At 64.8% G+C, this 56,290-nt stretch carries 56 protein-coding genes, 2 tRNA genes and 1 riboswitch; of the genes, 48 read left to right on the plus strand and 10 right to left on the minus strand.

Annotation, left to right across the window (positions count from 1 at the left end; all coding sequences use genetic code 11):
- Positions 1 to 221: 221 nt before the first annotated feature.
- Positions 222 to 384, plus strand: a riboswitch (FMN riboswitch).
- A gap of 154 nt (positions 385 to 538) precedes the next feature.
- The 25 genes from C811_RS05255 (at position 539) to C811_RS15670 (ending at position 25,331) form a co-directional block, all read left to right on the plus strand.
- Entirely contained in the window at positions 539 to 1,177 is a 639-nt protein-coding gene (locus tag C811_RS05255) for an ECF transporter S component (protein WP_016308463.1), read from the plus strand.
- The gene (locus C811_RS05260; RefSeq protein WP_016308464.1) at positions 1,178 to 2,137 is read left to right on the plus strand and encodes an energy-coupling factor transporter ATPase; all 960 of its coding nucleotides are present in this window, start codon (positions 1,178 to 1,180) and stop codon (positions 2,135 to 2,137) included.
- The gene (locus C811_RS05265) at positions 2,113 to 3,123 is read left to right on the plus strand and encodes an energy-coupling factor transporter ATPase (RefSeq protein WP_016308465.1); all 1,011 of its coding nucleotides are present in this window, start codon (positions 2,113 to 2,115) and stop codon (positions 3,121 to 3,123) included. The genes C811_RS05260 and C811_RS05265 overlap by 25 nt, the downstream gene beginning before the upstream one ends.
- Positions 3,116 to 3,916: an energy-coupling factor transporter transmembrane component T family protein gene (locus tag C811_RS05270; RefSeq protein WP_016308466.1), complete on the plus strand. Its 801-nt coding sequence runs from the start codon at positions 3,116 to 3,118 to the stop codon at positions 3,914 to 3,916. Before C811_RS05265 ends, C811_RS05270 begins: the two co-directional genes overlap by 8 nt.
- A 13-nt stretch (positions 3,917 to 3,929) precedes the next feature.
- The gene (locus C811_RS05275; protein WP_016308467.1) at positions 3,930 to 4,358 is read left to right on the plus strand and encodes a pyridoxamine 5'-phosphate oxidase family protein; all 429 of its coding nucleotides are present in this window, start codon (positions 3,930 to 3,932) and stop codon (positions 4,356 to 4,358) included.
- A gap of 190 nt (positions 4,359 to 4,548) precedes the next feature.
- Complete coding sequence (locus tag C811_RS05280) at positions 4,549 to 5,979, plus strand: alanine/glycine:cation symporter family protein (protein ID WP_016308468.1); 1,431 nt, start codon at positions 4,549 to 4,551, stop codon at positions 5,977 to 5,979.
- A gap of 255 nt (positions 5,980 to 6,234) precedes the next feature.
- Positions 6,235 to 7,665: an alanine/glycine:cation symporter family protein gene (locus C811_RS05285; protein ID WP_016308469.1), complete on the plus strand. Its 1,431-nt coding sequence runs from the start codon at positions 6,235 to 6,237 to the stop codon at positions 7,663 to 7,665.
- Positions 7,666 to 8,027: 362 nt separating this feature from the next.
- Positions 8,028 to 9,452 carry an aminoacetone oxidase family FAD-binding enzyme gene (locus tag C811_RS05290; RefSeq protein WP_016308470.1) on the plus strand — a complete coding sequence of 475 codons (1,425 nt, stop codon included), beginning with the start codon at positions 8,028 to 8,030 and terminating at the stop codon, positions 9,450 to 9,452.
- Positions 9,449 to 11,083, plus strand: a complete 1,635-nt coding sequence (locus tag C811_RS05295) for an NAD(P)/FAD-dependent oxidoreductase (protein ID WP_016308471.1) — start codon at positions 9,449 to 9,451, stop codon at positions 11,081 to 11,083. The genes C811_RS05290 and C811_RS05295 overlap by 4 nt, the downstream gene beginning before the upstream one ends.
- Complete coding sequence (locus C811_RS05300; RefSeq protein ID WP_016308472.1) at positions 11,080 to 11,688, plus strand: L-threonylcarbamoyladenylate synthase; 609 nt, start codon at positions 11,080 to 11,082, stop codon at positions 11,686 to 11,688. Before C811_RS05295 ends, C811_RS05300 begins: the two co-directional genes overlap by 4 nt.
- On the plus strand, positions 11,681 to 12,787 hold the full coding sequence (locus tag C811_RS05305) for an alpha/beta fold hydrolase (RefSeq protein WP_016308473.1): 1,107 nt from the start codon (positions 11,681 to 11,683) through the stop codon (positions 12,785 to 12,787). The genes C811_RS05300 and C811_RS05305 overlap by 8 nt, the downstream gene beginning before the upstream one ends.
- Before the next feature lie 153 nt (positions 12,788 to 12,940).
- The gene (glpK, locus tag C811_RS05310) at positions 12,941 to 14,431 is read left to right on the plus strand and encodes a glycerol kinase GlpK (protein ID WP_016308474.1); all 1,491 of its coding nucleotides are present in this window, start codon (positions 12,941 to 12,943) and stop codon (positions 14,429 to 14,431) included.
- 470 nt (positions 14,432 to 14,901) lie between these two features.
- On the plus strand, positions 14,902 to 15,336 hold the full coding sequence (gene rpiB / locus C811_RS05315) for a ribose 5-phosphate isomerase B (RefSeq protein WP_016308475.1): 435 nt from the start codon (positions 14,902 to 14,904) through the stop codon (positions 15,334 to 15,336).
- Between the two features lie 16 nt (positions 15,337 to 15,352).
- The gene (glyA, locus tag C811_RS05320; protein WP_016308476.1) at positions 15,353 to 16,609 is read left to right on the plus strand and encodes a serine hydroxymethyltransferase; all 1,257 of its coding nucleotides are present in this window, start codon (positions 15,353 to 15,355) and stop codon (positions 16,607 to 16,609) included.
- 186 nt (positions 16,610 to 16,795) lie between these two features.
- Entirely contained in the window at positions 16,796 to 17,434 is a 639-nt protein-coding gene (upp, locus tag C811_RS05325) for a uracil phosphoribosyltransferase (protein WP_016308477.1), read from the plus strand.
- Between the two features lie 26 nt (positions 17,435 to 17,460).
- Positions 17,461 to 17,919 (plus strand): deoxycytidylate deaminase, encoded by a 459-nt coding sequence (locus C811_RS05330; RefSeq protein ID WP_016308478.1) that lies wholly within the window; start codon positions 17,461 to 17,463, stop codon positions 17,917 to 17,919.
- A gap of 346 nt (positions 17,920 to 18,265) precedes the next feature.
- Complete coding sequence (locus C811_RS05335) at positions 18,266 to 18,547, plus strand: hypothetical protein (protein ID WP_016308479.1); 282 nt, start codon at positions 18,266 to 18,268, stop codon at positions 18,545 to 18,547.
- A gap of 18 nt (positions 18,548 to 18,565) precedes the next feature.
- The gene (atpB, locus tag C811_RS05340; protein ID WP_016308480.1) at positions 18,566 to 19,339 is read left to right on the plus strand and encodes a F0F1 ATP synthase subunit A; all 774 of its coding nucleotides are present in this window, start codon (positions 18,566 to 18,568) and stop codon (positions 19,337 to 19,339) included.
- 152 nt (positions 19,340 to 19,491) lie between these two features.
- A complete protein-coding gene (atpE, locus tag C811_RS05345; RefSeq protein WP_016308481.1) occupies positions 19,492 to 19,710 on the plus strand; it encodes an ATP synthase F0 subunit C in 219 nt (72 codons plus the stop codon).
- 48 nt (positions 19,711 to 19,758) lie between these two features.
- Positions 19,759 to 20,373 carry a F0F1 ATP synthase subunit B gene (gene atpF / locus C811_RS05350; protein ID WP_016308482.1) on the plus strand — a complete coding sequence of 205 codons (615 nt, stop codon included), beginning with the start codon at positions 19,759 to 19,761 and terminating at the stop codon, positions 20,371 to 20,373.
- A complete protein-coding gene (atpH, locus tag C811_RS05355; protein ID WP_016308483.1) occupies positions 20,363 to 20,941 on the plus strand; it encodes an ATP synthase F1 subunit delta in 579 nt (192 codons plus the stop codon). The genes atpF and atpH overlap by 11 nt, the downstream gene beginning before the upstream one ends.
- On the plus strand, positions 20,935 to 22,506 hold the full coding sequence (atpA, locus tag C811_RS05360) for a F0F1 ATP synthase subunit alpha (protein WP_031324738.1): 1,572 nt from the start codon (positions 20,935 to 20,937) through the stop codon (positions 22,504 to 22,506). The genes atpH and atpA overlap by 7 nt, the downstream gene beginning before the upstream one ends.
- A gap of 12 nt (positions 22,507 to 22,518) precedes the next feature.
- Complete coding sequence (atpG, locus tag C811_RS05365; protein WP_016308485.1) at positions 22,519 to 23,448, plus strand: ATP synthase F1 subunit gamma; 930 nt, start codon at positions 22,519 to 22,521, stop codon at positions 23,446 to 23,448.
- Positions 23,449 to 24,894 (plus strand): F0F1 ATP synthase subunit beta, encoded by a 1,446-nt coding sequence (gene atpD / locus C811_RS05370; RefSeq protein WP_016308486.1) that lies wholly within the window; start codon positions 23,449 to 23,451, stop codon positions 24,892 to 24,894. It begins immediately after the preceding gene.
- Positions 24,894 to 25,331 (plus strand): F0F1 ATP synthase subunit delta/epsilon, encoded by a 438-nt coding sequence (locus tag C811_RS15670; protein WP_016308487.1) that lies wholly within the window; start codon positions 24,894 to 24,896, stop codon positions 25,329 to 25,331. Before atpD ends, C811_RS15670 begins: the two co-directional genes overlap by 1 nt.
- 112 nt (positions 25,332 to 25,443) lie before the next feature.
- Here the strand turns inward: C811_RS15670 and C811_RS05375 are convergent, their stop codons facing one another.
- Entirely contained in the window at positions 25,444 to 25,773 is a 330-nt protein-coding gene (locus C811_RS05375; RefSeq protein WP_016308488.1) for a type II toxin-antitoxin system HicB family antitoxin, read from the minus strand.
- Entirely contained in the window at positions 25,770 to 26,027 is a 258-nt protein-coding gene (locus C811_RS05380; RefSeq protein WP_016308489.1) for a type II toxin-antitoxin system HicA family toxin, read from the minus strand. The genes C811_RS05375 and C811_RS05380 overlap by 4 nt, the downstream gene beginning before the upstream one ends.
- 151 nt (positions 26,028 to 26,178) lie before the next feature.
- Between C811_RS05380 and C811_RS05385 the strand changes: the two genes are divergently transcribed.
- The gene (locus C811_RS05385) at positions 26,179 to 26,475 is read left to right on the plus strand and encodes a type II toxin-antitoxin system RelB/DinJ family antitoxin (protein ID WP_016308490.1); all 297 of its coding nucleotides are present in this window, start codon (positions 26,179 to 26,181) and stop codon (positions 26,473 to 26,475) included.
- 1 nt (position 26,476) lies between these two features.
- Positions 26,477 to 26,941 (plus strand): type II toxin-antitoxin system VapC family toxin, encoded by a 465-nt coding sequence (locus tag C811_RS05390; protein WP_016308491.1) that lies wholly within the window; start codon positions 26,477 to 26,479, stop codon positions 26,939 to 26,941.
- Positions 26,942 to 26,997: 56 nt separating this feature from the next.
- Here C811_RS05390 and C811_RS05395 read toward each other — a convergent pair whose 3' ends face one another.
- The 5 genes from C811_RS05395 to C811_RS05405 form a co-directional block, all read right to left on the minus strand.
- A complete protein-coding gene (locus C811_RS05395) occupies positions 26,998 to 27,207 on the minus strand; it encodes a DUF3791 domain-containing protein (RefSeq protein WP_022926378.1) in 210 nt (69 codons plus the stop codon).
- Positions 27,200 to 27,454 (minus strand): hypothetical protein, encoded by a 255-nt coding sequence (locus C811_RS05400; protein ID WP_016308493.1) that lies wholly within the window; start codon positions 27,452 to 27,454, stop codon positions 27,200 to 27,202. Before C811_RS05400 ends, C811_RS05395 begins: the two co-directional genes overlap by 8 nt.
- A 46-nt stretch (positions 27,455 to 27,500) precedes the next feature.
- Positions 27,501 to 28,355: an N-acetylmuramoyl-L-alanine amidase gene (locus C811_RS0102755; protein ID WP_016308494.1), complete on the minus strand. Its 855-nt coding sequence runs from the start codon at positions 28,353 to 28,355 to the stop codon at positions 27,501 to 27,503.
- A complete protein-coding gene (locus C811_RS0102760) occupies positions 28,327 to 30,885 on the minus strand; it encodes a YARHG domain-containing protein (RefSeq protein ID WP_016308495.1) in 2,559 nt (852 codons plus the stop codon). The genes C811_RS0102755 and C811_RS0102760 overlap by 29 nt, the downstream gene beginning before the upstream one ends.
- A 121-nt stretch (positions 30,886 to 31,006) precedes the next feature.
- A complete protein-coding gene (locus C811_RS05405; protein ID WP_016308496.1) occupies positions 31,007 to 31,264 on the minus strand; it encodes a hypothetical protein in 258 nt (85 codons plus the stop codon).
- An 83-nt stretch (positions 31,265 to 31,347) separates the two neighbouring features.
- On the opposite strand from C811_RS05405, the gene C811_RS17245 reads away from it, so the two are divergent.
- The 13 genes from C811_RS17245 to C811_RS05455 all read left to right on the plus strand — a co-directional run bounded on the left by C811_RS17245 (position 31,348) and on the right by C811_RS05455 (position 47,768).
- Positions 31,348 to 31,578 carry a helix-turn-helix domain-containing protein gene (locus C811_RS17245; protein ID WP_022926382.1) on the plus strand — a complete coding sequence of 77 codons (231 nt, stop codon included), beginning with the start codon at positions 31,348 to 31,350 and terminating at the stop codon, positions 31,576 to 31,578.
- A 714-nt stretch (positions 31,579 to 32,292) separates the two neighbouring features.
- Positions 32,293 to 35,799 (plus strand): DNA polymerase III subunit alpha, encoded by a 3,507-nt coding sequence (gene dnaE / locus C811_RS05410; protein ID WP_016308497.1) that lies wholly within the window; start codon positions 32,293 to 32,295, stop codon positions 35,797 to 35,799.
- Positions 35,799 to 36,614: a tRNA pseudouridine(38-40) synthase TruA gene (gene truA / locus C811_RS05415; RefSeq protein WP_016308498.1), complete on the plus strand. Its 816-nt coding sequence runs from the start codon at positions 35,799 to 35,801 to the stop codon at positions 36,612 to 36,614. The genes dnaE and truA overlap by 1 nt, the downstream gene beginning before the upstream one ends.
- A 57-nt stretch (positions 36,615 to 36,671) precedes the next feature.
- A complete protein-coding gene (locus tag C811_RS05420) occupies positions 36,672 to 37,793 on the plus strand; it encodes an aldo/keto reductase (protein WP_016308499.1) in 1,122 nt (373 codons plus the stop codon).
- A gap of 220 nt (positions 37,794 to 38,013) precedes the next feature.
- Positions 38,014 to 39,396, plus strand: a complete 1,383-nt coding sequence (locus tag C811_RS05425; RefSeq protein ID WP_016308500.1) for a sodium-dependent transporter — start codon at positions 38,014 to 38,016, stop codon at positions 39,394 to 39,396.
- Positions 39,397 to 39,505: 109 nt separating this feature from the next.
- Positions 39,506 to 40,579, plus strand: a complete 1,074-nt coding sequence (ychF, locus tag C811_RS05430) for a redox-regulated ATPase YchF (protein WP_016308501.1) — start codon at positions 39,506 to 39,508, stop codon at positions 40,577 to 40,579.
- Between the two features lie 57 nt (positions 40,580 to 40,636).
- Complete coding sequence (locus C811_RS0102775; protein ID WP_016308502.1) at positions 40,637 to 41,713, plus strand: TIGR02452 family protein; 1,077 nt, start codon at positions 40,637 to 40,639, stop codon at positions 41,711 to 41,713.
- Between the two features lie 93 nt (positions 41,714 to 41,806).
- Complete coding sequence (gene larE, locus C811_RS05435) at positions 41,807 to 42,529, plus strand: ATP-dependent sacrificial sulfur transferase LarE (RefSeq protein WP_016308503.1); 723 nt, start codon at positions 41,807 to 41,809, stop codon at positions 42,527 to 42,529.
- Positions 42,530 to 42,822: 293 nt separating this feature from the next.
- Positions 42,823 to 43,134 (plus strand): Asp-tRNA(Asn)/Glu-tRNA(Gln) amidotransferase subunit GatC, encoded by a 312-nt coding sequence (gatC, locus tag C811_RS05440; RefSeq protein WP_016308504.1) that lies wholly within the window; start codon positions 42,823 to 42,825, stop codon positions 43,132 to 43,134.
- Positions 43,134 to 44,627: an Asp-tRNA(Asn)/Glu-tRNA(Gln) amidotransferase subunit GatA gene (gene gatA, locus C811_RS05445; protein ID WP_016308505.1), complete on the plus strand. Its 1,494-nt coding sequence runs from the start codon at positions 43,134 to 43,136 to the stop codon at positions 44,625 to 44,627. The genes gatC and gatA overlap by 1 nt, the downstream gene beginning before the upstream one ends.
- The gene (gene gatB, locus C811_RS05450; RefSeq protein ID WP_016308506.1) at positions 44,628 to 46,208 is read left to right on the plus strand and encodes an Asp-tRNA(Asn)/Glu-tRNA(Gln) amidotransferase subunit GatB; all 1,581 of its coding nucleotides are present in this window, start codon (positions 44,628 to 44,630) and stop codon (positions 46,206 to 46,208) included.
- A gap of 234 nt (positions 46,209 to 46,442) precedes the next feature.
- Entirely contained in the window at positions 46,443 to 47,342 is a 900-nt protein-coding gene (locus tag C811_RS15675; RefSeq protein WP_016308507.1) for an Rpn family recombination-promoting nuclease/putative transposase, read from the plus strand.
- A gap of 117 nt (positions 47,343 to 47,459) precedes the next feature.
- Positions 47,460 to 47,768 carry a hypothetical protein gene (locus C811_RS05455; protein ID WP_016308508.1) on the plus strand — a complete coding sequence of 103 codons (309 nt, stop codon included), beginning with the start codon at positions 47,460 to 47,462 and terminating at the stop codon, positions 47,766 to 47,768.
- Here the strand turns inward: C811_RS05455 and C811_RS05460 are convergent.
- Positions 47,765 to 48,736, minus strand: coding sequence for an IS481 family transposase (locus C811_RS05460; RefSeq protein WP_016308509.1), 972 nt, complete (start codon positions 48,734 to 48,736; stop codon positions 47,765 to 47,767). The genes C811_RS05455 and C811_RS05460 overlap by 4 nt on opposite strands.
- Before the next feature lie 422 nt (positions 48,737 to 49,158).
- Here C811_RS05460 and C811_RS05465 point away from each other — a divergent pair, with 422 nt between their 5' ends.
- The 7 genes from C811_RS05465 to C811_RS05490 all read left to right on the plus strand — a co-directional run bounded on the left by C811_RS05465 (position 49,159) and on the right by C811_RS05490 (position 54,668).
- A complete protein-coding gene (locus C811_RS05465) occupies positions 49,159 to 50,499 on the plus strand; it encodes a phenylacetate--CoA ligase family protein (protein WP_016308510.1) in 1,341 nt (446 codons plus the stop codon).
- Positions 50,500 to 50,593: 94 nt separating this feature from the next.
- Positions 50,594 to 51,250 (plus strand): LysR substrate-binding domain-containing protein, encoded by a 657-nt coding sequence (locus C811_RS05470; protein ID WP_016308511.1) that lies wholly within the window; start codon positions 50,594 to 50,596, stop codon positions 51,248 to 51,250.
- 72 nt (positions 51,251 to 51,322) lie between these two features.
- A complete protein-coding gene (locus C811_RS05475; protein ID WP_016308512.1) occupies positions 51,323 to 51,955 on the plus strand; it encodes a 2-oxoacid:acceptor oxidoreductase family protein in 633 nt (210 codons plus the stop codon).
- Positions 51,952 to 52,437, plus strand: a complete 486-nt coding sequence (locus C811_RS16160; RefSeq protein ID WP_016308513.1) for a 4Fe-4S binding protein — start codon at positions 51,952 to 51,954, stop codon at positions 52,435 to 52,437. The genes C811_RS05475 and C811_RS16160 overlap by 4 nt, the downstream gene beginning before the upstream one ends.
- Positions 52,434 to 53,627, plus strand: coding sequence for a transketolase C-terminal domain-containing protein (locus C811_RS05480; protein ID WP_016308514.1), 1,194 nt, complete (start codon positions 52,434 to 52,436; stop codon positions 53,625 to 53,627). The genes C811_RS16160 and C811_RS05480 overlap by 4 nt, the downstream gene beginning before the upstream one ends.
- Positions 53,624 to 54,541, plus strand: coding sequence for a thiamine pyrophosphate-dependent enzyme (locus C811_RS05485; protein WP_016308515.1), 918 nt, complete (start codon positions 53,624 to 53,626; stop codon positions 54,539 to 54,541). The genes C811_RS05480 and C811_RS05485 overlap by 4 nt, the downstream gene beginning before the upstream one ends.
- A gap of 51 nt (positions 54,542 to 54,592) precedes the next feature.
- A tRNA-Arg gene (locus C811_RS05490) sits at positions 54,593 to 54,668 on the plus strand.
- Between the two features lie 45 nt (positions 54,669 to 54,713).
- On the opposite strand, the gene C811_RS05495 is transcribed toward C811_RS05490, so the two are convergent.
- Positions 54,714 to 54,787, minus strand: a tRNA-Gly gene (locus C811_RS05495).
- Between the two features lie 128 nt (positions 54,788 to 54,915).
- Positions 54,916 to 55,302 (minus strand): YxeA family protein, encoded by a 387-nt coding sequence (locus tag C811_RS05500; protein WP_016308516.1) that lies wholly within the window; start codon positions 55,300 to 55,302, stop codon positions 54,916 to 54,918.
- 450 nt (positions 55,303 to 55,752) lie between these two features.
- On the opposite strand from C811_RS05500, the gene C811_RS05505 reads away from it, so the two are divergent.
- A complete protein-coding gene (locus C811_RS05505) occupies positions 55,753 to 56,268 on the plus strand; it encodes a GNAT family N-acetyltransferase (protein ID WP_016308517.1) in 516 nt (171 codons plus the stop codon).
- Positions 56,269 to 56,290: the final 22 nt, after the last annotated feature.

Consider the following 56,290-nt stretch of genomic DNA (forward strand, 5'->3'; position numbering starts at 1 on the left):
GCGAGGGCCTCGGAGGTGGTACAATCCGTCGGGAGCGGGTACGAGCCGCCCCATCGCGCCAGCGTGGCGCAGATGGCGCCCGTCGTGCCGCTCGCGGCCGGCCTGGACTCGGGCATGGCCTTCTAGGATGCGGGAGCCTCCGCCCCCATCAACTTTACGCCGTCGCCGATAGTCCGGAGGCTTGCGTGTTCGGCCCGCCTGCCCTACAATGCATCCCGTGAATTCTGTTTCAGGGCGAGGTGGAAATCCTCACTGGCGGTAAGCACGGCGGCGCATCCGAGCGCTTCCGGCAAGCCCGCGACCCTGCGAAGCCCATGCGGCTTCCAGGCTGACCCGGTGAAAATCCGGGGCCAACGGTTACAGTCCGGATGGAAGAGGCAGATGTTCGCGCGCCGGTCTTACGGGGCCGGCACCCGGCAAGGGGAGCGCGAACCGACGAGGCCTGTATGAACCGAATTCATACGGGCTCGTTTTCTTTCTGGCGAGGGGAAGGCGAATCCGCGCAGACAAGATACCTCGCCGGAAGAAGGTGATTCCCATGGCCGACAAGCCCACCAACCACCCTGCTGCGGCAAGCCCCGTGCGCCCCGCGAAGACTCCCACGGCCCAGCGTGCCCTGGCCAACACGAACCGCTGGTCCACCCGCGTGCTCGTGACCATCGCGCTGCTCTGCGCCATCTCGGTGCTGCTCACGTTCGTGGAGTTCCCGCTGCTGCCCGGTGTGGCGTGGCTGTCCTACGATGCCTCGTTCATGCCCGCCATGGTATGCGGCTTCGCCTACGGGCCCGCCGCCGGCCTTGCCTGCGGTGTCATTTCCGTAGTGGCCCATGGCATCCTGTTCGCCGACTTCACCGGCGCGCTCATGAACTTCCTCGTGGTCATCGGCTACGTGCTGCCGGCCGCCATCGTCTACCAGCGCATCCATAACTTCAAGGGCGCCGTCATCGGGCTTGTGCTCGGCATTGTGGTGGCCGTGGTCATGGCCGTGCTCGGCAACCTGGTGGTCACGCCCGCCTGGCTCGGGGTGCCGGTGGACGCCGTGGTGGCCATGATCGTGCCCATCCTCATTCCGTTCAACTTGGCGAAGGGCATTCTGAACTCGGTGCTCACCCTTATCGTGTACAAGGCCATCTCAAATCTCATCACACCGAAGAAAGACCAAGTGAAGGGCTTCTAAGTGACGCAATCTGTCCCCTCTTCCGACCGAATCGCCGCTGCGGGCGCAACCGCGCCCGACGGTCATGCCTCCCCGGCCGGCTCGCTGCAGGGCGGCGCTGAGTCGGGCGCCCGTACGGACGGCTCCGCCGAAGAGGTGTTCGTCGATTTCCGCGACGCGGGCTTCACCTACGACGGCGAGCGCTTCGTCTTCCGCCATCTGGACCTCACGGTGCCCCGGGGGCAGTTCCTCTGCCTGCTCGGCGGCAACGGCTCGGGCAAGTCCACGCTCGCCAAGCACGTAAACGCCTTGCTTCTGCCCGACGAGGGAGAGGTGCGCGTGTTCGGGTGCGACACGCGTGACCCCGAGCAGACCTATTTCATCCGCTCCAACGCCGGGCTTGTGTTCCAGAATCCGGACGACCAGATCGTGGCGAGCCTCATCGAGAACGACGTGGCCTTCGGTCCCGAGAATTTGGGCGTGCCCAACCCGGAGCTGCGCGAGCGGGTGACTCGGGCGCTCGCCGAGGTGGGCCTCATGGGCTTCGAGGAGCACGAGACTCACGCGCTGTCCGGCGGCCAGAAGCAGCGCGTGGCCATTGCCGGCGTGCTGGCCATGGACCCGGCCATCCTCATCCTGGACGAGGCCACGGCCATGCTCGATCCGCGCGGGCGCGCCGGGCTCATGCGGGTGGTGCGCGAGCTGCACGTCGCGGGCATGACCGTGGTGATGATCACCCACTACATGGAGGAGGCCGCCGCGGCCGAGCGGGTGGTGGTGCTCGACGGCGGCGCGGTGGTGCTCGACGGCGCGCCCGCCGAGGTGCTCACCCGGGCCGACGAGCTGCGGGCGCTGTCCTTGGAGGTGCCGTTTGCCTGCCGCCTGTCCCTTGATCTGCAGGCCAGCGGCGTGCCCGTGCGCACCTGCGTGTCCGACGACGAGCTGAAGGAGGAGCTATGCGCCTTGCGTTCGAAGATGTGAGCTACTCCTACGACGGCGGCCAGGCGAAGCGCCGCCGCGGGAAGCGGGCCGCCGAGAAGCAGGAGCGCCGCGCCGACTGGGGCAACGCCCCCGATGCGCGCTGGGCTTTGCGCGAGGTGACGTTTGCCGTGGAGCCGGGGGAATTCCTCGGTGTGGCGGGGCATACCGGCAGCGGCAAGTCCACGCTCATCCAGCATATGAACGGGCTCGTGCACCCCACCTGCGGCCGGGTGACTGCCGACGGGGAGGACCTGGCGGCCAAGGGCGTGGCCGCCAAGGTGCGCAGTCGGGTGGGCCTTGTGTTCCAGTACCCCGAGAACCAGCTGTTCGCCACCACGGTCTACGATGATGTGGCTTTCGGGCCGCGCAACATGAAGCTGTCCGAAGACGAAGTGGCGCGCCGGGTGGAACAGGCCCTCGCCCTCGTGGGCCTGTCGGTCGACGAGATCGGCGAGCGCAGCCCCTTCGACCTGTCCGGCGGTCAGCAGCGCCGTGCGGCCTTCGCCGGCGTACTCGCCATGGAGCCCGAGGTGCTCGTGCTCGACGAGCCGGTGGCCGGCCTGGACCCGCTTTCCCGCGCCGATTTCCTGGCGCTCATCGCATCGTTTCACGCCTCGGGGATGACGGTTGTGATGGTGTCGCACTCTATGGAGGATCTGGCGGTGTTGGCCGACCGCATCCTCGTGCTGTCCGAGGGCAGCGTGTTCTCCCTGGGCGCGCCCGCCGAGGTCTTCGCCGACCCGGCGGCCTTGAAGGCGGTGGGGCTGGCCGCCCCGGCGCCCCAGGCCTTCGCGAACGCCCTGCGCGAGGCGGGGTTTGCTCTTAACCGCGCGCTCTACGACGAGGAGGCGCTTGCGGCCGATATTGCCGCGCAGCTGGATGGCATCGCGAACGGCACGGGCGAGGTGGCTGCCGATGCCGGCAATGCCGCTCCGGGGGCTGCCTGCGGCGACCTGTGCGCCGAGGGCGGTGTCGATCATGGCTGAGCGTGCCATCATCGGCCAGTACTGGCCCGAGGAGTCGGTGGTGCACGCCATGGATCCGCGGGTGAAGTTCGTGCTGTCCCTCGTGCTCATGGCGGCGGTGTTCTGCGCTGCCACCCCGCTTTCCCTGGCGGTGGCGGCGTTGTTCGTCGTCGGCTTCTATGCGGCGTCGCGCATCCCGCTTATCCAGGTGGTGCGCGCTTTGGCGCCCTTGCTTGTGCTCGTGGTGCTGACGGCGCTTCTGAACGTGTTGTTCGTCCAAGGCGGCCAGGTGTACTTCCAGTGGGGCGTTATCTGCATCAGCGAGAAGGGCCTGCAATCGGCCGTCTTCATCGGCTGTCGTCTGCTTTTGCTGCTTATGGGTATGAGCCTGCTTACGCTGACCACCACGACTCTGGATATCACTGCGGCCTTCGAGCGTCTCATGGCGCCGCTGGCCCGCATCGGCTTACCCGCTCACGAGCTCGGCATGATCCTCGGCATCGCCCTGCGTTTCCTGCCTCAGTTCATGACCGAGCTCGGCGTCATCTACCGGGCCCAGGTCAGCCGCGGGGCCCATTTCAACGTGAACCCCTTCAAGGGGGGCGTGCGCACGCTCACGGCCCTTATGGTGCCGCTGTTCGCGAGCGCCTTTCGGCACGCCGAGACGCTCTCGGGCGCCATGGAGGCGCGCTGCTACCACGGCGGCGTGGGCATAACGCGCCTGAACCCCCTTGCTCTCACCTGGCGCGACGGCGTGGGCACGGGTGCCATTCTGCTTATGCTGGCCGCCGTCATCGCCGTGAACTTCATTTAGAAAGGAATTTCCCATGTCCCAAGGAAAAGAGACCATCGTCAGCTACCTGACCAGCGTTCCCGCGTGGTACCTGTCCACCGTAGAGGAGACTCCGGAAGGGCCGCGGCCCCACGTGCGCCCCTTCAGCTTCGCCATGATGCAGGACGGCGATATCCAGTTCTGCACCGCCACCACGAAGGACTGCTACCGCGAGATGGCCGCGAACCCCTCCGTGGAGCTGACCGCCTGGAAGTCGGGTGCCGGATGGGTGATCCTGCGCGGGAAGGCGAACCTGACCGACACCGCCGACGCCCGTACCCGCGAAGAGGGCTTCAAGCACATGGTGGCCCTCGGGGAAGATTGGGCGAGCGCCGACGACGAGCGCCTTACCTTCTTCACCATCGAAGAGGCCGAGGCCTGGATCTGCGATATCGACGGCAGCTGGAACCCCGTTGAGCTATAGTGGTCAGCTGGCTGTAGCCGATTCGTTCCTTATGGGTAGTCGGTGGAGGGGCCGAAGGGCTCGCGCGCAGATTCCGCAGTCTCGGAAATGTTGGTGTAAAATTCTTACACCAACATTTCCGAAAGCGAGGACCTGACCGAGCACGAGGCCTTCGGCCCCTCCACCGACGGTCAGGCTCTATAAGGATCCTATGACTGACATCCTCACCACTATCGACTCCATCGTGTGGGGCCCCGCGATGATCGCGCTCCTTCTGGGCACCCACGTCTACCTCACCTTCCGCACCGGCTTCATCCAGCGCAAGCTGCCGGCGGCCATCCGCAGGTCGGTGCACCGCGACCCCGACGGCAAAGGCGATATCTCCAGCTTCGGGGCCCTGGCCACGGCGCTGGCGGCCACCATCGGCACCGGCTCCATCGTGGGCGTGGCCACGGCGCTTCTGGCAGGAGGCCCGGGTGCCATCTTCTGGATGTGGATCGCCGGCCTGTTCGGCATTGCCACTAAATACGTGGAGACCTATGCGGCGGTGAAGTACCGCGTGCGCGACCGGCGCGGCCAGATGATGGGCGGCGCCATGTTCGTGTGGAAGCGGGCCTTCGCCCGGCCCGATGGCACGGTGCCCTGGTGGGCGACGCTAGGGGCCGTGGCCTTCGCCGCCTTCGCTATCATCGCCACCATCGGCACCGGCTCGGCGGTGCAGGCGGCGGCCATCTCGGGTATTGTCACCTCGTCCATTCCCGCCATTCCGGCTGTGGCCGTGGGTCTGGTCATCGTGGTGGCCGTGGCGGCGGTCATCTTCGGCGGCGTGAACTCCATCGCCCGGGTGTGCGAATGGCTCGTGCCCGTCATGGCCGGCGCCTACGCCCTCGGCTGCCTCGTCATCATGGCCATGAACGCCCCGGTGCTGGGCCAGGCCGTGGGGCTCATCCTGGAATGCGCTTTCACGGCGAAGGCCGCCTTCGGCGGGGCCGTGGGCTCCGGCATGATCATGGCCCTGCAATTCGGCTGCGCCCGCGGGCTGTTCTCCAACGAGAGCGGTCTGGGCACCGCCCCCATTGTGGCGGCCGCCGCCAAGACCCGCAACCCGGCCGACCAGGCGCTCATCTCCATGACCGGCGCCTTCTGGTCCACCGGCGTCATCTGTCTGCTCACCGGTCTCGTGCTTGTGTCCACGATGATCGCCCATCCCGAGATCGGCCAGGAGATCCTCGCCGATCCCTCCGTCGCCACCGGTGCGGCGCTGGCCAGCGCCGCCTTCGCCGAGATTCCCGTGTTTGGCACGCCCATCCTGGTGCTCGGTATGTGCTCGTTCGCCTACTCCACCATTTTGGGCTGGAGCTACTACGGCAACCGCTGCGTGGCCTACCTGTTCGGGCCCAAGGGCATCAAGCCCTATCAGATCGTGTACGTGGCCGTGGCCTTCTTCGGGGCCATCGGGGTGGGGGACGTGGTGTGGACCATCTCGGATATCGGCAACGCGCTCATGGCCATCCCCAACATCATCGTGGTGCTGTTGCTGTCGGGCATGATCGCGCGGGAGACCCGGCATTTCGTCTACGAGGGGCATCTGGACGAGGAGTACGCCGAGCCCGTGCCCGTGGTGGACAAGGCCCAGCTGTAGCACCGGGGCCGCCGACGGGCGAAACCGCGCTCCGCGCCCGCGCATGCCCCACGGCGCGCGGGGCGCGCGGCTGCCGTTCGCTGGTAATTCTCTCATTGTTAACATTGCCGCTCAGCTTCTCTGCCTATAATGCGGGTACTTTAGCGCGTTAAAGTGCCCGGGTCGCTCTGGCGGCGGCTCGGACCGCGATGGGGCTTGGGGGCCTTACGCTCGCGGGCCCTGTGCCGACGCGCCCGTAGGAGAGGAGTGCGATTCATGGATATGATCGTGAACGCCATCAACGCCATCGACGGCTTCGTATGGGGACCGCCGATGCTCGTGCTGCTGCTGGGCAGCCACATCTTTTTGACCTTCCGCACCGGGTTCATCCAGCGGAAGCTGCCGACGGCCATCAAGCTATCGGTAACCAAGGACCCCGACGCCCCCGGAGACATCAGCCAGTTCGGCGCCTTGTGCACGGCCCTGTCGGCCACCATCGGCACCGGCAACATCGTCGGCGTGGGCACGGCCATCATCGCCGGCGGCCCGGGCGCGGTGTTCTGGATGTGGATTACCGGCGTCTTCGGTATCGCCACCAAGTACTCCGAGACCTTCGCCGCGGTGAAGTACCGCGTGAAGGACCACAACGGCAACATGCTCGGCGGCGCCATGTACGCCTGGAAGCGCGGCTTTATCGACAAGGCCGGCAACACTCCCTGGTGGGCCATGCTCGGCGCCGGCGCCTTCGCCCTGTTCGCGGCCATCGCGTCGTTCGGCATTGGCTCGGCCGTGCAGTCCTCGGCCATGACTGAGGTTATCTCCACGAACCTGCCCGGCGTACCGGCTTGGGGTATCGGCCTGGCCATCGTCATCATGGTGTCCGTGGTCATCTTCGGCGGCGTGAAGGTGATCTCCAACGTCTGCGAGAAGCTCGTGCCCTTCATGGCCCTGGCCTACATCTGGGGTTGTGTGGTCATCCTCGGCATGAACTGGGAGCTTGTCTGGCCGGCGCTCTGTCTCATCGTGGAGAGCGCCTTCACGGCCAAGGCGGCCTTCGGCGGCGCGCTCGGTTCCGGCCTTATGCTGGCGCTGCAGTTCGGCTGCGCCCGCGGCCTGTTCTCCAATGAGTCGGGCCTCGGCTCGGCGCCCATCGTGGCCTCGGCGGCCGCTACGCGCAACCCGGCGCGCCAGGCGCTCGTCTCCATGACCGGCACCTTCTGGGACACCGTGGTCATCTGCCTGCTCACCGGCCTCGTGCTCGTGTCCACTATGCTCGGCAACGCCGACCTGCAGGCTGAGATCATGGCCGGCAATATCACCGCCGGTGCGGCCCTGTCCTCGGCGGCCTTCGCCGAGATCCCCTACATCGGCACGCCCATCCTCATCTTCGGCATGATCCTGTTCGCCTACTCCACTATTCTCGGCTGGTCCTACTACGGCAACCGCTGCGTCACCTACCTGTTCGGCAAGCGCGCCATCCGCCCCTACCAGATGCTCTACGTGCTGGTGGCCTTCCTCGGCGCCATCGGCGTGGGCGACGTGGTCTGGACGGTCTCCGATATCACCAACGCGCTCATGGCCATCCCCAACATCATCATGGTACTGCTGCTCTCGGGCCTCATCGCCCGCGAGACGCGCCACTACGTGTACGAGGGCAACCTCGAGGAGCGCGACGAGACCCCCATCCCGCAGCTGGACAGCAAGTAATCATTCTGCAAAATATGGTGTGACGGACGAGCGCTCTGCCATGCAGGGCGCTCGTGTTAGAATGGCCAGATGGTCGACGGGCCGTAAGTCCTGAGCGCCAGGCGGTGCCTTCTTTTTCGAGAGGAGGTGAATCGCTTGGACGTCTTCGTTTTCATCGTGCGCCTGGTGACAGCTGTTGTCGGGTTGCTGAGGGAGGCGGTTGCGTTCTCCGAGACGCTCAGGAGGGGCCAACATAGGAAGGACCGCTAGTTCGCGCTAGCGGTCCCAACTAAACGACGGTGCCGCCTGCACATCACCTCAGGCTGGTCCGTTGGCCTCATTCTAGCATAAGTTGCACGGGAAGGCGAACGGGCGGAAGCGGTATGCGCGAAGCGAAGACGGCGGCAATCATAGGCGGCGGCGCGGCGGGGCTTGCGGCGGCGGTGGCGGCGGCAAAGGCCGCCCGCGCAGCCGGGGCGGCCGTGGCCGTCGTGGTGTACGAGGCGTCCGATCGGGTGGGCCGCTCCATTTTGGCCACGGGCAACGGGCGCTGCAACTTCTCGAACGCGCGGCCCGACGCGGCCCTCTACCGCCACGGCGATTTCGTGGCCGCGGCCTGGGAGGCCCTGGAGGCGAAGGGTGCCGGTGCGGAAGGCGACGGGGCGGCCGACCCCGGTCCCGCCAACGCCGTGCTGCGGTTCTTCGCCGATCACGGCCTGCTGTGGCGCGAAGAGGGGGAGGGACGCCTGTACCCCCTTGCGAACAAGGCCACCTCGGTGCTCGATTGCCTGCGGGCATCCTGTGCCGCTTTGGGTGTGGAAGAACGCTGCGGGTTCTCCGTGGCCGCAGTGGAGCCGCCGCGCGGCCCGGGGCGCCCCTTCACCCTGCGCCTGGCCGATGGGCGCTTCGAACGGGCCGACGCGGTCATCGTCGCCGTCGGGGGCGCCGTTGCGCGCAACCTCCTGCCGGAGGGCCTGCCCTTCGTCGAACCGGTGCCCACGCTAGGGCCCCTTGCCACCGAGACCCGCTGGTGTCGTCCCCTCGACAATATCCGCGTGCGCGGGGCTCTGGTTCTGCGTCGTGGGGGAGCCGTCATGGCGCGGGAGTTGGGAGAGGTGATGTTTCGCAAGTACGGTGTGTCGGGCATCGCCGCCTTCAACCTGAGCCGTCTGGCCGCGGTGGGCGACGCATTGGCCGTGGACTTCCTTCCGGCTCTGCCCGCCGACCGCACCGAGGCCTTCCTGCGTGACCGCCGAAAGGCCCTACGGGCCGCTCTGGGCCGGGAAGTAACATGGGACGATATGCTGCGCGGCGTGGTGCTGGCCCCCGTGGCCGATGTGTTGCTGGCCGCCGTGGGCCTCAAGGGGAAGACCCCGGCAGCCGCGGCCGAGGCTGCCCCGGTGGCCGCTGTGCTCAAGGGGCTCACGCTGCCGGTGGAGGGCCTCGGCGATGTGCGCCAGTGCCAGGTGCATCGCGGCGGCGTGGCCGTAGAGGCGGTGGACGCTGCCTCCTGCGAGGTGCGCGGCGTGCCGGGACTCTACGTCGTCGGCGAGGCACTGGACGTGGACGCCCCCTGCGGCGGCTACAACCTGCACTGGGCCTGGGCCTCGGGGCTGCTCGCCGGGAAGAGCGCGGTGGAGGGGCTGGCACCCTCCTCCGGCTCCGAGCGGGGCGAGGGGGAGCCGTGCTCAGACAGCCCTTGCCTGGTGCGACGGTCCGCAGGACCGTCGCAGTCGCTGCGGAGCTGCGCGCAGACCCCCTCGTCCCGTTCGGAGCCTGCTGGTTCGAGGAAGCGGGGGCGGCGATGATCCAAGCATCGAATATTCCCGTCTCCCTTGACGCGCTGCTCCCTGAAAATAAGGGGCTCTTCCGCAAGGAGGTGGCTCGGGCCCTCGGGGTGAAGGCGACGGCCCTCGGCGAGGTACGGCTGCTGAAGCGCTCCATCGACGCCCGCAAGAAGGCGAACGTGCACGGGGTGGTGACCGTGGCCGCGGCCCTGGCCGACGGGGCAGTGCCCTCGCCGGCGAAGGGCGTGACCGTGCGCCCCTTCGAGCCGACGCCGCCCTTGGCGGTGCCCGCCGTTGTCGGCGGCGAGATGCGCCCCATCGTCGTGGGCGCGGGGCCGGCGGGGCTGTTCTGCGCTCTGTACCTGGCCCGGGCCGGCCTGGCACCGTTGGTGGTGGAGCGCGGGGCCGCCGTGGACGAGCGCGTGGCCATCGTGGAGGCCTTCAATACGGGCGCGCCCCTCGACGAGCGCACGAACATCCAGTTCGGCGAAGGGGGCGCCGGCACGTTTTCCGACGGCAAGCTGAACACGGGCATCAAGAGCCCGCACATCCGCCATGTGCTGGAGGCCTTCGTTCAGGCCGGGGCGCCTGGGGACATTCTTGTGGATGCGAAGCCCCATATCGGCACCGATCTTCTGGTGGGTGTGGTGCGCAACCTGCGCCGGGCCATCGAAGAGGCGGGCGGCGAGGTGCGCTTCCTCACGCGCCTGGCCGACGTGACGGTGGAAGACGGGCGCGTGGCCGGTGCCGTTCTCGTCGACGAGCGCACCGGGGCGATCGAAGCGGTTCCAGCCGACCGTATCGTGGTGGCTTGCGGCCATTCGGCCCGGGATACCTTCGATCTGCTCGGCCGCCTCGGCGCGAACCTTGCTCGCAAGCCCTTCGCCGTGGGCGTGCGCATCGAGCATCCCCAGGCTCTTGTGAACGAGGCCCAGTACGGCACGGCCGCATCTCATCCGGCCCTCGGGGCGGCCGACTACAAGCTGGCCGTGAAGACCGGCGACGGGCGCGGCGTGTACAGCTTCTGCATGTGCCCGGGCGGGGAGGTGGTGGCCGCCGCCAGCGAGGAGGGCGGCCTGTGCGTGAATGGCATGAGCCGCCATGCCCGCGCCGGCGCCAACGCCAATGCCGCCCTGCTCGTGGAGGTGCGCCCCGACGACCTACCCGGCGACGACCCCCTGGCGGGCGTCGCCTTCCAGCGCGCGTTGGAGCGGGCCGCCTATGATCTGGGGTGCGCGGGCGGCAACGCGCCCTACACCGCGCCGGCCCAGACGGTCGGCGGCTTTCTGGGCAGCACGGCCCCGACAGCGCCGTCTGCCACGGTGCGCCCCACCTACCCGCGGGGCGTGGTCTGGTGCGACCTGCGCGACTGCCTGCCGCCCTTTGTGGCCGACGCCCTGGTCGAGGCCCTACCGGCTCTCGATCGCAAGCTCCATGGCTTCGCAAGTCCCGAGGCGGTCATGACCGCCGTGGAGGCCCGCAGCTCGAGCCCGGTGCGCGTCGAGCGCGACGGGGGCTTCCAATCGAACATCGCCGGGCTCTATCCCTGCGGGGAAGGGGCCGGCTATGCCGGCGGCATCATGAGCGCTGCCGTGGACGGCCTGCGCGTGGCCGAGGCCATCGTCTCAGAATGCGAGGTGGTTCCATCGTGAAGTTCTTGACCGTGGATGAGGCTGCGGGCGCCCTTGCCGCCGGCGAGGCGGTGGTCATGCCCACCGACACCGTGTACGGGGTGGGGGTGGCCGTGGATGCCGTGGACGACCCCGGCGTGCTTTTCCGCCTGAAGGGGCGCCCCGCCGGCAAGGCCGTGGCGTGGCTCGTGGAAGGCCCGGCGGCCCTCGACCGCTACGGCGCCGGAGTCCACCCCTGGGTGCATCGGTTGGCCCGGCGCTTCTGGCCCGGCGGCCTCACCCTGGTGGTGCGGGCCTCCGAGGCGGTGCCTCCTGCGTTCCGCTCGCCGGAAGGCACCATCGGCCTGCGCATGCCGGCCTCTCCTGAGGTGCTCGCCCTCATCCGCGCCGTGGGCTGCCCTTTGGCCGTCACCTCGGCGAACCTGTCGGGTGCTCCCGCGGCCGCCGTGCCCGAGCTGCTCGACGGCGATCTGGTTTCCCGCACGGCCGGCGTCCTCGAGGGCCCGTGCGGCGCCAGTGGCGGCGGATTGGCCTCGACGGTGATCGATTGCACGACCGTCAAGCCGAGCGTGCTGCGATGCGGCCCCGTCAGTTCCCGCGATTTGGAGGAGTGCTCCCATGACTGATTCCCTAACCGACCTCTCACCGATCAGCGAGACCGGCGAGCCGGCAGCTGTCGTAACCGGGCCCGCTGTCGTTGCGGCCGGCGCTCCGGCCCATAGCGCCGCGGCCTCTCTCGACCCCATCGATTTCACGTTCGACTCCGCCGATGGGGAGAGCGCGGTGCACGCTGTGCTGTGGCTGCCCACCTCCTTGCGGGAGGATCGCGCCCAGGGAGCGGGGAAGAGCCTCGGCACCTTCCGTCCCCGGGGCGTAGTGCAGCTCATCCACGGCATGGCCGAGCATATCGGCCGCTACGACGACTTCGCCCGCTGCCTCGCCCGCGCCGGCTACCTGGTGTGCGGTCACGACCACGTGGGCCATGGCGACACGGCTCCCACTGCGGCCCATCGCGGACGCATGCACCCGGTGCACGGCGGTGATGCGCTCGTGGCCGATGTGCAGTCGCTGCGCCTGCTCGTGAGCCAGCAGGTGGCGGCCGAGGTGCCCTATTTCATGTTCGGCCACTCCATGGGCTCCCTCGTGCTGCGCAACTACCTGCCGCGCTTCGGGAGGGGGCTTGCCGGTGCCGTCCTCTGCGGCACGGCCAACCAGCCCGAGGTCGTGGCCACGGCGGGCAACGTGCTCGCCCGCGCCATCGTCAAGGTGCGCGGGGCCGACTACAAAAGCAGGCTTCTGCACAGCTTGGCCGACGGCGCCTACAGCCATCAGGTGAAGGACGCCCGCACGCCCTTCGATTGGCTCTCCCGCGACCCGGCGGTCGTGGACGCCTTCATCGCCGACGAGCGCGCGGGCTTCATGTTCTCGGCCGGCGCCTACGCCACCTTGACCGAGCTGGCCGCTCGCGCCAACAGCCCCGCGGCCTACCGGGCCACGCCTCACGAGGTGCCTCTGCTCTTCGTGGCCGGCGATGCCGACCCGGTAGGGGACTGCGGCCGCGGCGTGGCCCGGGCCGCTGAATCGATGGAGCGCGCCGGCGGCGAGGATGTGACCCTGAAGCTCTTCCCCGGCATGCGCCACGAGATTTTGAACGAGATCGGCAAGGACGAAGTCTACGACTTCGTCCTGGAGTGGATAAACGCGCACAACCAAGGCAGAGCGTAGAGGAGGTGCCGGATGCCTTGACCGAGCGAGTTCCGCAGCGACGAGAACAGGACTGAATGTCCTGTTCTCCAAAGCGAGGACTGTCTGAGCGAATCAAGGTATCCGGCACCTCCGACCAGCGGCGAGCTGCGAGCGGCAATAAGGAGGAGTTCCATGAAGAAGTACATCATCGCCTTGGACCAGGGCACTACGTCGTCTCGGGCCATGCTCATCGACCGCGCCGGCCGGGCTGTGGGCAGCGTGCAGCGACCCTTTCCGCAGCTGTACCCGCAGCCGGGGTGGGTGGAGCACGATCCCCATGACATCCTCTCCTCGCAGCTGGGAGCCCTCACCGAGCTTCTGCTCACCTACAGCGTAAGTCCCGACGAGGTGGCCGCCATCGGCATCACCAACCAGCGCGAGACCACCGTAGTGTGGGATCGCGCCACCGGAGAGCCCATCGCGAACGCCATCGTGTGGCAGTGCCGCCGCACGGCTCCCATGATAGAGGCGCTCGCGAGCGACCCGGTGGTGGCCGCCGAGATCCGGTCCCGCACGGGGCTCGTGCCCGATGCGTACTTCTCGGCCAGCAAGATCGCTTGGATATTGGGCGAGGTGCCCGGGGCCCGGGCACGGGCCGAGGCCGCCGAGCTCGCCTTCGGTACCATCGACAGCTGGCTCATCTGGAAGCTCACCTACGGTGCGGTGCACGCCACCGATGTGACGAACGCGAGCCGCACCATGCTCTACAACATCCACGAGGGCTGCTGGGATCCCTACCTGCTCGAGCTCTTCGGCATCCCCGCCTCTCTCATGCCCGAGGTGCGTCCCTCTGCCAGCTTCTTCGGCGAGACGGCGAACCCGGGGCTGGTGCAGGGCATTCCCATCGCCGGCGTGGCGGGCGACCAGCAGGCGGCGCTCTTCGGCCAGTGCTGCTTTTCCGCCGGTCAGGCGAAGAACACCTACGGCACCGGCTGCTTTCTGCTCATGCACACGGGTCGTGAGGCCTGCGCGAGCGGTAACGGGCTCATTACCACGGTGGCCGCCTCGGCGCCCGGCGCGGACGGCATCGAGTACGCGCTCGAGGGCAGCGTGTTTATGGCCGGCGCGCTCATTCAGTGGCTGCGCGACGAGCTCGGCATCATTCAGAATGTGGCCGAGACCGATCGGATAGCCCGCAGCGTGGCAAGCACTGAGGGCGTCGTGGTGGTACCGGCCTTCACAGGTCTGGGAGCACCCTGGTGGGATGCTGATGCCCGGGGCGCTATCCTGGGGCTCACTCGCGGGGCCGGGCGCGCCCACATCGTGCGGGCGGCCTTGGAGGCGCTGGCCTACCAGGTGTGCGACTTGGCGCAGGCCATGGCCGAGGATGCCGGTGTGCCGCTGTCGGTGCTGAACGTGGACGGGGGAGCGTCGGCCAACGACTTCCTCATGCAGTTCCAGGCCGATATGCTCGGTGTCTCGCTTCGCCGCCCCGCCAATGCCGAGACCACGGCCCTAGGCGCGGCGTACCTGGCGGGACTCACGACGGGGTTTTGGCCCGATACGGCGGCCCTCGTAGCTTTGCGGGAAGGGGAGGAGCGTTTCCTGCCCACTTTTGACGAATCCGCTCGCGCCGAGCGTCTGGCTCGTTGGCGCGACGCCGTCGCCCGCGTGCGCAGCTGAGGCGATTTCGTCTTGGGATGGATTGCATTGCGCGACGCGAGGCTGCCGCCCGCGTGCGCAGCCAAGGTGGCCGTGGCGGTCGACGCTCTGAACGCGGATCGACTTTGGCCGCTTGAGGTGTCGTGGTTTTGGGAATGCGGTCAATCCTCTTTTTCGCCTTGCTGACGTTTGCTTCCGAAGCGCTCGCTTTTGTGCAGCAAACTTCGCGAAATAGATTATTCCCAATTTTGAATAGATCAAATCAAACCGATTTCGGCAATTCTTGGGCCCTTTTCGGTGTGCCAGGTTCTCGTGCGACAGAGCAAAGTCTATCTCGCGGAGTTTGCTGCACAAAAGCAAGGTTTTCGGAAACAGGTGCAGGATGCCATCCGTCGCGATTTGGTGCGGATAGCGGAAGCGCGGAGCGTGGCAGGGGTCCAAGCGCATACAATAGGTACGTTGTGCCCCAGCGTTGGAAAGGACGGACGCCCATGCGCGTGAGCATCGGAAGCGACCACGCCGGCTTCGAGCAGAAACAGGCCCTCGTGGATTACCTGAAGGGGAAGGGGCACGAGGTCGTCGATCGCGGTCCTGCCAACGACGATCGGGTGGATTACCCCGACTACGCCGCGCCCGTGGCCCGGGATGTGGCCGATGGCTCCGCTGACTACGGCGTGCTCGTGTGCGGCACCGGCATCGGCATGGCCATGGCCGCCGACAAGGTGCCCGGCGCGCGCGCCGCCAACATCATCAACCCTGAGTTCGCTGCGCTGTGCCGCGAGCACAACGACGCGAACGTCATCACGCTTTCCGGCCGCTTCGTGCCGCTCGAGGAGAACGAGCGCATCCTCGACGCCTTCCTCGCCACCGACTTCGGCGGTGGTCGCCACGCCGGTCGCGTCGAAAAGATCATGGCCCTTGACTAGCAAAGGAGACGATTTTATGGCTTTGGAATTTCTCGCCGGGGAAGACCCTCAGGTAACCGAGTGCCTGCGGGCCGAGTTGGCGCGCCAGCGCGTCAGTGTGGAGCTCATCGCGTCGGAGAACTTCACCTCCCGCGCCGTGATGGAGGCCGTGGGCAGCGTGCTGACGAACAAGTACGCCGAGGGCTACCCGGGCCGTCGCTATTACGGCGGCTGCGAGAAGGTCGACATGGTGGAGGATCTGGCCCGCGACCGGGCTTGCGAGCTGTACGGCGCCAAGTACGCCAACGTGCAGCCCCACTCCGGCGCCAGCGCGAACTTCGGCGCCTATCTTTCCATCATCGAGCCCGGCGACACGGTGCTCGGCATGAGCCTCGATCACGGCGGGCACCTCACCCACGGCAGCCCCGTGAACTTCTCGGGGCTGCTGTACCACATCGTCTCCTACGGCGTGGATCCGGAAACCGAGGTCATCGACTACGACGAGGTGGAGCGCATCGCCAAGGAGTGCCGCCCGAAGGTGGTCGTGGCGGGCGCGAGCGCGTACCCGCGCTTCATCGACTTCGAGCGCATGGCCGAGATCGCCCATTCCGTGGGCGCCTACCTCATGGTGGATATGGCCCACATCGCCGGCCTCGTGGCCGCGGGCCTGCACCCGAGCCCGGTGCCCCATGCCGATATCGTCACCTCCACGAGCCACAAGACCCTGCGCGGCCCGCGCGGCGGCTTCATCCTCACCAACTCCGACGAGCTGGGGGCCAAGATCAACAAGGCCATCTTCCCCGGCGCCCAGGGCGGCCCGCTCATGCACGTCATCGCCGGCAAGGCCGTGGCCTTCGGCGAGGCCCTGCGCCCTGCGTACCGCACCTATATGGAGCACGTGGTGGAGAACTGCCGCACTCTCGGCCAGGGCATGATCGACGGCGGCCTGCGCCTGGTGTCCGGCGGCACCGACAACCACCTGTGCCTCGTGGATCTTACCGCCTCCGACATCACCGGCAAGGACGCCGAGAAGCTGCTGGAGGGCGTGGGGCTCACGGTGAACAAGAACTCCATTCCCAACGAGCAGCGCTCGCCCTTCGTGACGAGCGGCATCCGCGTGGGAAGCGCCGCGGCCACCACCCGCGGATTTACCGCCGAGGACTTCTACGAGGTGGGCCAGCTCATCGCCACCACGGTGTTCAACGCCGCCGATGAGGCCAAGCTCGCCGATGTGCGCCGCCGGGTGAACGCCCTGCTGGACGCCCACCCGCTGTATCCGGGACTGGAGTACTAGACAATAAAGTGAGGGCAGGGGAAGGGCCCGGCGACGGTTCGCGCGCAGATTCCGCAGACTCGGAAATATTGGGGTAAAATCCCCACACCAATATTTCCGAAAGCGAGGGCCTGCCCGAGCACGAGCCGTCGCCGGGCCCTTCCCCGGCGGGACTGCCTTCTCGATCCACACGAAAGGAAGCGCGTTATGGAGTACAACGACCGCGTCGTCGTCATCGATCATCCCATGGTGCAGCACAAGCTGTCGAAGCTGCGCAACAAGAACACCTCCTCCAAGGACTTCCGCCAGCTCGTGCGCGAGTTGGCCCTGTTCGAGGGCTACGAGGCCACCCGCGATCTGGCCCTGGAGGACGTGAAGGTGGAGACCCCCATCTGCACGGCCGACTGCAAGCAGGTGGCGGGCAAGAAGATGGTGATCGTGCCCATCCTGCGCGCCGGGCTGGGCATGGTGGACGGCCTGCAGGAGCTCATGCCCTCCACCTTCGTGGGACACGTGGGCATGTACCGCGACCCCGAGACCCACGAGCCCCACGAGTACTACGCGAAGCTGCCCGACAGCATCGATCAGCGCGACGTGCTCGTGGTGGACCCGATGCTCGCCACCGGCGGCTCGGCCGTGGCGGCCATCCAGTACCTGCGCAAGCAAGGTGTGAAGAACATCAAGCTCATGGTGCTCGTGGCCGCGCCCGAGGGCATCGAGGCGGTGCTTGAGGCCGATCCCGACGTGCGCATCTACACCTGCTCCATCGACGAGGGGCTGAACGAGCGCGCCTACATCGTGCCCGGCCTCGGCGACGCCGGCGACCGCATCTTCGGCACGAAGTAGCGGGGGCGCGATGGGAAGGAGCACCAATGTCAGCAGATAACCGCCCCAGCTGGGACGAGTACTTCATGGGCCTGGCCAACCAGGTGGCCGAGCGCACCACATGCTTGCGCCGCGGGGTGGGGGCTATCATCGTGAAGGACCGCCGCATTCTGGCCACGGGCTACAACGGCGTGCCCACCGGGCTCGCCCATTGCTCCGAGACCGGATGTTTGCGCCAGCAGCTCGGCGTGCCGAGCGGCCAGCGCCACGAGATCTGCCGCGGCCTGCATGCCGAGCAGAACGCCATCATCCAGGCGGCCCGCTTCGGCACCGATATCGACGGCGCCACCATTTACGTGAATACCCAGCCCTGCGTCGTGTGCGCCAAGATGCTCATCAACGCCGGCATCAAGGAGATCGTGTACCAGAACCCGTACCCCGACGAGCTTTCCCAACAGCTTCTCGCTGAATCCGGCATCCTCGTCCGCGAGTACGCAGGGGAGTAGGGAAGTGGAACGCGCTCCTCTCTTCAACTAAAGGTTGAGCGTAGAGGAGACGACGGGTGTCCCAACCGAGCGAGTTCCACGGCGACGGGAAGTGTCCAGTGGACACTTCCCCAAAGCGAGGATTGCCTGAGGGAGTTGGGATATCCGCCGCCTCCGACCGAGGGGGCCGCAACAAAGTTTCGTGCACGTGCACAATTTGCCCAGATCACAGGCTCCTCCGACTACGCGAACTTTTCACCGCTCACCAATTAAAGGGTTGTTTCGGGCGCCATCTGTTGGCAAGCCGTTATCATACATTACGGTTTATTGGGTTTTCAGCGCGTAGGCGCCCAAACGGAAGCAGGGTATGGCACTGGCAATCGTACTCGGTGTGGCAGCGGGTATAGCGGGGTTTTCCCCGCTTATCTTCGGTTTGCACCGGGTAAGGCACATGACGGACTCGGGCAATTTCGGACATATGGGCGTGCTCATGGTCTGCCTTCTCATCTCGTTCATCCTCATGTTCGCCGCCGCTCTCCTCTGCATCTCGCTGGCTCGCGATCTCGCGCTGCCCTTCGTCCTGTCGGAAGCCGTGGCGCTTTCGCTCACCGCCATCGTCTTCGGTGTGAGCAAGCTGGTCCGGAAATAGCATAGGAAAGGTTGATACGTGGACGCTCTTTCAACTCTCTCGGCTGAGGTGCCCCATCTCCAGGCATCCTTCGATCCCACCGTTGTGTTCGGCGGGGTCACCCAGTACATCGTCTGGATGGTCATCTGCTGGATCATCACCTGCGCCATTGTGCTCGTGGTGGCCAAGAAGCTCACCCTTATTCCCACGAACAAGTTCGTGAACACCGTGGAGTACGGCTACCAGTTCGTCCGCAACGACATGGGCGAGGGCATCATCGGCCACGGCTTTAAGAAGCACGTGCCGTTTCTGGCCACGATGTTCTTCTTCATCCTGGTGTCGAACTTCGTGGGACTCATCCCCGGCTGCAAGACGCCGACGGGCACCATCTCGGTGACCTGGGCGCTGGCCACCATCTCGTTTGTCTACTTCAACTTCTGGGGCATCAAGGCCAAGGGCGGCCTGGCCTATCTGAAGTCCTTCGCCCCCTCGGGCCTGCCCACCGTCATGGTGCCGGTCATCTGGTTTCTGGAGCTCATCTCCACGGTGATCCGCTGGCTGACGCTGGCCGTCCGACTCTACGGCAACATGTTCGCCGGCCACATGGTCCTCGGCATTTTCGCCCTGGCTTCCAGCGTGTTCCTCACGGTGGGCATCCAGGCGCTCGACCCCATCTCCGGCGTGCTGTCGCTGCCGTGGTTCATCCTGCTCATCGCCATGTACGCCCTGGAGACGCTCGTCGCCTTCCTGCAGGCCTACGTGTTCACGGTGCTCTCCGCGGTCTACGTCCAGATCGCCACGTCGGCCCACTAGGCCGCACCGACCTTAAGCGCCCTTCTCGGCGTCGGGAGGCTGGAAGGCCTCCGCCCCCCCCCTGGGTTAAGCCGGCTCCTCCAAAGCCGGAGACCATATCCGTTAAGTGTTTTTGGGAAACAGGCTCAAAAACGACCTTTAAGGAGGAAATTGTGGAAACTGTTTTCGTCATCGCTGCGCTGAAGCTCGTCGGCTACGGCCTGGCCACCATCGGCCCTGGCCTGGGCATCGGCATCGCCTGCTACGGCTGCTGCGTGGGCACCGCCCGTCAGCCCGAGGTGCAGGGCCGTCTGTTCACCAACTTCATCATCGGCGCCGCTCTGGCCGAGGCTCTGGCCCTCATCGGCTTCGTGCTCGCGTTCATCCTCTAAATCCGTCTCATCAATCAATTCGGAAGCCTGCAGAGGCAAGAAAGAGGTATGCACGTGAAGACAAGAGCGAACAAAGCAGTGGCCAAGGTCGCCTTCGGCGCCGTGGCCCTGAACGCTGCTTTCCCTGCGCTCGCGTTTGCTAGCGAGGAGGAGTCGGGCGGCCTGTCCGCCATTCTCCCCGACATGGCGGAGTTCATCCCCATGCTCATCGCCTTCATCATCCTGTGGATCATTCTCGCGAAGTTCGGCTGGCCCATGTTCGCCGGCATGCTCGAGAAGCGCGAGAACACCATCCGCGAGGCTCTGAAGAAGTCCGAAGAGGCTCAGATTGAAAGCGAGCGCGTGCTTGCGGAGTACCAGCAGCAGCTGGCTGACGCCAAGACCCAGTCGGCTCAGATCATCGCTGACGCCCGCGCGGTGGGCGAGGCCGTGAAGGCCGACATCACCGCTCAGGCCCAGACCGAGGCGGCCGACATGATCGCCAAGGCGAAGGCCGCCATCGAGGCCGAGAAGAAGGCCGCCGTGGCCGAGCTCCAGTCCTCGATCGCCGACACGTCGGTGGATGTCGCGTCCCGCCTCATCGGCCAGGACCTGACCGAGGGCGAGCACCGCGCCATCATCGAGCGCTACGTCAAAGAGGCAGGGAGCTTCAATGGCAACTAATCGTCTCGTCGTCAAAGAGGAAGTCGCCGTCTTCGCGTCGGTGCTCTTCGACAGCGCCAACGAGGCTGCGGGCCAGGAGGGCGTTCTCGAGGTGCGCGAGCAGATGGCTGAGGTCATCCGCGCCATGCGCGCCGACTTGGACCTCACCATGGCGCTCTCGAACCCCGATTTCACCCCCGAGCAGCGCCGTGCGCTGGTGGAGAACGTCTTCGCCGATGCGCACGTGGCGTTCCGCGAGGTGCTGGCGGTCATGGCCGAGCGCGGCCAGGCCGACCTGCTGCCCCGGGTGAACGACGAGTTCCGCGCGCTGATCGGCGAGCGCTTGGGGATTTGCGTGGTGGACGTGACCACCGCGGTGCCCCTCGACGACGGGCTGCGCCAACTTATTACGGAAAAAGCAGAGGCTGACCTGGGCAAGAAGGCGGTGCTGCGCGAGCGCATCGACAAGTCTATCTTGGGCGGCATCATCATGGACGTGGACGGCAACTACATTGACGCGAGCATGATCTCGCAGCTCAATCGCGCCCGCAACGTCCTCAAAGACACAACAGATGGAGGTGAATGCTAGTGACTGAAATCACCGCACAGTCCATTGACGCCGCGCTGAAGAAGCAGCTCGAGTCGCTGACCGTCAGCGTCGAGTCCCGCGAGGTGGGCACGGTCATCCAGGTCGGCGACGGCATTGCGCGCGTCGACGGTCTCCGCGATGCCATGGCCGGTGAGCTGCTCGAGTTCATCGGAGAGGGCGGCAAGACCGTGTACGGTCTGGCCCAGAACCTCGAAGAGGACGAGGTCGGCGCCGTGCTTCTGGGTGACGTCACCGCAATCAAGGAAAACGACCAGGTCCGCACGACCGGCCGTATCGTAGAGGTTCCCGCCGGCGAGTCCATGCTCGGCCGCGTGGTGAACCCGCTCGGCCAGCCGATCGACGGCAAGGGCCCCATTAAGGCCGAGGGCACCCGTCCCGTGGAGTTCAAGGCTCCGGGCGTTATCTCCCGCCAGCCGGTGAACGAGCCCATGCAGACCGGTATCCTGGCCATCGACTCCATGGTGCCGATCGGCCGTGGCCAGCGCGAGCTCATCATCGGCGACCGCCAGACCGGTAAGACGGCTATCGCCATCGACGCCATCATCAACCAAAAAGATCAGGACATGATCTGCATCTACGTCGCCATCGGCCAGAAGGCCTCCACGGTGGCCGGCGTGGTGGAGACCCTCGAGCGCCACGGCGCCATGAAGAACACCATCATCGTGGCTGCTACCGCCTCCGATTCGGCTCCGCTGCAGTACATCGCGCCGATGGCCGGCGCCGCCATGGGCGAGTACTTCGTCTACAATGGCGCCAACGGCAGGCCCGCCGACGCCGAGAACCGCGGCCGCGCGGTGCTCATCGTCTACGATGACCTGTCCAAGCAGGCCGTGGCCTACCGCCAGATGTCGCTGACCCTGCGCCGCCCGCCCGGACGCGAGGCCTATCCCGGCGACGTGTTCTACCTGCACTCCCGCCTGCTGGAGCGCGCGGTGAAGATGTCCGACGAGAACGGCGGCGGCTCCATGACGGCTCTGCCGATCATCGAGACCCAGGCCGGCGACGTGTCCGCCTACATTCCGACCAACGTGATCTCCATCACCGACGGTCAGATCTTCCTGCAGACCGACCTGTTCTTCCAGGGCCAGCGCCCGGCAGTCGACGTGGGCATCTCGGTGTCCCGCGTGGGCGGCTCCGCGCAGATCAAGGCCATGAAGCAGGTGGCCGGCTCCCTGCGTCTGGATCTCGCGAGCTACCGCGAGCTGCAGGCCTTCACCCAGTTCGGTTCCGACCTGGACAAGGCCACGCAGGATCAGCTAACCCGCGGCTCCCACATGACGGAGCTGTTGAAGCAGGGCCGTTACAACCCGATGCCCGTGGCCGAGCAGGTCATCGCCATCTTCGCCGGCAACGAGGGCTTCCTCGACGACCTGCCGCTGGATGCCGTGGTCCGTTTCCGCGCCGAGCTGCTCGCCTCCATCCGCGCTTCCAAGCCGGAGATCATCGAGACGATCAACAAGGAGAAGAAGCTGACCGCCGAGACCGAGACCGCCATGAAGGAGGCCATCGCCGCCTTCAAGCAGTCCTTCGACGCCACAGCGTAAGGTAGGTAGACCATGCCCAACCTACACGACATCGAACGGCGAATCAAATCCGTCTCTTCGACGAAGCAGATCACGCGCACCATGGAAATGGTCGCAGCTGCCAAGATTCGCCGTGCTTCCGAGCGCGTGGACAACGCGCTGCCTTGGGCGGTCGCCATCTCAGACATGCTCATCAGCACGGCAAAGTACGCTCATCTGGACAACGAGCCGCTGTTGCAGGTCCACGACGAGGTGAAACGCGTGCTCATCGTCGCCGTCACCTCGGACCGGGGCCTCGCGGGCGGTTTCAACACCAACGTGCTTCGCTACGTGGAGAAGCTCATGAAGCTCAAGCAGCGCGAGGGCGCCGAGGTGGAGGTGGCTGCCTGCGGCAAGAAGGCCATCGGGTACTTCACCTACCGCGGCATCGAGCCGGTCTTCTCCTTCGCGGGCTATTCGGCCGACCCCGAGTTCGCTCAGGCGGCCGAGCTGTCCGGCTACGTGATGCAGGCGTACGCCGAGGGCAAGCTCGACGAGGTGTTCATCGTGTACAACCACGCGAAGAACGCCGCCGAGCAGACCTTGGTGGAGCAGCAGGTGCTGCCGGTGAAAGAGGAATCCTACGTGGATCTTCTGGGCCTTAAGGCCAAGGAGGAGGACGTGTTCAAGTCCTTCCGCGAAAAGGACGACTCCGCCATCCCGGGCGACATCGACTTCGAGCCGAGCACGGAGTCGGTCATGTCCTACATGATGAACGCCTACCTGAACAACGCGTTTTACTACGCGATGCTCGATTCCGCAGCGGGCGAACAAGGCGCTCGCCGCAACGCGATGAAATCGGCTACCGATAACGCGAACGAGATGGTCTCCACCCTGGAGCGCGTGTACAACACCGTGCGCCAGGGCGCCATTACCACGGAGATCACCGAGATCGTGGGCGGTGCCGCAGCTTTGGAGGATTAAATGGCTGATAACACTTCTACTGAAGCGGCCAAGGGAGGCGCCACCGGACGCATCGTCCGTATCGTCGGCGCCGTTGTGGATGTGGAGTTCCCGGCAGACGCCATGCCGGCCATCTACAACGCCCTTACCGTGAAGGCACAAACCCCCTCGGGCGAAGTGTCCACCGTGCTCGAGGTGCAGACGCACCTGCCCGGCGACATCGTCCGCACCGTCGCCATGACGTCGACCGACGGCATGGTGCGCGGCCTGGAGGCCGTCGATACCGGCGCCCCCATCATGATGCCCGTGGGCAAGGCGACCCTGGGCCGTATTTGGAACGTGCTGGGCGAGCCCGTTGACGGCAAGCCCATGCCCGAAGACGTCGAGTGGCGCCCGATTCACCATCCGGCCCCGCCGTTCGACACCCTGGTGACCACCACCGAGACCTTCGAGACCGGCATTAAGGTCGTCGACCTGATCGAGCCCTACGTGAAGGGCGGCAAGACGGGTCTGTTCGGCGGCGCCGGCGTGGGCAAGACGGTGTGCATCCAGGAGCTCATCAACAACCTGGCCCAGGAGCACGGCGGCACCTCGGTGTTCACCGGCGTGGGCGAGCGTACCCGCGAGGGTACCGACCTCTATCTCGAGATGACCGATTCCGGCGTTATCGAGAAGACCTGCCTGGTGTACGGCCAGATGAACGAGCCTCCGGGAGCCCGTTTGCGCGTGGGTCTGGCGGGCCTGACCGAGGCGGAGTACTTCCGCGATCAGGGCCAGGACGTGCTGTTGTTCATCGATAACATCTTCCGCTTCACCCAGGCAGGCTCCGAGGTGTCCGCACTCCTCGGCCGTATGCCCTCCGCTGTGGGCTACCAGCCGACGCTGGCCACCGAGATGGGTGACTTGCAGGAGCGCATCTGCTCCACGCAGACCGGCTCCATCACCTCGGTGCAGGCCGTCTACGTGCCCGCCGACGACCTGACCGACCCGGCCCCGGCCACCACGTTCACCCACCTGGACGCGAAGACCGTTCTGTCCCGCTCCATCGCCGAGCTGGGCATCTACCCGGCCGTGGATCCGCTGGAGTCCACCTCTCGCGCGCTGGATCCCGAGATCGTCGGCCAGGAGCACTACGACGTGGCCATGGGCGTGCAGCAGATCCTGCAGCAGTACAAGGACCTGCAGGACATCATCGCCATTCTGGGTATGGACGAGCTGTCCGAGGATCAGAAGCTGACCGTGAACCGTGCCCGTAAGGTGCAGAAGTTCCTGGGCCAGCCCTTCCACGTGGCCGAGGTCTTCACGGGCCTGCCCGGCGTGTACGTGAAGGTCGAGGACACCGTGCGCTCCTTCAAGGAGATCCTGGACGGCAAGTGCGACCACATTCCGGAGCAGTGCTTCGTGAACAAGGGCGCCATTGAGCAGGTCTACGAGGCCTTTGACGCCATGCAGAAGGACGGCAACTAATGGCCGTTATGCGCTGCACGGTGGCCCTTCCGGATCGCGCTCTGTTCCAGGGCGAGGTCTCCTATGCCAGCATCCCCGGCACGGACGGCTACTTCGGTGTGCTGCCCGGCCACGAGCTAGCGGTCTCGCTCAACCGCGAGGGCGGCGTCGTGACGCTGACCGTCGGGGAGAACGAGCAGGACAAGAGGCAGTTCCTGGTCATGGGCGGCGCTACGTCGGTTCTGGACGACCAGGTGACGGTGCTCGCCCGGTTCGGATGCGCCGTGGAGGACATCGACGCCGAGGCCGTGAAGGCCGAGGCCGATGAATGCCGCGCGATTATCGCGGATCTCGGCTCGTCCGACGATCCGCAGGATCAGGCCACCCTCGTCACCAACCAGAAGAAGCTGGAGTGGTGCGAGGCGCAGCTGAAGCACGTGAGCGGAGCCGCCGCCTAGCGAGAGCGCCCCTCGGGGCGCGGCCGTTGGCAAGCGAGCCCGCAAGCATTTGAGCCTGTTTTGAGGGGCGTCCCATCCGGGGCGCTCCTCTTAGTTTGGGTGCCGCCGCATGCTAAAGAGCGGCGGCGATTGCCTCAGCGACGAATTGGTTCAGGGACTCTTTCCGCGCCGCGGCCGCCATCGCGGCCGCGCGATGCACCTCGGGGTTCACGCGCACGTTGAACGAGCCCTTGTAGGACTTTTCCGGCTCCTTGCCTTTCTCCGCACAGAAGGCGAGGTAGTCATCGACGGCCTCGCGGAAGGCATGATCGATGTCGGCGGCGCTTTGCGACTCGAAGTAGACGCCATCGTTCATGCCAACAACCGACCCGCAGAGCATGCGGGAGTCGCCGTCGAACTCAACGGTGGCGTAATAACCTTTATACACGAGAACATTGCTCATAGCGTTTCCTCTCCGCCCAAGAACTTCACTGCGGCACGAATCGCTCCGCGACTCATCTCGTTTGATGGATGAGGGGAATGCATGAGGAACATGCGCCCGTCCTTCTCTCGAAAGAATCTGATCCGCGATCCCGATGAGATTCCTTTATGGTCGAGTTCGTAACCGAGATGCTCCATAATGCGCACAAAATCGCGAAAGCGGTAAGTGCTCGGCGTCGATAGCAGTGCCTCGAGAAGCTTTTCTATTTGCGTCATGACGTCTTCCTTCTGCAACTGAATATTAGTTGCAAATCTTGCATATGTCAATAGGATGCAGAGAGGGTAGCGAGAATGATCAGGAAGGAACAGACTTGACTTTTTGAATTGTTGTACTCAAAATGTTGTACAACGTGGAAGGAGAGTCGACATGGCCGATGCAATGGTGACGGGGCGTATGCCCGAGCAGAAGAAGCAGCGGGGAATGCGCGTGCTGCAAAGAAGCGGACTCAATGCCTCGCAGGCGGTGAACCTCATGTTCGATCGCCTGATAGAGGAGGGGAGTGCCGACTTCCTTCTTCAGGACGACTTGAAGCCCGCTGCGGAACGGTGGGCATCGGCGGCGAGCTTCGTCGACGGTCTCTCGTGCAAACGCGCCACGCGCTTCGACACCATGACGAAGGCGGAGATCAACCTCGATCGTCTTGCCGCCAAGGGGCTGGTGTGACATGGCCCAGGTCAAGCTGCTTCTCGACACCAATGTGGTCATCGACTATCTGAACGAGCGCGAACCGCATTACAAGAAGGCGCGGTTGCTGATGATCGGCGGCCGTGTGGGAGAGTTCGAGTTGTGGATCTCCTCGTCGCAGGCAACCGATCTCGTGTACATTCTCTCCAACGGAGGGCGAGCGAACGAGATCGATGTCGTCATGGAGCAGTTGCGGGGTTTGCGTACGTTCGTGAACGTGTGCGCGGCAGGCGAGAGAGAGGTCGATCTGATGCTCGCCGCCTCGCGGCGCGATCCGGAAGACTACCTCCTCTACGAGATCACCCTGGCGCTGAGGGCCGACGCTCTCATCACGCGAAACCAACACGATTTCCCCCAAGGCCTCGTTCCCGTCATGGACTGCGACGAGTTCTTCCGGTGGATGCGGGATGCGCACGGCCTCGACTACGACGAGGTCGAGCTTTAGAGATCTTCGATGTTTGAGCCTCCGCAACGGCGCCTACAAAGCTGAGGCAACGGCGCTCACCACCCGGGCTCGCCAGTGGCGATGAGGCTGTCGATGTCGCGGAAGGCGTTCTCGATAGCCTCGCTGTGGTACATCTCGTACATGTTGTAGACGAACTCGGTACGACCCTGGGCATCGAGGGCTGCGAGCACATCCGCCGCTCTCGTATGGCGGCTCTGCGCGTAGCTTTCCAGCAGATAGGTGAAGAACACGAATTCCTTAGGCAATCTCATCACCTCGCAGGTACAGCGAGTTGCGCGGATCTCCGGTAGCTTGCTCGTTTTCCCACATATCGAAGACTGCCAGCGGGCTGAAGTGCCACATCTTCAGGTTGTCGTCGAGGAGCATCAGGCGGGTTTCCGATGGGAGAAAGAGTCGGAGTGCCTCAAGGGCGTCAAGCCCACGGCTCTCGGCGATGAGCCGGGATACCTCGGAATCGAAGTTCTGCATGATGGTGGGCGTCGTCTCAGTCAAGAAGCATCACTTCCTCGCAGGAAAGATGGCGAAGCGCCTTCTGGGCTTATGCGTGCTTGCGCTTTGTCTGGTAGCTCTGAAGGAAATCGGCGAATTCGGGTGAAGTGTCGGAGTTGCCGCTGCGCCAGGCTTTGTGATCGATGATCTCGCTCTCGAAGCCATAATAGTCGTCGATGTAGGCGATGAGCGCATCTAGGGCATCAAGCTGCGCTTCGGGGTAGTCGTCCTCGCCACTCACGTGCACCATCTCGATGCCGATGGATGAACCGTTCATACCGTAATCAGCGAAGGCGCCGCCGATGGGGGAGGAGCCCTTCATATCATCGCGACCGTCTTCGCTAATGCTGTATTGCTCGTTGTGCCCCGTGTCGCCGTAGCCGGCATGATGTGCAATGCGATCCAAGGGAACGCATTGCCAGATGCTGCCGTCCTTATTCACGATGAAGTGGGCAGCGACGAGGTTCCCGTTGGAGTCCCACCAGTCGATCACGGAGGCCGCATCCGATTTGCCTTCGGTGTCGTGCAGCACGATGTACTTCTGGTACTCGGCTCCTTTGGGCCCATGGTCGAAGCTTTCGCGGAAATCTTCTGTGATGGCGATAACGGGGACGGCGGTTGACTCGGCGTCCGATGCTTCGCTGGCGTCGGCCTCGGCGTCAGTTCTGACAGGCCGTTCTCTCGTGTCCGCTCCAACCTCGTCCTCATCGTTTGTCGGTTTGGGGCAATCGCGAACGGGCTCGACCTCTATCTGCTGAGGCTCCGCCTGGACCGCTTTACCCGCCTCGCCTCGTTTATCGGCCGTATCGGTGCACCCAAAGAGCAGCGTGGAAGCCATGGCCGCCGATATTGCCAGAATGACGAGCGAGAGTCGTTTAGTTGAGATAAGGTGAGTTTTGCTCATGTTCAATCTCCAAGATGAGGTCCATGTTTGCTTTCTCGTATTCGTTGGGACTGAACCAGCCGTCGAAATCCTCTGGCGAATACTCGCCGTTGTACCACGGTTGAGAGGAGAAGTAATCAGCCAGATCATCGTTCTTGAATTGTCGCCCATAGCGGGCAAACACCTCGTTGCGGGCCAGATACAACTCCCACACGCTCAGCCCTTCCAACTCCGCTCGTGTATACATTTTGCTATCGCTTTCGGGAAGGATGTAGTCGATATTCCCAGTCGCATCAATTTCCCCTTTAAGCACAACATAGGGAACAATGCTCTCTGCAACGTGTTGGGCGTCTTCTCTTGCTACTTTCTCCCCCTCATCCTGATTTCCGAAGGGAACCTCTACATATACTCTGAGTGCACCATCGATATCGGAATCGACCGATCCCACATAGGCGTTTGCGTAACGCTCCTCTCCGGGCCCATCCTCGCCAGAATAACAGGATACGAAGAAAAGCGGCATCTTCCCTCGATCCCCTCCCTCATATGCGGAGAGAGTGAACCCGGTTCCACCAGGCCGCATATCACTTTCATCAAAGCCATCGTAATATTCGAAGCCAACATTTTCGTATTGAGGATACTTTAAAGTTAACCCCTCTGTATCAATGGAATAATAGGGAGTTTCTGGGCTATCGTTGGCGGGTTCAATCCTGGCCTCACCAGTTTCGGCAAGTTGCTCTGCATTAGAAGAATCGCTTTCGGTTTCACTTTGGGAGGGAAGGGCCGAAGCATCGTCGAGCTCGCTGGAGAATTCTCCCCACTGCCTTATTTCATCGGGGCATTCGCTAATATCAACGGGGGAGATCACAATGCTTGTTCTCGAGCTGCCTGTTGGAGCGAGCCAGATCTGACTGGGCACATACATTTCCGGATACTCATCATCTTCTGGAAAGTAAAACAGAGAACCGCTACTTGACGTTCGCGAAATCGCGAAGTGATATGTTTGTCCTTTGTACTCAATGGTGCCAAGCGATAGCTGTTGTGAACCCCAAAAGCCCGTGGCTTTCTCATCCTTGTCATTTTTAATCTGATCCAGCAGCGAAAGTAGCGCATCAGCATATTTGATCTCTTTCGATTCCCTGCTTTCAATGTTGATGCTCGCATTCTGAAATCCGAGGGATTCCAGAAGGAACCGGTCGTTCTCCTCGCTATCGTCGCCGAGTTGAATATCACTTTTCGGGCATTTGCCCAGCTCCTCAATCTCGCGCACTATGTCCATATCGGTAACCCTTCCCCAATATTCCGGGTTGCACTCCGATTCGGGGCCATAGCTTATCATCCTGTCGGAAAGGTAAACTTCACCCGTAGGTAGCATATATATCTCAGGGCCGTCGTATGTCGTACCCTCGAAAAAAAGCACTGCAACGCTGGGACGACCCGCAAAAGATACGTCGTCGGTCTCCATAAAAAATTGAATCGAGTCCGGTGCCGCCCATCGCTTGTCAAAATCGAGATCTGAGAGGACTGAGTGGTAGTGCTCGGCACGCTCTTTCTTTTCGTATTCCTCAAGAAAATCAAGGGACGACTCTCCGTCGGGATCAATCACCTGGTCATAGTCGGCATAAGTCCAATCTTGAGCGGCATGCATAATGTCAGCCACGTTGGGCAACTCGCCCGGCTTGCGCGGTTCTACATGATTGTCTAAGTAGTTGAGGAAGAGCACGCCAGCCAACACAACAACAGCAGCGATGGCAATGGCTGACATGACGCCGGCTCTCTTCCGCGACGCTTTCTTTTTGCGCCCTTGCTCGACTTGTCCTTGCGCTCGTTTATCAATAAACGCCTGAATACTCTCTATCGATTCGGTGTCGAGAAGCAATTCTTTCGAGCACCCGCATGACCAGCATTTATCTCTGTGAACATTGGGCTGACCACATGCACAAATCCAAAATTTGTCGTTGTTCTGAACCTGTCCATCCGCGGGAATGGCGGCGAGCGGGGAAGGCGTGCCGCACGTGCGACAAGGTTCGAGTCCCTTGCCGGGGCTACCGCACGAGCAAGTCCATAGAGCTTCCTCCTGCTTTCCGCTTGCTCCCTTTTCAAGGAGAAGGGCGCTTCGCTCAGCAAGCAGATGCTCGTCGTAGTCGAGTATCGCTCGTGGCGGGAGCAGGCTCATAGCCCCCTCGGACGCCCAGGGATCGCTCTCTGCTTCCACGTTCAGGATACGAACTTCCAGCCCCACTGTCTTTGTGCCGCTGAGGGTGATGGGCGTGGCATCGAACATGCCGCCGGGATTGAGATCGACATCGAGGTGACGTTCTTGCACGTCCTGGGTCGTGCTATCGGCAAACCTCACCGTGGCTCGCCAGGCAAATTCGTTAACCACTTCTCCAGAGATGTTGCGAAAGCGCAGCTGAAGATGCTCCTTGCCTGTTTCCCGGTTGAGAGAGACCTGCACGGCTGCCGGCACGAGAGGACAGCCCTCCTCCCAACGTAAGAAACCACTATCGGGCCCGAAGTAATCACGAATAAGAACCTTGTAATCAGAATCCATAAGTACCTCCCGCTAGAAACTTGGAAATTCGGAAGCCTTGTCTGAGATTTCGTCGCTTTTTCTCAGGAAGCGCCGCAGCAAAGAGTCCGAGTATGATGGGCGCGGCAAAAAAGCCGATAAGCTACAGCCAGACGGTTTTGGTCTCTTGAAAATAGCTCTTGGTCCGAGCAATTGCAGCAAAGCCTTTTATGGATACAACGCCGGTAACGAAATAGATCACCGTGAGAAGAATCCAGGGCAAAGATTGAATTGGAGAGAGCGCATTTCCAGGTAATTCCCATGCCATGACGGCAAATGAGCCAAAGATAATCGGCATTGCCGCAAGAATCAATGTTGTTTCTGCAGCAGACGGCGTCTCTTCCTCAACCAATACCCTCATGGCATCCTCTTTTCCTCCAATTCTCTCGGTGAAATAATATCCTAAATTGGGATATAGTCAAGGTTAACGTATCGTGCTCGACAATGAACGTCGACGCAAACAGAGCTATTGGCCGATGCCTGAAAGAGACACGGGTGCGGCAGGGATATACCCAAAGCCAGCTGGCAGGGGCTCTCGGGCGCCCGCAGTCGTTTGTGTCGAAAATCGAGTCAGGTGAGCGCAGCCTGCATCTCAGCGAGATATTCGACTACGCCCACGCCCTTGATGTTTCCATCGGGCGTCTTATGCGGGATATCGACGCCGCTCTAAGTTGATTCAAGCGGAGCATATTGCGCTCATGCGCGTTCAAGGTACGAGGGCATACTCCTGATACGTCTCCCCTTTGGATCGCCTTGATTTTCGGCGGGAGGGCCATCGTGGTAGTAGAGGTTGCGCACGAAAGAGTTTAGATAAAGGAGCCTGCTTTTCATTCGGGAGACGATGAGGATTGAACGGCTTAATCCTACCACGCCGGCTCGCCGGTAACGATGAGGCTGCAACGCAAATACCCAGAGGTCTGCGCCGTTCTATGCAGAGCGGATTCCCAGCTTCTTCCAAAGTAAGGTACGAGTTTCTGCGGCGTGTCGATGACAGGGTTGCCGTTTCCGGTTTAAGATGGCTCGCACTCGATTTCCTTGTACTGTAGAGTTTTGCGACTTCTTTTATAACCCTAAAGAGTGGCTTCTACGGTATCGGCGACGAATTGATCGAGAGACCTTCTTTTGAGCACCGCTTCTCCGGCGCTCTTTGCCCCGTCGCTCAGGCAATCCATGCAAAACCCACTGTTTGTTCGCACGCCTGGGGTGTGCGGGCTGGTATCATGGCACCCGAGAAACTGACGGAACTTGAGAGCGGCCGCGTGGGGTCGCGCGAGCGCTTCGGCGCTTGCGGCGAGCACCCTTCCCGACCCAGCATGACACGATACGCGCGCATAACCCACTACAATCGAACTCCGTGCGCCGAGACCCGACTGAAGGGGCGGACACCCTATGGCATTCGTACACTTGCACAACCACACCGAGTACTCGCTGCTCGACGGCCTCACGCACATCAAGGACATGGTGCGCCGCGCCGCCGAGCTGGACATGCCGGCGGTGGCCGTCACCGACCACGGCGTCATGTCGGGCATGGTGGAGCTCTCCGACGCGTGCGACGCGGTGGAGAAGGAGACGGGCAAGCGCGTGAAGCCCATCTTCGGCTGCGAGGTGTACTTCACCACCGACGAGTCGCTGCGCAAGGACGTGAAGCCGAAGCTGTACCACCTGCTGCTGCTGGCGAAGACCAACGAGGGCTACCACAACCTGCTGAAGCTCGTGAGCGAGTCGCACGTGGACAACTTCTACTACAAGCCGCGCACCACGTTCAGCATGCTGCAGAAGTACGGCCACGGCATCATCGGGTCGTCGGCCTGCATCGCCGGCATTATCCCCAAGCTTCTGGACGATCGTCGCTTCGACGACGCGGTGGAGTGGGCGAAGAAGTTCGCCAGCTGCTTCGATGAGGGCGACTTCTACATCGAGCTGCAGAACCAGGGCATCCGCACCGACGCCGGCTTCACCCAGACCGAGCTCAACCACCAGCTGACCGCCGTGGCCAAGGCGGCGGGGCTCAAGACCATCGCCACCAACGACTTTCACTACCTCCTGAAGGAGGACGCGCGCGCCCAGGACATCATGCTGTGCATCGGCACCGGCGCCATGGTGAACGACGAGAAGCGCATGAAGTTCGAGAACGACCAGTTCTACATGAAGACCGAAGAGGAAATGCGCGAGGCCATGGCCGATTTCCCCGAGGCCTGCGACAACACGGTGGAGGTGGCCGAGAAGTGCCACGTGGTGCTCGAGCGCGATTCCATCCTGCCGCGCTTCCCCTTGCCCGAGGGCGAGACCGAGGAGTCGTGGTTCCGCAAGCGCGTGCAGGAAGGCCTCGTGAAGCGCTACGGCGACCCGGTGCCCGCCGAGGCCCAGGAGCGCGCCGACTACGAGATGGGCGTCATCATCCAGCAGGGCTTCCCGGCCTACTTCCTCATCGTGCAGGAGTACATCGAGTGGGCCCGCTCCCAGGGCATCGGTGTGGGGCCGGGCCGTGGCTCGGCGGCAGGCGCCATCGTGGCCTACGCCATGGGCATCACCGACTTGGACCCGCTGCCCAACGGCCTGCTGTTCGAGCGATTCCTCTCGCCCGAGCGCGTGGAGATGCCCGATATCGACGTCGACTTCGAGCAGGGCCGCCGCGAAGAGGTCATCAACCACATCAAGGACGTCTACGGCGAGGACCACGTGTCCCAGGTGATCACCTTCGGCACCCTGCAGGCCAAAAATGCCGTGCGCGATACGGCCCGCGTGCTGTCGGGCACGCTGCAGCTGGCCCAGGGGCTCGATGCCGATCTGGCCCGCAAGCAGGCCTACGGCCTGGGCGACCGCATCTGCAAGATGATCGGCGACGAGCTGGGCATCACCATCGACAAGGCGCTCGAGACGAACCCCGACCTGAAGAAGGCCTACGAGACCGAGCCCGATGTGAAGACCATCATCGACGCGGCCCGCTCCATCGAGGGCCATGTGCGCGGCGAGGGCGTGCACGCCTGCGCCACCATCATCTGCCGCGACCCCATGAGCGATCACGTGCCCATGAAGCGCGATACCAAGGGCGGCGGCATCATCACCCAGTACGACGGCCACTACACGCCCGATCTGGGCCTTCTGAAGATGGACTTCCTCGGCCTGCGCACCTTGGACGTGCTGTCCATCGCCTGCCGCAACATCGAGGAGCGCACGGGCCAGAAGATCATTCCCGAGGAGATTCCCACCGACGACCCGCTTGCCTTCAAGCTGATGCAGTCCGGCAACATGGACGGCCTGTTCCAGGTGGAGGGCTCCCTGTACGTGAGCCTCTTCGCGCGGCTGCCACCCACGCGCTTCTCCGACGTCGTGGCCTCCATCGCCCTGAACCGTCCGGGCCCGCTGGAGTCCGGCATGGTGGAAGACTACATCCAGGTGGCTAGCGGCAAGACGCCGGCCCACTACTACGACGACCGCCTGCGCCCCATCCTGGAGGAGACCTTCGGCACCATGGTCTACCAAGAGCAGATCATGCAGGTGTCCATGGCCATGTCGGGCTTCTCCGCCGGCAAGGCCGACAAGCTGCGCAAGGCCATGGGCAAGAAGAAGATTGACGTCATGCGCCAGCTGCAGGCCGACTGGAACTCCGGTGCGGTGGAGAACGGCTACGCGCTGGAGATCGCCGAGAAGATCTGGGACGACGCCGAGAAGTTCGCGAAGTACGCCTTCAACAAGTCGCACTCGGCCGCCTATGCCATCCTGGTGATGCGCACGGCCTATTTGAAGGCGCACTACCCGAACGACTTCATGGCCGCCGTGCTCACGAGCTACATGGGCAACACCGACCGGCTCATCCGCTACATCGCCAGCTGCAACCACAACGGCACGCCGGTGCTGCCGCCGGACATCAACTCGTCGCGCGCGGAGTTCACGCCGGTGGACGAGGGCATCCGCTTCGGTTTGGTGGGCGTGCGCGGCGTGGGCCAGAACGTGGCCGACGCCATCATCGCCGAGCGCGAGGAGAACGGGCCCTTCTCGTCGCTGCACGACTTCGTGAACCGCGTGGACGCCAAGGCCTACAACCGCAAGACCCTGGAAGCGCTCATCAAGGGCGGCGCCTTCGACTCCACGGGCTACACCCGCAAGCAGATGATGCACTTCATCGAGGAGACGCCGCTGCTCGAGGGCGCCGCCAAGCGCCAGAAGGACCGCGACCGCGGCCAGGTGTCCATGTTCGACATGTTCGCCGACGACGCCGACTCGGGCTTCCAGGAGGACGTGCCTGCTCCCGACGGTGTGGAGTGGGACAAGCGCACCAAGCTCGCCTACGAGAAGGAGATCATGGGCATCTACGTGTCCGAGCATCCGCTGGCCCCCTACGAGGGCACCATCTCGCGTCTGTCGAAGTTCACCATGGGCGACCTGTCCGAGCGCACCAAGGAGATCCGCAACGCGGTGTTCGTGGGCATGGTTTCGAACGTGGTGGTGAAGCTGACGAAGCGCGGCACTAAGATGGCCACCTTCACCTTGGAGGACACGACCGGCTCCTGCGAGTGCATCTGCTTCAAGTACGACGAGAACGCCCAGGTCATCCAGGAGGATGTCATCGCGAAGGTGAAGGGCAAGTTCGAGGTGAACGACCGCGGCAGCCAAATCATGGCCTTCGAGCTGGAGGCGTTGGAGCTGCGGGAAGAGGATGCCCGCCCGCGCCATCTGGAGCTCTCCGTGCCCTCGCGCACCTTCGACCAGAACCGCTCGGCGCGCCTGAGCCGCATCTTGCGGTCGTATCCCGGCCGCGATGCTGTGGTGCTCATGGTGCAGCAGGCCGACGGCCGTAGGTTCCGTGCCGAGCTGCCCGTGTCGGTAGATGCCCAATCGCCCATCATGAAGGCAGAGATTCGGGATCTGTTCGAGCAGGAAGTGATGATCGCGTAGTGGAAGAGATTCACCGTCCCACTTTGGAAGAGCGGGCTGCTGAATGCGAGCGGGAGCAGACGCTGTCGTGCACGGTGGCCTACGACGGGGCGCCCTTCGCGGGGTTCGCGAAGCAGCCGGGGCAGCTTACGGTGCAGGGGGAGTTGGAAGGCGCTCTGGCGCTGCTGTTCCGCCGTCCGGTGGACGTGGTGTGTGCCGGGCGTACCGATGCGGGGGTGCACGCGCGCGGGCAGGTGGTCTCCTTCGAGGTGGATGGCGACGAGCTGCGCGGCCGCAGCCTGCACAACCTGCGCCGGTCGCTGAACGCGCTGACCCGCGAAGGCATCGTGGTGCGCTCGGTGGACGAGCGGCCCCGCGGCTTCTCGGCTCGCTTCGATGCCCAGTGGCGCGAGTACCGGTACTTCCTGGCCACCGGCGACACGCCGCCGGTGTTCACCGAGCGCACTGCCTGGTATGTGGGCCCGAACCTGGATATTGCCGCCATGGAGCGGGGTGCGGCCCACCTTATCGGTGAGCACGACTTCAAGAGCTTCTGCATGGCCGCCTCGGCGGTGGGCAAGCCAACGTGTCGCAACGTGAGCGAGATATCCATCGCCTCCGAGGAGATCTTAGGCGAGCCGCACCGGGTCATCACCGTGCGGGGCAATGCCTTCCTCCACTCCATGGTGCGCACCATCGTGGGTACGCTGGCCATGGTGGGAAGAGGCCAGCGCGACCCCGACTGGGTGGCCGAGGTGCTCGCCGCCCGCGACCGCCAAGCCGCCGGCGAGAACGCTCCGGCAAAGGGCCTCGTCTTCTGGAGTGTGGCGTACTAACCTGCTATGATGGACTCACTTATATTTTGCGCGTGCGCATAAAAGAAGGGGGTTCCCATGGAGAAGGTCGACAAGCTGGCGCCGCTCGGGTTCGGGTTCATGCGGCTGCCGCTCAGGGACGCGGACGATCCCACATCCATCGACATCGGCAAATGCTGCGAGCTCGTGGACATCTTCATGGACGCGGGGTTCACCTACTTCGATTCCGCCCGCGGCTACCACGGCTGCAAGTCTGAATGGGCCCTTCGCAAGGCCCTTGTGGAGCGCTACCCGCGCGAATCGTTCACTATCGCCACGAAGCTGCCGGCTTGGCTTGCCAAGAACGCCGAGGAGGCCCGCTCCATGTTCGACACCTCCCTGGCGGAGTGCGGCGTGGATTACTTCGACTACTACCTGCTGCACAACTTGGGCGAGTCGCTCACGCCTCCCTTCGAGGAGTACGGTCTGTGGGAGTTCTGCGCCGAGAAGAAGGCCGAGGGGAAGATCAAACGGTTCGGCTTCTCCATCCACGACAACGCCGAGGAACTGGAGAAGGTGCTGGATGCGCACCCCGAGGTTGACTTCGTGCAGCTGCAGGTCAACTACGTGGACTGGGAAAGCGATATCATCCAGTCGCGGAAGTGCTACGAGGTGTGCCTGGAACGCGGCCTGCCCGTGGTCGTCATGGAGCCGGTGAAGGGCGGCACCCTCGTGAAGCTGCCCGATCCGGTGGCCGACATTCTGCGCACGGCCGAGCCGGGCGCCCCGCTCGCGTCCTGGGCCCTGCGCTTCGCCGGCTCGCTGCCGGGCGTGATCGCGGTGCTCTCGGGCATGAACACGCCGGAGATGGTGGCCGAGAACGCGGCCATCATGCGCGACGGCGTGCCGCTTGCGGCGGGGGAGTACGAGGTGATCGAGGCGGCCCGCGAGGCGCTCGCGGCCCTGCCCGGCGTGCCCTGTACCGACTGCCGCTACTGCATGAAGGGCTGTCCGGAAGGGGTGCACATCAACACCATCATGCAGTCGCTCAATATCTACGACCAGATGGGCGACGCCTACCGCGCCCAGGAGAACTATAACTGGAACACCGGCGCCGGCAAGGCGAGCGCGTGCATCCAGTGCGGCGCCTGCGAGAGCGTGTGCCCCCAGCACATCGCCATCGTAAGCGAGCTTGAGCGCGCCGCAGAGCTCTTCGAGTAGGGGCCCGGGGGTCGGAGCCGCCGACTGAGCGAATCGGAGTATCCCGCACCCTCGCCCCCGGCGAGCCGCCCCTTTCCCCGGAAAAGCGGGCGTCTCTCAGCGGTTTCACGCTATAATCACACGGTTTCGACGGGCGGCTGCACCGCGAGCGCGATGCAGCCGCCCGTTCCGCTTGTTGGGAAAGGCACAGGGGAGTGCCTGGAAATGGGAAAGGATAACCATGGCAGGAGAAATGAAGAAGCAGCGCGCTTCCTGGTCGGGGAAGTGGGCCTTTATTCTGGCCGCGGCCGCCTCGGCGGTGGGCCTGGGGAACATGTGGCGCTTCCCCTATCTGGCGGCGAAGTACGGCGGCGGCACCTTCCTTATCACGTACCTGGTGCTCGTGTTCACCTTCGGCGTGTCGCTGCTGCTGTTGGAGACGGCCTTGGGCCGCAAGACCGGCCAGTCCGCCATCGGAGCCTTCAAGAGCTTCGGCAAGAAGTACGCCTTCATCGGCATTCTGGCCTCGGCGGTGCCCTTCATCATCACGCCGTACTACTGCATCATCGGCGGCTGGGTGACGAAGTACACGGCCGCCTACCTGGTGAACGGGCCGGCTGCCCTCGCTGATGGCGGCGACTTCTTCACCGGCTTCATCACCTCGAGCGCGGAGAGCTACATCTGGATGCTCCTGTTCATGGCCATCGTGTTCGTGGTCGTAGGCCTGGGCGTGAAGGGCGGTATCGAGAAGGCGAATCTGTTCATGATGCCGGCGCTCATCATCATGGCCATCGGCATTGCCATCTACACGCTCACCATGCCCGGTGCCGTGGAGGGCGCGCTGTACTACCTCACGCCGGACTTCAGCAAGTTCTCGCCGGAGCTGGTCATCGGTGCTTTGGGCCAGATGTTCTACAGCCTGTCGCTGGCCATGGGCATCATGATCACCTACGGCTCCTACATGCGCAAGCAGGACAGCCTCACCTCTTCGGTGCTGCGCATCGGCGGCTTCGATTTGGGCGTGTCCTTCATCGCCGGTCTGCTCATCGTGTCCGCGGCCTTCGTGGCCATGGGCTCCGGTGACGCCGTGGCCGCCAAGGCCGGCCCCTCCCTCATGTTCGTGACGCTGCCCACGGTGTTCGTCGACATGGGCGGCATGGCTACCATCATCGGCTTTCTGTTCTTCCTGCTGGTGCTGTTCGCTGCTCTCACGAGTGCCATCTCCCTCGTGGAGACCCTCGTCTCCATCGTGCACGACGGCCTGCAGTGCTCCCGCGGGAAGGCCCTCGGCATCGTGATCGCGTTCGTGGTCATCGCCGGCGTCATCATCAATGCCGGCTACAACGTAGCCTCCTTCATCGAGCCGCTCGGGGCCGGCAGTTCCATGCTCGACTTCGCCGACTTCATCTCCAACTCGGTGCTCATGCCCATCGTAGCGCTGCTCACCTGCGTGTTCGTCGGCTGGATCATCAAGCCCAAGGCCATCATCGACGAGGTGCGCATCTCCAGCAAGTTCACTGCCGCCGGTGCCTGGACGATCATGATCAAGTACATCGCCCCGGTGCTCGTCATCATCATCCTGGTGGCCTACGTGGCCGCTCAGTTCGGGTTCTTCGCGATGTAGCGTTGCAGGCCCGTTGGAATTCCATGGCGAAGGGCGCCCCCGTGGGCGCTCTTCGTTGTTTTGCGGTAGGATAGTCAATCACTGAAACCAATCGGATCGAAGGATTTCCATGGCTCTCTCAATCGGTATCGTGGGGCTGCCCAATGTGGGCAAGTCCACGCTGTTCACGGCGATGACCAACAAGGGCGGCCTGGCCGCCAACTACCCGTTCGCCACCATCGAGCCCAACGTCGGTATCGTGCCGGTGCCCGACGAGCGCTTGGATGCGCTGGCCGAGATCGATCATCCGGCGAAGATCGTGCCCGCCACGGTGGAGTTCGTGGATATCGCCGGGCTTGTGGCTGGCGCCTCCCAGGGCGAGGGCCTGGGCAATCAGTTCCTCGCGAACATCCGCGAGACCGACGCCATCGCCGAGGTGGTACGCTTCTTCGGCGACCCGGATGTGACCCATGTGGCCGGCAAGGTGGATCCGCAAAGCGATGTGGACACCATCAAGACCGAGCTTATTTTGGCCGACATCGCCACGGTGGAGAAGGCTATCCCGCGTCTGGAGAAGGAGGCCAAGCGCGACAAGGCCGGCGTGGCGAAGCTGGAGGTCGCCAAAAAGGTGCTCGAGGGCCTGAACGAGGGTCATCGCGCCCGTACGTTGGGGCTGACCGACGACGAGGTGGCGGCCATCTACGAGTTGCACCTGCTCACCATGAAGCCGATGCTCTACATCGCCAACGTCGACGAGGGCGCGGTGGATGCCGAGCTGCCCGAGATCGACGGCTGTGTGCCCGTGCCCATCTCCGCGAAGGTGGAGGCCGATATCGCCGAGCTGGCCGAGATGGACCCGGAAGAGGCGAAGGAGTATATGGAGGCCCTGGGGCTTGCCGAGAGCGGCCTGGCCCGCCTCATCCGCGAGGCCTACGCGCTTCTGGGCCTGCAGAGCTACTTCACGAGTGGCGAGACCGAGACCCGCGCCTGGACCATCCCCATAGGTGCGAAGGCTCCCCAGGCCGCCGGCGTCATCCACACCGACTTCGAGCGCGGCTTCATCAAGGCCGAGACGGCCAGCTTCGAGGACTATGTGGCCTTGGGCGGCGAGAAGGGCTGCCGCGATGCCGGCAAGCTGCGTCAAGAGGGCAAGGACTACGTCGTCCAGGACGGCGACGTCATGCATTTCAAATTTAACGTATAAGAGCGGGCGGCGGCGGGCATCCCCCTGCTGTGTCGCTTTGGCGGAAAGGAGTGCTAGATGGCGGGTTTCAGCGATCGAGATAACGGGCGTGAGCGCAGGGGCGCGAGACCCGATAGGGAAGCGCAGCGTGAGGAGCGCCGGCGAGAGGCGGTGCGGCACACAGGGCTGATGAAGGCGGCCTTCGGAAAGGAAACCGACGAGGCCATTGAGGCTGCCCGTATCTACGAGGAGGGCGAGGGCCGCAGGTTGCTGTGGGGCGCCGAGGCGGCCGCCGCAGCGAAGGAGGCCGCGGCGATGGCCGAGGCCGACGCCGACGGTGCCCAGGTGGGCAACGAGGAAGCGCGCGAAGAGGCCGTCGCGGCTGAGGAGATGGCCGAGGCGGCGGATGCGCCTGTCGATGACGGCCCAGCTGCTGTGCCGGCGGCGACCGAGACGGTGGCGAAGGTGGTGACGTCGTTCGCTCCTGAGGCGCTGTACCGCGACGGCGAGGGCAAGACGATGATCGTGGATCCCGGCGCCTTCACGCGTCCTGGCGGCGCCTACGAGGACGGCGCCTTCGGCCCCGAGCAGATCCTGTGTTCCGAGAGCAACCTGTACCCGGTGCTTTGTGCCCACAAACGCGACTTCTACGACAAGAACCGCGATTACCGTCGTGGCTCGCTGTTCACCGACCGCGCCCTGTACGTGCCCGAGGTGCTGTTCTCCCGCGAGGGGGACACGCGCCGCGCCGACGTGCTGGTCATCGCCGAGCCCATTCGCGCTTACGCACTGGATAACCACCGTTCCGAGCGCGAGTGCGACAAGGCGCTTGCCGATCGCATCGAGACCATCTTCCGCATTGCCGCGGCCAACAACGTGCAGACGCTCATCATGGGCGCCTTCGGCTGCGGGCGTAACGGATACCCGTCTGCGCAGGTGATCGAGTTGATTCGCACGTGGATCGGCGAGCATCCCGGCGCGGTGCCCCGGGTGGTGTTCGCCGTGCCCCGCATGCACGTGGATGCCTTCCGTGCCGCCTTCGGCAGCGTCGAGGAGGAGAAGCCGGCGACGATCGAGGAGGTCGTCGAGCGCGACGAGGAAGCCGACGACGACTGGCGTGCCGTCGAGCTGCCCGAGGGCATCACGCTGCGCTAAACGAAATCGAATGATTGCCTGCGGCGGTTATGGGCCGGGCAGGCCGGGCGGGCGGCCTTCGGGCCGTCCGCGTGCATGGAAGGAGAGATTGCGGTGGGTGTTCCCATGGATGTGAGGAAGGCTGGCTCACTAGAGGAGAACCGCACGGCCGCCGATTACGAGGCGCATATCGCCGAGGACACCGAGGATGTGGGGCCCGGTCAGCATCTGTTCGGCGAGCCGTTGGAGATGTACTTGCTTCGGGAGCCGAGGCTGGCCGTGGCCTTCTCCGGCGGCTGCGATTCGTCGCTTCTGCTGGCGGCGGCGAAGCTCGCTGGCTGCGAAGTGCGTGCCTACCTGGTGAAGACTGCCTTCCAACCGGACTTCGAACTGGATGACGCCCGGCGTGTGGCCGAGGCGCTGGGCGTGCCGCTCACGGTGGTGGAGGCCGACGTGCTTGCGCAGGCCGAAATCTGCGAGAACCAGCTCGACCGCTGCTACCGCTGCAAGCGCTTCATCTTCCAGAAGGTGCGCGAGGCGGCTGCCACCGACGGCTTCACGGTCATCGTCGACGGCACCAATGCCTCCGATGACCCTGCGCGTCGCCCCGGCTTCAAGGCGCTCGCTGAGGCCGGGATAGTGTCGCCCTTGCGCCGCGCGGGCATGACCAAGGCCAACGTGCGCGCGGTACTCGCGCACTTGGAGAGGTCGTTCGGCTTGGAGGCGGGCGCCCTCATGTCCGCCAAGCCGAGCTTTCCCTGCCTGGCCGTCTACGTGCCCGAAGGCGAGCCCATCACTCAATCCGCCTTGGACGCCGCCCAGATGCGGGGACTGTAGGGCTCAGGCGCTGAAACGGCACATATTGTCGGTTCTGGTGCAACAAGAGGGGAGGCGTGCGGCGTTGCATGCGAATTACTGCACCATAACCGGCAATTCGCGCCATTTTCTCCCGCCCGCGAAGCAAAAGGGCTTTTACTTTGCACCGGAACCGACAATTTGCGCCAAATCGGCTGCCCAGAGCATCCATCCTGTTAAATCTTCGCCCTTGGGGTGGGTGCCGCCGTTCGGGAAGCGGCCTTTTGCTATCATAATTCGGTTGACTTACGGAAATCGAGAAGGAGCGCTCAGCCATGACGCAGCATCTTTCCGAGGCTGATGTGCGGGGCATTGCCGAGTACACCCGCATTGGCCTTACGGCGGAGGAGGTCGTCGCCATGACGGCCGACCTGAACGCCATCATCGACAGCCTCGCGCCCATCACCGAGTTCGACTTGGATGGCGTGGAGCCCACGTTCCATCCTATCGGCGATCTGTCGAACGTCATGCGCGACGACGCGGTGCGCGGCAGTTTCACCCAGGCCGTGGCTCTTGAGAACGCCCCGAAGCAGGAGGGCGGCAGCTTCCTCATTCCGTCCATTCTGGGTGAGGGGGGTGACCGCTAATGGCAACGCCGTTCGGAAGCATGTCCATCGGCGAGCTCCAGGCGGGGCTCGCCGCCAAGGAGTTCTCCGCCGCCGAGGTGGCCCGCGGCACCTTCGAGCGCATCGAGGCCGCCGATAGGGTAGTGCATTCCTTCCTGGAGACCACCGAGGCGCTGGCCCTGGATGCTGCTGCCCGCATCGACGGGGCCATCGCCGAGGGGCGCCTGGCCGAGATGGGCCCTCTGGCCGGCGTGCCTGTGGGCTACAAGGACAACCTGAACCTGACGGGCACTCACACCACCTGTGCCTCGAACATGCTGCGCGACTACGTGTCGCCCTACACCGCCACCTGTGTGGAGCGCACCTTGCGGGCCGGGGCGCTGCCCATCGGCAAGCTGAACATGGACGAGTTCGCCTTCGGCGGCTCCACCGAGACCTCCGCCTTCGGGCCCACGCGCAACCCGTGGGATACCGAGCGCGTGCCCGGCGGCTCCTCGGGTGGCAGCGCCGCGGCTGTGGCGGCGGGCCTCGTGCCCGTGTCCCTCGGCTCCGACACCGGCGGCTCCATCCGCCAGCCCGGCTCCTTCTGCGGCCTGGTGGCCGTGAAGCCCACCTACGGCGTGGTCTCGCGCTACGGCGTGGTGGCCTTCGGCAGCTCGCTGGACCAGGTGGGCCCCTTCGCCCGCTCGGTGGAAGATGCGGCGCTCGTTCTGAACGCCATCGCCGGCCGCGACGCGTTGGACTGCACGAGCCAGCCGAGCGACGTGGACTTCACGGCGAACCTCGCCGAGGGGGTGCGCGGCATGAGGATTGGTGTCGTGCCCGCGTTCTTGGAAGCCGCCGGCTTGGCCCCCGAGGTGAGGGCCAAGACCCAAGAGGCCGCCCTCGCCCTGGAGAAGATGGGCGCCGAGCTTGTGGAAGTGGAGCTGCCCCATGCTCAAGCGGCCATGAGCGCCTACTACGTGCTGGGTCCCTGCGAGGCCTTCAGCAACCTGGCCCGCTTCGATTCGGTGCGCTACGGCTACTGCGATCCGGGCCACAAGGACCTGGGTAGCCAGTACGAGGCCAGCCGCGCCCGCGGTTTCGGGCCCGAGGCGCGCCGCCGCATCATGCTCGGCAGCTACCTTCTGTCGGCCGGCGTGTACGATACGTACTACTACCCGGCCCAGCAGGTGCGCACCCTCATCACCCGCGACTTTGCCGTCGCCTACGAGTCGGTGGACTGCATCCTTGCGCCGGTGGCCCCGCGCACGGCCTTCAAGCTCGGCGAGATCGGCGATCCCACCGAGATGTATTTGGGCGACATGTTCACCATCTCCATCAACATCGCCGGCAACGGCGGCATGTCCGTGCCCGTGGGCCTGGGCGCCGACACGGGCCTGCCCGTGGGCGTGCAGCTCATCGCGCCGCCCTTCAAGGACGCGAACATGTTCCGCGCCGCAGCGGCCCTGGAGACCGTTTACGGTCCGGCGCCGGTGGCCCCCGACTACGCCGACGGAAAGGTGGGTGCGTAAATGAAGACGCTGGAAGAGGTATTCGAGACCTGGGAGGCCGTCATCGGCCTGGAGATCCACGCCGAGCTGACCACTCTGGAGACGAAGATGTTCTGCGGCTGCAAGCTGGAGTTCGGCGCGGCCCCCAACACCCACACCTGCCCGGTGTGCCTGGGGCTGCCCGGGGCGCTTCCCGTGCCCAACCGCGCGGCCATCGAGTCCATCGTACTGGCGGGTTTGGCCACCAACTGCGATATCGAGAAGCACTCGATGTTCTACCGCAAGAACTACATGTACCCTGATATGGCGAAGAACTTCCAAACCACCCAGGGCCCTATCGCCTTCTGCATGCGCGGCCATCTGGATCTGGATGTGGACGGCCGCGGGGCCGCTGAGCGCTACCGCCTGGACGCGCTCGCGCCCGGTGAGCGCGACGGCAACATCACGCGCACCGAGGACGGATACGTGGCCCATGTGGGCATCACCCGCATCCACATGGAGGAGGACGCCGGCAAGATGGTGCACCTCGGCGGCGGTGAGGGCCGTATCGCCGGGGCCACGCACTCGCTGGTGGACTACAACCGCGCCGGCACGCCCTTGATCGAGTTGGTGACCGAGCCCGACCTGCGCACGCCCGAGGAGGCGCGCCTGTTCATGCAGAAGCTGCGCCAGATTTACCTGGCCTTACGTATCTCCGACTGCTCCATGGAGGAGGGTAGCCTTCGCTGCGACGGCAACGTGTCCCTGCGCCGCCGCGGCACCACCGCTTTTGGCACCAAGACCGAGCTGAAGAACATGAACTCCTTCAAGAACCTCCACGACGGTTTGGCCTATGAGATCTGCCGTCAGGCCGAGGTGCTGGAAGAGGGGGGCGTCATCTACCAGGAGACGCGCCACTGGGACCCGTCCGCCAAGCGCACTATCGTCATGCGCGTGAAGGAGACCGCCGACGATTACCGCCTGTTCCCCGAGCCCGACTTGGCGCCCTATGATCTCACCGACGAGTTCATCGAAGGGGTGCGGGCCAAGCTGCCCGAGCTGCCCGACCAGAAGGCGGCCCGCTATGCCGCTGACTTCGGGCTCACCTCCTACGATGCTCGCCACCTGGTGGAACACCGCGCCACCGCAGACTTCTTCGACGAGTGCATGGCGCTGGCTGCCGCCGAGGCCGACGGTGGCGCGTTCGCCAAGCCGCTTGCGAACCTCATCATCAACGATGTGACGGCGTGGCTGAACGCCCACGAGGGTGAGGCGCTGGCCGCCACGCCGCTCTCGGCCGCCCGTGCGGTGTCCCTCGTGAAGCTGACGGTCGCCGATGCCATCTCCTCCAAGCAGGCCAAGGAGGTGTTCGCCGCCATCATGGACGAGGACGCCGACCCCGAGGCCATTGTAGAGGCCCGCGGTATGAAGCAAGTGTCCGATACCGGCGCCATCGAAGCAGTGGTGGACGAGGTGATCGCCGCCAACCCCGACGAGGTGGCCCGCTACCGCGACGGCAACGACAAACTCATCGGGTTTTTCGTGGGCCAGTGCATGAAGGCTATGTGCGGCCAGGGCAACCCCAAGATCATCAACGAGCTTCTGGCGAAGAAGCTGGGGTAGGGAAGCGAAGTCGTCAATTTTGCCTTGCGCCGCGAAGGGCCGTCCTGAAAGGGGCGGCCCTTCGTTTAGAAGGGGGCCTCTCTTTTCAAAGTAGTACTTTTTTCCTCTTGCATTTGCTGTCTCACGATCTTATAATGGAACAAATGTTCTTACAATTTCACCAGTGGTGAAACTGAGGCTGGGGAGCCCCTAACCCGGAGACGGGGACAGCCGCCGAGAGGAAAGGGGGCTGCCATGACCAGCCGTATTACCATATCCAACAACTTCATGTTCGGACGCGTGCTCTGCCGCGAGGATATTTGCCGGGGCTTTTTAGAGCGCGTCCTCGGTACCGAAGTGGGTTCCATCTCCTATCTCAATCGGGAACAGGTGCTCCAGCCCGCCGCGGCATCCCGCGGGGTGCGGCTCGATGTGTACGCTGAGACGGCCTTGGGCGTCATCGATGTGGAGATGCAGGCCAATCCCCATGCCGATTTGGGGCGCCGTCTGCGCTACTATCAAGCGAGCATCGATTCCGGGCTGCTCGACCAGGGCTCGTCGTGGAGGGATTTGCGCGACAGCTACATCATCTTTGCCTGTGATTTCGACTGGCCCGGCGCAGGCCTTCCCGTGTACACCTTCGACCGTCTCTGCCGGGAGAATCCAGCCCTTGCGGCCCAAACCGGCTCCACGTGGGTGGTGCTGAACGCACGGGCCGCCGCTGCCGCGCCCAATGAGGGGCTGCGTAATCTGCTAGAATATATTCAAAGAGGCTCCGTAGCGCCAGATGACAAGCTCGTGAGCGCCATGGACGCCGCAGTTTCCACGGCCAATGAGGATAGAGAGTGGGTGGCCTCCGTGATGACCGTAAGAGATTTGCTGGAAGAAGCCCGCGCTGATGCCATCGCCGAAGGCTTGGCAGAAGGCCGTGCCGAGGGTATTGCCGAGGGCCGCGAGGAAGGCCTGGCGGAGGGCCGCGCCGAGGGCCGCGCTGAGGGTCGTGCCGAGGGCCGCGCTGAGGGTCGTGCCGAGGGCGTTGCCAGGATGGCTGCTCTTGCGGCCAAGCTGGCAGAAGATGGCCGCGCTGAAGACGTCCTTTCCGTTATGGCTGACCCTGTGGCGGTTGAGAATCTTCTTCGAGAATACAGGTTGTAAGCGGCGGCTTGCTGTGACGGGTTCGTGACAGGGGTGGCGCTCGGGCGCCCCTGCGCGGAGGCAATGGTAGAATCCCAACCAAAAGTTGTAAGGTCAACATTGACGAAGGGATTTTCCATGGGCATCTTCAAGGACGAGAACGGCCGCAGCTACGGCGACTGGACGCACCGCGGCCAGGGGCGCACCCGCGAGCAGGCCAACGAGATCGTCACCACCGACGACGAGAAGAAGTGGTACGAGCAGACCTTCTGGATCATCTTCTTCCTCGTGATCTTCTGGCCTGTGGGGCTCGTGCTGATGTGGCGCGGCTCCTGCACCTGGCATGTAGCGGTGAAGGTTGTCGTGACCGTTGTGCTTCTGGGTGTTGTGGTGCTGTCCTACCAGATGTCCCAGGCGGTTTTGGCCGCGCAAGGGACGCTCGGCTAGGTGTTGTGTGCCAATAGGTTGTTTACGCCGACGATGCGCGACATGGGCGGCAGGCCCCCGCAGGCGCTGTGCGGCCTGTCCCAATTATAATGCTCGATGAAGGCGGGGAGGGCGGCGCCCCTCCCCGCCTCGCTCTCCCACGCCCTGCCGTACTGCCACTCCTGGGCGAGCGTGCGGTTCATGCGCTCGACCTTGCCGTTCTGCCAGGGGCTGAAGGGCCTCGTGTAGACGTGGCGGACCCCGCGCCCCTCGAGCAGCGCGTTGAACTCGCCGCTGCGGTAGCCCGGCCCGTTGTCGGTCATCACGCGCTCGACCGAGACGCCCATCTCCCCGAAGAAGCCCAGGCAGCGGCCCATGAAGGCCGCGCAGGTGCCCTTGCGCTCGTCGGGCAGCAGCTCGGCGTAGGCCACGCGGCTGAAGTCGTCGACGGCGACGTGCAGGCACGCCGTGCCCGCCCCCGGCCTCGGCCGGCCGGCGCGGCCGCGCGCCCGCCAGCCCCCGCCGTCGGGGACGCGGGCCACCTTCTTGACGTCGACGTGCAGCAGCTCGCCGGGGGCCTCGCGCTCGTAGCGCACCGGCGTCGCGGGGCCGCGGCGCCGGACCTCGCCGGTCACACGGTCGACGTCGGCGAGGCGCGGCATCCCGCGGCGGGCCACTATCCTGGCGCAGGTGCGGGCGGGGACGCCGGTGGCCGCCGCCAGCGCGAGCGGCGCGAGCAGCATGGACGCGCGGGCCTCGGCGACGCGCTCCTCGGCGTCGGGCGGCGTGAGCCTGGCGAGCCTGCGCGGCCGGCTGCTGCGGTCCGCCAGCCCCTCGCCGCGCCGGCTGCGGCGCAGCCACTTGCACGCGGTCTGGCGGCTGACGCCCATCTGGCGGGCGGCGTCGGCCACGCCGACGCCGGATTCTATGCGGGAAACGAGGGTTTCCCGCCCCCTCGGGGTCAGCTTTGCGTTAGGATGCGATGGCATGGGAGGCCCCCTTCGCTGCGAATCTAGACAACTCACAGCTTGGCGGAGGCCTCCCTATTTGTCGCCACCCGGATGTAAACAACGTCTTGGCACTAAACAGCTAGGTGGCGGCGTAGAGAGAGTGCGGGGCTCTCTGACCGAGTGAGCTTCGCAGCGACGGGAAGTGTCCGGTGGGCATTTCCGCAAATCGAGGTCTGTTTGGGCGAATCAGAATGCCGCGCATATCCAACTTCGAGGACTCGTCGCAACGTTTCCCCTGATGAAAGCCTGCCATCGACCTTCGCGATGGCGGGCTTTCCCTATTCTGTATGCGTTTTGCCCTTGCTCGGCGCCGTGGCTTCGGGCATCATACTGACCCACGCAAAAGAGGCGAGGAGACGCTGGGTCTCCCGCATTCCAGGAGACCGGAACAAGGAGCAGTGATGGCGAAGAAGAACATCCCCTACGATCAGAAGTACTACGATCCCGAGATCGAGTGCATGCCGCGGCCCGAGCTGGAAGCCATGCAGCTGGAGCGTTTGCAGGAGATGGTGGCCTACGCCTACGAGAACACCGTCTGGTACAAGCGCTCCTTCGACGAGGCCGGCGTCGCGCCTACCGACATCAAGACCCTGAAGGACCTGGAGAAGTTCCCCTTCGTGGACAAGAAGACCGAGCGCGAGACCCAGCACGTGGGCTCGTTCTTCGGCGAGATGTGCTCGGTGCCCGAAGAGGAGGTCATCTTCATGGCCACCTCGTCCGGCTCCACGGGCGTGCCCACGGTGAGCCCCTTTACCCAGGAGGACTTCGACCTGTGGCAGGACACCGAGGCGCGCCTGTTCTGGCAGGCCGGCATGCGCCCCACCGACCGCTACGTGCACGGCCTGAACTTCGCCCTCTACGTGGGCGGCCCCGACGTCATCGGCGCCCAGCGTCTGGGGGCTCTGGCCATCTGGGTGGGCGCGGTGCCCTCCGATCGCCTCATCTTCGTGCTGCAGCAGTACCAGCCCACGGTGATCTGGACGAGCCCGTCCTACGCCTGGACGCTGGGCGAGAAGATCAAGGAGAAGGGGCTCGACCCGCGCCGCGACTTCTCCATCCACACCATCATCGTGGCCGGCGAGCCGGGCGGCTCCATCAAGAGCACCCGCGAGGCCATCGAGAACCTGTGGGACGCGAAGGTGGTGGACTTCTTCGGGCTGTCCGACATCTACGGCGCCTGCGCGGCGGCCTGCGAGGCCCACGACGGCCTGCATATCGTGGAGGACCAGATCCTCGTGGAGACGGTGGACCCGGCCACCGGCGAGGTGCTTGAACCCGGCGAGGTGGGCGAGCTGGTGTACACCACCCTCATGAAGAAGGCCCGCCCCATGATCCGCTTCCGCACCGGAGACATCGGATACGTGTCCAACGAGCAGTGCACCTGCGGGCGCACCCTGGCCCGCATCCACATCACCGGCCGCAAGGACGAGATGTTCATCGTGGGCGCCGTGAACGTGTTCCCCTCCGATGTGGAGTACGTGGTGCGCGCCGAGGTGGGGCTGACGGGTGAGTACCTCATCCGCGTCTACGACGAGAACTTCTCCACCCGCTACGAGGTGAGCGTGGAGCGAGCCCAGGGGTCCGACGAGCCCTTCGACGCCGTGGCCGCCCGCGTGTCGGCGGCGCTGAAGGCCCATACCGGCGTGAAGCCGGCCAAGGTGCTCGTCTACGACGCCGGCAAGCTGGGCACCTCCTCCGAGCACAAGGCCAGCCGCTTCATCGACGAGCGCAAGGGCGCCTAGGGCCCGAAGTTCCTCGTTGCACTTGATGGCCGCGCGCCGCCCTCCAGCCGTGCGCGGCCCGCTATAATGCGGATAACCGATAGAAGGGAACCCCATGACCGCTTTCGACTTCTCCATCTCTGGGCAGCACTACCTGTTCGACGTGCAGTCCTTCGCCCACACCATCCTGGCCGCCGGCGGCGATAGCTATTCCTACGCCCTGCGCGACCGCACCACCCAGGGGGTCATCGATGACGTGGCCTCGGGCACCTCCGAGCTGGGCGTGGTCATGCTGACCTCGGCCACCGAGGCGGCGCTCGACGAGGCCTTCACCGAGGCGGGGCTCACCTTCCACGAGCTGGCTGCCTCGGCGCCGCTGGTGGCCCTGCCGTCGAGCCATCCGCTCGTGAACGCCAAAAAGCTCAGCTTGGAGCAGCTGGCCGATTACCCCTATGTGTATTTCGACCAGGGCGAGGGCGCTCCCATCGCCTTTTACGAGGAGGCCCTGTCCGACGTGCCCCGGGCCAAGAAGGTGGCCTGCACCGACCGCGCGTCGCTCACCGAGCTCATCATGGCCATCAACGGCTATACGGTGACGAGCGGCATTTTGGTGGGCATCACCGACGGTAGCGCGCTCACGACCATTCCGCTGGAAACCGATGTGGTGCTGCATCTGGGCTATGTGTCTGCCGACAATCGCGACCTGTCGGTCATGGGGGAGCGCTTCGTCACCCATCTCGCGCGCAGCCTGGACTACTATGCGAATAAATAGTCGCGAGGGATAACGAGAGAGATGCAAGGGCGGCCGTTACGGTCGCCCTTCGGTATTGAGAGAGGGATGCCCATGCTGGAAGTCATTTGGCACGCGCGGGGCGGCCAGGGGGCCTTTACGGCGGCCCGGTGCCTGGGCGCCGCGGCGGCCCTGTCGGCTGGGGCGTGTGCCCTGGCCTTCCCGACCTTTGGACCGGAACGGAGAGGCGCCCCCATGCGCGCGTTCACGAAGATCGATGGGGCGCCTATCGGCGACCGCAGCGTCGTGGCCCGGGCGGGCATCGTGGTGTACCTGGACGAGACGCTGCTGGATGGCAGCTGGGATGCCGAGCTGGCCGACGGCGGCCTCATGCTGCTGAACACGCGCCGCGCGGTGGACGACCCGCGCGTGGTGGCCATCGACGCCGACGGCATCTCGGCGGCCGTGCTGGGACGACCCATTCCCAACACGGTGTTTTTGGGCGCCATTCCGGCCCTCTGCGACGCGGTTAGCTTGGAAGACGTGCACGAGGGCATTCGCGCCACCATGCCCGCGCGGCTGCATGAGAAGAACGTGCGCATCGTGGATGCTGCCTTCGAGGCGCTGGCGTCCCGGCCCGACTTGCCCCACCTGGGCGGCCTCGGTCAGCGCGGGGGTGACTCGGGCACGGGCCTGTTCGATTTGGCGGCTGCGGTGCTGCTTGAGGGAGAGGGGAGCGAGGCATGACCGATCGGAAGTTCACGCCCCATCTGCGGGAGGGTCTGGGGGCGCGGCCCGAGGAGTTCGCCCGCTCCACCTGCTTTGAGGGCGGTTACCTCACCTCGGTGAACGCCGGCTGGCGCAGCCTGCGGCCCTTGATCGACCCGGTGCAGTGCACGCTGTGCCTCAACTGCTATATGTACTGCCCCGACGGCACCATCTTCAAGGTGCGCGACGGCGAGGGCGTCTGCGCGGCGCTTGCCATCGACTACGATTTCTGCAAGGGCTGCGGCGTGTGTGCGAAGGTGTGCCCCGTGCCCTGCATCGCCATGGTGGACGAGCGCGGCGACGGGGAAGTGGCGGCGGGGATCTCGGGCGTCTCGACCGAGCGAGTTTTGCAGCGACGGGAGCAGGGCCTCATGTCCTGTTCCCCAAAGCGAGGACTGTCTGAGCGAATCGAAATGTCCGAGACCCCCGCTCGGAAAGATGCAGAAGGAGGTGCGGCATGAGGAAATTCCTCTCGGGCAACGAGGCCTTCGCCGAGGGCGTGCGCCTGGCGCGGCCCCAGGTGATATCGGCCTATCCCATCACGCCCCAGACCACGGTGGTGGAGGCCTTGGCCACCATGGTGGAAGAGGACAGCCTTGCCTGCGAGTACCTGCACGTGGAAAGCGAGCACACCGCGCTGGCAGCGGCCATGGGGGCATCGGCTACGGGCGCGCGCACGTTCACGGCCACCTCGTCCCAGGGCCTGCTGTACATGGCCGAGTGCCTCACCTACGCCTCGGGCGGGCGGTTTCCCATCGTGATGATGAACGCGAATCGTGCCCTGGCGCTACCGTGGAACATCTACGGAGACCAGCGCGACTCCCTTTCGCTTCTGGATCACGGCTGGATCCAGGTGTATGCCGAGAACAACCAGGAGGCGCTCGATCTGGCGCTCATGGCCTACGCCGTGGCCGAGGACGAGCGCGTGAGCCTGCCGGTGATGGTGAACGTGGACGGCTTCGCTCTCACCCACACCTACGAGTCGGTGGAGGTGCCTGAGGCCCAGGCTGCCGACGCCTTCCTGCCGCCTTACCGCACGGCCAATCGCTTCGATTTCGGGCATCCCGTGAGCATCGGCTATTCAGCCGGCCCCGAGTTCAACCGCTACTACCAGTACTGGCACCACCGCGACATGCTGGCCGCCGAGACGGTGGTGGAAGAGGTGGAGGCCCGCTTCGCCGCCACCTGCGGGCGCCGGTACCCGGGCCTTGTGGACGCCTACCGCTGCGGGGACGCCGATTTGGTGCTGGTCACCTTGGGCTCGGCAGCCGGCATCGCCCGCGATGTGGCCGACGAGCTGCGGGCGGCGGGCACGCGAGCCGGCGTGCTGCGCATCCGCTACCTGCGCCCGGTGCCCGGCCGCCAGCTGGCCGAGGCCCTGGCCGGGGTAGCGGCCGTGGGCGTGCTGGAGAAGGACATCTCCTTCGGCGGCGACGGCGGCGCGGTGTTCTCCACCGTGCTGGCCGCCTGTGCCCGCCGCGGCGTGGCCCGGCCGGCCCTGAATTTCATCGGGGGCCTGGGCGGCGCCGATATTTCCCGCGACCAGGTGCGGGCCTGCTTCGCCGATCTGGAGCGCTTGGCAGCCGGCCAGGGCGAGGCCGGCCGGGTCGTGTTCCTGGGCATTGACGACGAGGAAGGGGGCCTGCGATGACCGTGAACGCGCGCAACATCACCGATGAGGAGTTCTTCTACGGCCACAAGGCCTGCCCCGGCTGCGGCGGTGCGCTCGTGGTGCGCCAGGTGCTGAAGGTGCTCGGGCCCCATGCGGTGAGCGCCCTGCCCGCCGGATGCATGAGCGCCGTGGGCTTCAACTTCCCCCAGCTGGCCTTCGGCAACAACGCCATGATCACCCCCTTCGCCGCCACGGCCGCGGTGCTCTCGGGCATTCGGGCCGGGCTTGCGGCCCAGGGGACGGCGCCCGACGACTGCACTGTGGTGGGCTTTGCCGGCGACGGCGGCACGGCCGACATCGGCCTGCAGGCCCTGTCGGGGGCCATCGACCGCAACGACGATGTGCTCTACATCTGCTACGACAACGAGGCCTATATGAACACGGGCATCCAGAAGTCGGGACTCACCCCCTTCGGTGCCTCCACGACGACCACGCCCGCCGGCGCGCGCGAGCACGGCTGCCTCACGCAGAAGAAGAGCCTGTTCGATATTGTGGCGGCCCACGGCATTCCCTACGCCGCCACGGCCTCGGTGGGCTATCTGAGTGATTTCTTGAAGAAGGTGGAGCGGGCCCGCGATGTGCGCGGCACCCGGTTCATCCACGTGGTGGCGCCCTGTCCGGTGGGCTGGGGCTTTCCCTCGGAGGACATGGTGGACGTGGCCAAGGAGGTCGTGGACACGGGCCTGTGGTACCTCGCCGAGTACGAGGGCCCGGCGCTGTCGGGAGTGCCCGGGGGCGCCTTCCGCCTGAACCGCAATCCCAAGGCGTTCAAGCCCATCGAGCCCTACCTGCGCCGCCAGGGCCGCTTCCGCGCCGATGACGAGGCCGACTTGGCCGCCATCGAGGCCGCCCGCGACGAGCGCTGGGCCTATATGCGCGAGCGATGGGCATAGCGGGCAGGTTGCGCTATAATAGGCAACCTGCCGAGGTGGCTCGGCGTTTTTGCGCCCATGGCTCAACGGATAGAGCAACGGACTTCTAATCCGTAGGTTGTAGGTTCGATTCCTACTGGGCGCGCCAGAAACAAGAAGGCCGGGGTCGCTGACCTCGGCCTTTCGAATGCTCTGGAGCGGGCGACGGGAATCGAACCCGCCTCATCAGCTTGGAAGGCTGAGGTTCTACCAATGAACTACGCCCGCACGATGCAACTTGCATAGTATAGCGCAACCCAGCCGCCCCGCAACGAGAAAACAGAAGTGGGCCTCCATTCCGCCGTTACGGCGATGCTCCGCTTTTGCGCGGGTGCCAAGACCCTGGTATGCGGCCGTTAGGGGCGGACGGGGCCGTCCAGGTGCGCCTGCACCTCTTGCGGAAGCTCATCGAAGGAGACTTCCTCCCACCCGACCACGCCACGAATGGGCTCTACCTCCAGTTTCAGATACGCCCCCTCTCTCAGTTGGCGCTCGGTACCGAACGAGACCTCCCGCCCGTTGCCCTGCTCATCGTAGGCCGGCAGGCGGTAGAGAAGGCTCATACCCCCGGTAGGGTCGATGACCCCGCCCCGCGATTCCAGCTCTTCGGTTCGCGCGTTGTCCACTTGCGTGTAGTACGCGGCGTTCATGTTGCCGGAGAGCACCCACCATCCGGCGATTACCGCGGCTACCGCCACCGCTGCTATGGAAAAGCCCACTGCTACTGCTACCTTTGTGCGCATGTTGGAATCTCCTTCCCGTGGATCGGATGCGATTTCCCAAGGCGCCTTCGATGCTATGCCTATGGCCCGCGAGTCGCCATCGAAGTGCCTTACGGGCGGCTTGCATTTTTGTAAGCGCAGCGCAAGGGCAAAGCTGTCCCTTTGGAGCTCTTCCAGGAGGGGGGCGGTTTGCGGTGCGCGCCGGCCCCGGGAATTCTTTGGAGGTGGCCGCCGCGCGGCAGCGGCATGGCGTAGCCGGAACGGCAGTCGTCAAGCTCCCGAAGAGCCGCGAGGATCCCCATGCTCGACGGACGGCTCCGCTATGCCCTGGATCGCGGACACCTTGTGCGTTTCCGTCGTCACCGTGCGATCCCTTTTGCAAGAACTTGTATCGTAAGGCGGGTATTAGCAAGAAGCTTAAGCACGTGCATCTGGTGCAGCAGCTACGCGCTCGAGAGCAGGGAGGCTTCCATGGAGATCGTCGTCGCGACGCCCGGGCACATTGACGCTATGACCGCTATCACCGATGCCGCGGTGGCCGACATGGCCGCCCGCGGGCTCGACCAGTGGCAGTGCGGGTACCCGTGCCGCGCCACCTGGGAGGCTGATGTGGCCGAAGGTGCGGCCTACGTTGCCCTGGACGAGGGCCGGGTGGTGGGTGTGTTCCGCTACGGCACCGAGCCCGAGGCGGCCTACGACACCCTCGAGGGCTCCTGGCTCGCGAGCGGCCCCTACGCCACCGTGCACCGCTGCGCCGTGGATCCGGTCTGTCGCGGCCGGGGCGTCATGGGCGCGCTCTTCGCTTTCGCCTGCGAGAGGGCCGCCGCCGACGGCATGGCCTCGGTGCGTGTGGACACCCATGCCGATAACGCCCCTATGCGCCGCGCCACCGAGAAGGCCGGCTTCACCTACTGCGGCCCCATCGTGCTCACGGAAGGCGTCGAGGCCGGCGCCCCGCGCATCGCCTTCGAGAAAGTGCTGGGGTAAAGGCGTCTCCGATAGCGGCCGG

The organism is Adlercreutzia caecimuris B7 (genome assembly GCF_000403355.2).
Classification (GTDB): domain Bacteria; phylum Actinomycetota; class Coriobacteriia; order Coriobacteriales; family Eggerthellaceae; genus Adlercreutzia; species Adlercreutzia caecimuris.

Bases quoted from the DNA above. Each gene is read 5' to 3' on its own strand.
- C811_RS05425 (WP_016308500.1), top strand. From the start codon at position 38,014: ATGGCAGGAGAAATGAAGAAGCAGCGCGCTTCCTGGTCGGGGAAGTGG.
- atpD (WP_016308486.1), top strand. From the start codon at position 23,449: ATGGCTGATAACACTTCTACTGAAGCGGCCAAGGGAGGCGCCACCGGA.
- C811_RS05375 (WP_016308488.1), bottom strand. From the start codon at position 25,773: ATGAGCAATGTTCTCGTGTATAAAGGTTATTACGCCACCGTTGAGTTC.
- C811_RS05270 (WP_016308466.1), top strand. From the start codon at position 3,116: ATGGCTGAGCGTGCCATCATCGGCCAGTACTGGCCCGAGGAGTCGGTG.
- glyA (WP_016308476.1), top strand. From the start codon at position 15,353: ATGGCTTTGGAATTTCTCGCCGGGGAAGACCCTCAGGTAACCGAGTGC.
- C811_RS05485 (WP_016308515.1), top strand. From the start codon at position 53,624: ATGACCGTGAACGCGCGCAACATCACCGATGAGGAGTTCTTCTACGGC.
- C811_RS05290 (WP_016308470.1), top strand. From the start codon at position 8,028: ATGCGCGAAGCGAAGACGGCGGCAATCATAGGCGGCGGCGCGGCGGGG.
- C811_RS16160 (WP_016308513.1), top strand. From the start codon at position 51,952: ATGACCGATCGGAAGTTCACGCCCCATCTGCGGGAGGGTCTGGGGGCG.
- C811_RS15670 (WP_016308487.1), top strand. From the start codon at position 24,894: ATGGCCGTTATGCGCTGCACGGTGGCCCTTCCGGATCGCGCTCTGTTC.
- C811_RS05505 (WP_016308517.1), top strand. From the start codon at position 55,753: ATGGAGATCGTCGTCGCGACGCCCGGGCACATTGACGCTATGACCGCT.
- C811_RS0102760 (WP_016308495.1), bottom strand. From the start codon at position 30,885: ATGGATTCTGATTACAAGGTTCTTATTCGTGATTACTTCGGGCCCGAT.
- C811_RS05285 (WP_016308469.1), top strand. From the start codon at position 6,235: ATGGATATGATCGTGAACGCCATCAACGCCATCGACGGCTTCGTATGG.
- C811_RS17245 (WP_022926382.1), top strand. From the start codon at position 31,348: ATGAACGTCGACGCAAACAGAGCTATTGGCCGATGCCTGAAAGAGACA.
- C811_RS05385 (WP_016308490.1), top strand. From the start codon at position 26,179: ATGGCCGATGCAATGGTGACGGGGCGTATGCCCGAGCAGAAGAAGCAG.
- C811_RS05420 (WP_016308499.1), top strand. From the start codon at position 36,672: ATGGAGAAGGTCGACAAGCTGGCGCCGCTCGGGTTCGGGTTCATGCGG.
- C811_RS05335 (WP_016308479.1), top strand. From the start codon at position 18,266: ATGGCACTGGCAATCGTACTCGGTGTGGCAGCGGGTATAGCGGGGTTT.
- glpK (WP_016308474.1), top strand. From the start codon at position 12,941: ATGAAGAAGTACATCATCGCCTTGGACCAGGGCACTACGTCGTCTCGG.
- C811_RS05405 (WP_016308496.1), bottom strand. From the start codon at position 31,264: ATGAGGGTATTGGTTGAGGAAGAGACGCCGTCTGCTGCAGAAACAACA.
- C811_RS05455 (WP_016308508.1), top strand. From the start codon at position 47,460: ATGGGCATCTTCAAGGACGAGAACGGCCGCAGCTACGGCGACTGGACG.
- C811_RS05265 (WP_016308465.1), top strand. From the start codon at position 2,113: ATGCGCCTTGCGTTCGAAGATGTGAGCTACTCCTACGACGGCGGCCAG.
- upp (WP_016308477.1), top strand. From the start codon at position 16,796: ATGGAGTACAACGACCGCGTCGTCGTCATCGATCATCCCATGGTGCAG.
- C811_RS05380 (WP_016308489.1), bottom strand. From the start codon at position 26,027: ATGACGCAAATAGAAAAGCTTCTCGAGGCACTGCTATCGACGCCGAGC.
- C811_RS05275 (WP_016308467.1), top strand. From the start codon at position 3,930: ATGTCCCAAGGAAAAGAGACCATCGTCAGCTACCTGACCAGCGTTCCC.
- C811_RS05255 (WP_016308463.1), top strand. From the start codon at position 539: ATGGCCGACAAGCCCACCAACCACCCTGCTGCGGCAAGCCCCGTGCGC.
- C811_RS05475 (WP_016308512.1), top strand. From the start codon at position 51,323: ATGCTGGAAGTCATTTGGCACGCGCGGGGCGGCCAGGGGGCCTTTACG.
- C811_RS05295 (WP_016308471.1), top strand. From the start codon at position 9,449: ATGATCCAAGCATCGAATATTCCCGTCTCCCTTGACGCGCTGCTCCCT.
- dnaE (WP_016308497.1), top strand. From the start codon at position 32,293: ATGGCATTCGTACACTTGCACAACCACACCGAGTACTCGCTGCTCGAC.
- C811_RS05280 (WP_016308468.1), top strand. From the start codon at position 4,549: ATGACTGACATCCTCACCACTATCGACTCCATCGTGTGGGGCCCCGCG.
- C811_RS05500 (WP_016308516.1), bottom strand. From the start codon at position 55,302: ATGCGCACAAAGGTAGCAGTAGCAGTGGGCTTTTCCATAGCAGCGGTG.
- atpH (WP_016308483.1), top strand. From the start codon at position 20,363: ATGGCAACTAATCGTCTCGTCGTCAAAGAGGAAGTCGCCGTCTTCGCG.
- C811_RS05465 (WP_016308510.1), top strand. From the start codon at position 49,159: ATGGCGAAGAAGAACATCCCCTACGATCAGAAGTACTACGATCCCGAG.
- ychF (WP_016308501.1), top strand. From the start codon at position 39,506: ATGGCTCTCTCAATCGGTATCGTGGGGCTGCCCAATGTGGGCAAGTCC.
- C811_RS0102775 (WP_016308502.1), top strand. From the start codon at position 40,637: ATGGCGGGTTTCAGCGATCGAGATAACGGGCGTGAGCGCAGGGGCGCG.
- C811_RS05390 (WP_016308491.1), top strand. From the start codon at position 26,477: ATGGCCCAGGTCAAGCTGCTTCTCGACACCAATGTGGTCATCGACTAT.
- C811_RS15675 (WP_016308507.1), top strand. From the start codon at position 46,443: ATGACCAGCCGTATTACCATATCCAACAACTTCATGTTCGGACGCGTG.
- gatA (WP_016308505.1), top strand. From the start codon at position 43,134: ATGGCAACGCCGTTCGGAAGCATGTCCATCGGCGAGCTCCAGGCGGGG.
- C811_RS05305 (WP_016308473.1), top strand. From the start codon at position 11,681: ATGACTGATTCCCTAACCGACCTCTCACCGATCAGCGAGACCGGCGAG.
- atpG (WP_016308485.1), top strand. From the start codon at position 22,519: ATGCCCAACCTACACGACATCGAACGGCGAATCAAATCCGTCTCTTCG.
- C811_RS05460 (WP_016308509.1), bottom strand. From the start codon at position 48,736: ATGCCATCGCATCCTAACGCAAAGCTGACCCCGAGGGGGCGGGAAACC.
- C811_RS0102755 (WP_016308494.1), bottom strand. From the start codon at position 28,355: ATGAGCAAAACTCACCTTATCTCAACTAAACGACTCTCGCTCGTCATT.
- gatB (WP_016308506.1), top strand. From the start codon at position 44,628: ATGAAGACGCTGGAAGAGGTATTCGAGACCTGGGAGGCCGTCATCGGC.
- atpF (WP_016308482.1), top strand. From the start codon at position 19,759: ATGCACGTGAAGACAAGAGCGAACAAAGCAGTGGCCAAGGTCGCCTTC.
- atpA (WP_031324738.1), top strand. From the start codon at position 20,935: ATGCTAGTGACTGAAATCACCGCACAGTCCATTGACGCCGCGCTGAAG.
- gatC (WP_016308504.1), top strand. From the start codon at position 42,823: ATGACGCAGCATCTTTCCGAGGCTGATGTGCGGGGCATTGCCGAGTAC.
- rpiB (WP_016308475.1), top strand. From the start codon at position 14,902: ATGCGCGTGAGCATCGGAAGCGACCACGCCGGCTTCGAGCAGAAACAG.
- C811_RS05330 (WP_016308478.1), top strand. From the start codon at position 17,461: ATGTCAGCAGATAACCGCCCCAGCTGGGACGAGTACTTCATGGGCCTG.
- C811_RS05470 (WP_016308511.1), top strand. From the start codon at position 50,594: ATGACCGCTTTCGACTTCTCCATCTCTGGGCAGCACTACCTGTTCGAC.
- C811_RS05480 (WP_016308514.1), top strand. From the start codon at position 52,434: ATGAGGAAATTCCTCTCGGGCAACGAGGCCTTCGCCGAGGGCGTGCGC.